Here is a 57671-nt window from a genome sequence, read left to right as displayed (position 1 = left end):
TTTCATTTATTTCACTTAAATAAAATTCAATTATGTGATCTCAGCTCTACTAATTTACTTTTATTCATTGAATAAAAAAAGGCTTATGGTTAATGTGCTGGTGGGCTAAGGAATAGCTCAATACAAGGAAATAAAGATCATTATTTTGATTTTTTAGTTATTAATAAAAGGAAATTTAATTATGACAGTATTAACCGTTTATTTATGTGGTACTGGGTCTAACTCATTTGATAATAATAATCCGACCTTCTGGCAAGGCGAATTAGTTTCCACTTTAGCGCAAAACAACCAAGGAAGAGAGTTTGCACAGTGGTTTATTGTTGATGGCCCGGGTAGTGGTAATCTACAAGAAGATGATTTATGGGTTGAAAGCCCTAATTACTCTGATATCAAGGGTTCGCTATTTGGTAGTGGTTGGGAAGAAAATGTTAATCACGCACTTTGCTTAATGAAAGGTAACTTTGATTGGCAACGTGAGAAGTTGACAGAAGAGCAGTATAACCAACTGAAAAAAGCGGGCATCCCTATTGAAGATGTCAAAGTAACAGGCTCTTTTTTATGGCGTAAATATGACTATGGCGATCGTCAAGTCACTCAACAACAACTTCAACAGCAAATTATTCGTATCTTCCGTAAAGACGGCATTATTCCAACACAAGTTAACTTAGTGGGTTGGAGTCGTGGTGGTATTACTTGCCATATGTTAGCGAATGCGATGTTGGCAGATCCTCAATTAAAAGATATTCCAGTGAATATTTTTGCTATTGACCCTGTTCCGGGCCCACTGAATTTCCAACCTGAAAAAGTCACGCTAGGTAAAAACGTCAAAGAATATGTCGGATTTTATGCAAGAGATGAACGGTCTAAAGGATTTACTTGCGTGATCCCAACCGTTGCGGCTGATACTAAAATGCATATTTTCCCTATTTCTGGACGTCATGCCACATTAGTGGGTAATGCTTCTATTGATGGTAGTGAAGGTGAAAATGCATTATATGCACCGGGTTTAGTAGTTCGCCACTTTGCCGAAGTCTGTTTAACTCGCTGGGGCTGTGATTTAGCAAATAAATTAGCCTTAACGGATACACAAATTACAGGCTATCACACCGATATTGCTAATGATGCAGATAAATATATAGCAATGCGTCGTAAAACCTATTCTATCCATGAAAGTACGGGTAAAGATGAACGTAAAGTCTCATTAGGTAAAGAGGGTAAAGCATTCTCTGAGATCCATGGTGGACGATATAACCCATCAGTAGGTTTAACCGCAGATTATTTATCTAACCAGCAACTCTATGATGTGATTAAATAAATTTTTATTTATCAGATTATTATGAGCTAATAAATCGCCCACAGTGAAGTGGGCGATTTCTATTTTAGTTAAATAATAAAAAATTATATATGTAATATAACGTATTATTTTAATACTATTTTAAACCACGGGATAAAGCGTATGAATTGGATTTTAAAATCATTTTCACAACTCACCACAGATGAGCTGTATGCGATTTTAGCTTTAAGAAATCAGGTATTTATTTGTGAACAGCAATGTGTTTATCAAGATCTGGATGGTGTAGATCAAAATACATTACATCTGTTTGCGAAAGAGAAAGAGAGTCAGCAAATCATTGCTTATGCTCGTTTGTTGCCTCAAGGTATCGCATTTAAAGAAGCCTCAATAGGGCGAGTCATTGTCGCTCAAAATCAGCGAGGAAGTGGTATTGCTCATCAGTTAATAAAAGAGGCGATTGCAACTACGTGCCGTCAATTTAATACCCATACAATAAAAATAATGGCACAGGCTTATTTAGTCTCATTTTATCAATCACATGGTTTTGTTATCGATTCAGAAACTTATCTTGAAGATAACATTCCACATATTGATATGGTTTTAGTGCAATCTGTAAAATCTATGTCTATGTAATCAAAAACAAAAGAATAAAAAACAAAATGGTAAACGTTGATTTTTACGTTACCGATAACAAGTTAAGCTGAATAATAAGAGTTGTTTTTTCTAAGTAAAGACGCCATTAGCTAATAAAACCGCTTTTGGCGCAGAGGAGAGTTATTTAAGATTGAGATCAGGATAATAACTATGTTCTGTAAACTGACCATAGCTATTTTGTACCCTCTGCTCTTGTTCAGTCTGTCTTATTAATATGCCAAGCTCATCTAGACGAGCCCGTAATAAATTTCGCGTCTCATTTTCGTTTTCTAAGATTTTCTTTAGCATATCCGTGAGGCGTTGTTGTAGTCTCAGCTCACCGTCAGCCGGTTTTATCATCTTAGTGATACTTTCTACGCTTTTTAAATAATCCATTTCCATTTCTATCAGCTTATCCCATTGCTGATCTTTGGCAAGCGTTAACATTTGCTCACTTGATTTTAAAACATGCTCGTAAGCCACCATAATATCCATATTGTTGTCCACTCTAATTTAATAAGAATTAATCTGTGTGCCGATTTGTTGCCAAGCATCAGAAATTTCAGTTAAGAGCTTGATGACTTCATGAATTTTTTCTGGGTTATTTTTTAAGTTAGCATCGAGTAGCTGATTAACCATATAGTCATAAAGGAGCTCCAGATTCTCTGCAAGCTCACCGCCTTTCTCTTTATCCAGACCTTGTTTTAATCCGTTACCAATAATATTAATGGCTTTAGAAATATTTTCGCCTTTGCCAGCGATATTTCCTTGCTCCATTAAGATTAATGCACGGCGAAGGGCGCTAAGCGCCCCATTAAATAGGATCTGGATCAGCTGGTAAGGCGTGGCATTTAAAATCTCGCTTTCAACGTCGATTTGAGCATACATTTTACTGGCTGATTGTTGATACATATTATCCTACTTTTAAAAATTACATTAATAGACGGCCGATTGAGGCACTCGAGTTAGTCATGGAGTTCACCATTTTATCTAACTGTTGGAACTGATTTTTATAACGTTCCATGGTGGCTGCAATATTACGTTGAGTGTTCTTAATTTGGTTATCTAACGTTTTCTTACGTTTTTTTACGCCATCAGTGGCAATATCTAATGTACCATCTGTGGATTGTAGGGTTTTCTTTAGGTAATTATAGGTTTGAGTACCAAAACCTGTTTCTTTACCATCACCCATAAAAAATTCTTTCACGTTAGCCGGTTTTTCTTTTAACGCATCATCGAGTTTTTTATTGTCAATTTCTAATGTGCCATCAACCTTAAATTTAATACCCATTTTATTAAGGGTATCTAATTCAGATGTGCTTTGTGAGCTAGTAACAAAGCTTTTTAGCTCAGACATAATCATACGGCTGGTGCTATCACCTAATAAAACCCCATTGTTTTTAGCGGATTCTTCGCCTTTTTCCACTTGGGTATATTTGGTTAAATCTTTATATGTTGTGCTCAGTTCGTTGTAAGCATCTGTCCAAGCCTTAATGGCCTTTTTCATCGGCTCAATATCACGAGCGACATTAATAATTTCGGGCTTATCAACACCGTCTTTATTATTGTCAGTGGTTTTTTTCAGATTTAAAACGATCCCTTCAGGGGCATCTTTAATCTCATTAGTCTGACGTTCAATCGCAATTCCGTTAACGGTTAACTTCGCATTTTTAGCGTCAACAATTTGTCTCATGCCTGATGTATGTGATGCATCGTCTTTGGCCGTTGAATTCGACAGGAATTGGTTTAACTTATCATCACCTTCAACGGTGATTTTCATTTCAGATTTAGTACCTTCTTTACGTGAAGTTAGCACTAAATAGCTAGTATCATCATCAGCTTTAACAATAGTCGCTGAAACATTACCTTCTTTTTTATTGATAGCGTCACGTAATTCAAGAATTGAAGTTTGTTTATCTTCTAATTCGATACGTAATGGTTTTTCTTCGCCGGGTTGTGTAATAACTAATGTCCGTTTATTACCTTCACCTAAGGTTTCCCCAAGCGGTTTCTTTACATCACTGACTGCTGTAGATTTTAATGTTTGAGCTTGAGCTAATTGAGTAACAGAAACGGTGTAGTTACCAACACTAGCTTTACCATCAGTGGTGACTTTAAAAGCATCAAATTCATCTTCAACTTTAGTTCCTACAATCTTGTCGAATTTTTTTAAATCTTCTGATGCTTTTTGTAATTTATCGAGCTGTCCACGCATTTTACCGTAAGCAGTAATTTGAGCTTCATAGCTTTTCATCTGTTTATCAAGGGGTTCAAGGCGTTTATTTTCCGCCGCTTCTAACTGTGCCAATGTCTGGCCAAGAGGCATCCCTGAACCTGCGCCTAGTGTTGCAATACCAGCCATACTGGTCTCCTTTCTGTGTTCGTAAAATAATCCTCAAAAAGCGTTATCGGTAGAATCGGCGAAAAGTTTACGTCTATTTGGTATTTTTGATGACTTAAACAGGCTGCCATATAGAAGCCTTTTATTGCTATTGATGAACAAAGTCGAATTTTGATAAGTGAAAAGTGGCTTGAGATAAAAATTGATAAAATTTTAATAAAAAAATAATAAATTAATTTCTTTATTTATCATTGGCTTGATATTAATTCTATAAAAAATCGCAGAAATATTTGTAGGAAAAGTTAAAGGTTGTATGTGGGGTGCCGATAAACTTGTTGCCGGTGATTGACACCGTAAATGAATAGGCAAACTTTTATTTTATCGACTTGATTTTAAAGGAATCTAGCTATGGCACAAGTCATTAATACCAACTATCTATCTCTGGTAACTCAAAACAACCTGAACAAATCTCAGGGAGCTTTAGGAAGTGCAATCGAGCGTCTGTCTTCTGGTCTGCGTATCAACAGCGCTAAAGACGATGCAGCGGGTCAAGCGATTGCTAACCGTTTCACTTCAAACGTAAATGGTTTAACTCAAGCTGCACGTAATGCGAACGATGGTATCTCTATCGCTCAAACTACAGAAGGTGCTCTGAACGAAATCAACAACAACTTACAACGTATCCGTGAGTTAACAGTTCAAGCGAAAAACGGTTCTAACTCAGAATCAGATATCAAATCAATCCAAGAAGAAGTTGGTGAGCGTTTAAAAGAAATCGACCGTATTTCTGAACAAACTCAATTCAACGGCGTTAAAGTACTGAGCGGCGAAAAAGAAAAAATGACCGTTCACGTTGGTACTAACGATAAAGAAAAAATTGAATTTGACCTGAAAAAAGTTGATAGCGAAACTTTAAAAGTTAAAGACTTAGAAGTGGGTGCAGAAACTAAATTCACTGGTGTGACTGCTGCTCAAATTACTGCTGGTAATCAAGACCTGGCTGCATTATCTGCAAAAGCAACTACCGGTACTAATGTAGCTGCATTTGGTAACGCTAAAATTGCTGGTGCTGATGTTGCAGTTACTGCAGTTTCAGAACATGATGGTAAACAGTATATCACTGCTGGTGGTAAAGTTTATGAAGGTACTGTTACTGTTAAAGATGGCGCAACAGCTGGTGATGCTAAAACTTTAGAATATAGCGTAGGCAAAGAAATTACTGTTACTTCTGATGCTGATGCTAAAACTGCAACTGAGAAAGCTGAAAAAGCTGAAGCTCAACTGAAAACTTTAGACGAAGCTATCAACACTGTTGACGGTATGCGTTCTTCTTTAGGTGCGATTCAAAACCGTTTTGAATCTACTATCAATAACCTGAACAACACTGTTAACAACTTATCTGCTGCACGTAGCCGTATCTTAGATGCTGACTATGCAACAGAAGTTTCTAACATGAGCCGTGGTCAAATTCTGCAACAAGCTGGTACTTCTGTACTTGCTCAAGCAAACCAAGTACCACAAACTGTTCTGTCTCTGTTACGTTAATTCGTACTCTGACACAAAAGATACCTTTCTATATCCAAAAGGTCCTCGTAAGAGGGCCTTTTTTTGTCATTTGTGTGGAAAAGTATTTATATTTTTTCTTCATCTATTAAGTTACATGCTTATGTATGTAACTAGACGTTTTTAAGGATATATTCGCTTGTCGCTTAGTTCTGCACTTTGAATTATTTAGAATATAGATCCTTAGTATTTTATATTTAAACCCACTCTTTTTTAGTTTTTATTTTTCTCTCAATTTCTTTCTCTTTTCTTTTAAATCAATAAGTTCTTAAAAATTAACTAAGTGGCTTTTATTGCTATTTTTTCGACTCCGAAAATCGTAAAACCTTCAAAATTGATGACGATAGTGTTTAGGCAACGTTATTACAGTGACGTAATAACAAACCTATTCATTAAAAACATTTTAAAATCAAGTTGAAGGAATATTGTATGCCACAAGTTATTATGACTAACCCAACATCACTGATTGCTCAAAATAATTTAAATCGCTCACAAAGCTCATTAAATACAGCAATCCAACGCCTCTCTTCTGGTTTACGTATTAATAGCGCTAAGGATGATGCTGCAGGTCAAGCAATCGCAAACCGCTTTACTTCAAATATTAATGGTTTGACTCAAGCATCACGTAATGCCAATGATGGTATTTCTATTACTCAAACCACAGAAGGTGCATTAAATGAAATTAATAATAACTTACAACGTATTCGTGAATTAACTGTTCAAGCTAAAAATGGCACTAACTCCACCTCTGATATCTCCTCAATTCAAAATGAGGTAACTGAGCGTTTTGCCGAAATTAATCGTATTTCTGAACAAACTCAATTTAATGGTGTTAAAGTATTGAGTGGTGATAAAGCAGAAATGACTATTCAAGTCGGCTCTAACGATAATGAAGAAATTACATTTAACTTAGATAAAGTTGATAACGACACTCTAGGGGTTGGAAACGATAAACTGTATACCGAATCAACCGTTAAAAAAGGTGTGACAAAAGAAGGTGCAGCAGTTGCTGCGGATAAACTGGGTGTTAGTGGTGCTACCACTTATAAAAGTGGCTTAACAGTTAATGAATACGAAGTTGATGGCAATGTCGTAAAAGACAAATATATTGCTACTAGCGGTAGTAAAAAATATTTGGTTTCTGCTTCAGATTTTGAAGCTGATGCTACTACTAGCAAAGAGGTAACATTAAAAGCCAGTGCTATTAATTCTGCTAATGAATTTACCGCCAGTGCAGGTACTGATGTTAAAACAATAGATGTAAATGATGATGCATTAGCAACATTAGATTCTGCAATTAATAAAGTGGATGAAGTGCGTTCTAAATTAGGTGCTGTACAAAACCGTTTTGAATCGACTATCACTAACTTAACTAATACTGTCAATAATTTAACTGCTTCACGTAGCCGTATTTTAGACGCAGACTATGCAACTGAAGTCTCAAATATGAGTAAAAACCAAATTCTACAACAAGCAGGTACTGCGGTATTAGCCCAAGCCAATCAAATGCCACAAAACGTATTATCACTGCTGCGTTAATTTCAATCTTAAATAATCCTCAAATGACACCCGCTGCAATTTTTGCAGTGGGTGTTTTATCATCAAAACAATCGTTTTTTTTATTAATCATTTATGTGTTTTTTAACTAGCGCTCTAGACGTTAAAATCCCACAAAATAAAATACTATGATTTATATGTTATTTTTTTATGAACAGAATGCACTTTATATACAGCAATTTCTTTTAATGAGAGAAAGTATCAATTTAATTAACGGTTTTTCTAAGGATTAGTCGCTAGTGTTTTAGGGTAAAGTAGTTCTCGTAATGCAATGACAAATTAATTATCAATGAAAACCCGATTTTTGCTGAAAATTTGGCATAGGTGAAAAAGAGGCGCTTTTGCTTCACTGTTCAGTCGATTGCTAAATTTATTTCGCCAGATAATGGTTTCCGGTCTTTTATCCAAAGGTGTCTTTTGTTGTGAGTGATTTGTATACCGCCGAAGGCGTGATGGACAAAAATAGCCTCTGGGAGCGATATGTCCCCTTGGTTCGCCATGAAGCATTACGATTACAGGTCAAGTTACCTGCGAGTGTTGAATTGGATGATCTCTTGCAAGCGGGTGGAATAGGGTTATTAAACGCCGTGGAGCGTTATGACTCAATGCAGGGTGCTGCATTTACCACTTACGCTGTTCAACGTATTCGTGGCTCGATGTTAGATGAGCTACGCAGCCGTGACTGGGCGCCACGTAGTGTGCGCCGCAATGCCAGAGAAGTAACACATTCTATTCATCAACTAGAGCAGGATCTAGGACGACCACCATTAGAACAGGAAGTTGCTGATCATTTGCAGATTGAGTTAGCAGAATACCGGCAGATCCTATTGGATACGAATAACAGCCAATTGTTCTCTTATGACGAATGGCATGAAATTTACGGTGAAAGCTGTGAACCGTCTCAAGACGAAGATCATGATGACAATCCATTACAGATGTTATTAGAAAGTGATATTCGCCAAAGAGTCATAGACGCGATAGAATTGCTTCCCGAAAGGGAAAAAATGGTTCTTACACTGTATTATCAGGAAGAACTTAATTTGAAAGAAATAGGCGCAGTGCTTAATGTCGGGGAATCCCGCGTGAGCCAGCTACACAGCCAAGCCATAAAAAGGTTGCGAGCACGCTTAAACCCAGAGAAATAGAAGTTTTGCTTATTTTTGTTTTTGTTTATTAAGACTACAACACAGGGCTTTATCTCTTATGTCTGTTTCAACACAAAAGAAACGGCCGCTAAGCCGTTACATTAAAGACTATAAACACAGCCAGACTCATTGTCTACATTGCCATAAGGCGCTTGATCGGATCTCCCTCGTATTCAATCGCCAAGTTATCAATAAAGAAGCCATTTCTGAAATGACGGATTTAATTGATGATGAAACGTGGGAAACGTTACAAGAGAAGTTCTCTGCGCTATGCCGTTTTTGTAGTGAGATTTACTGTAATAGTGAAACTGACTACTTTGACATTATGTCTTTTAAGCAGTATTTGTTTGAACAAACGGAGATGAGCCACAGTACTGTTCGTGAGTATGTGGTTCGTTTACGTCGGCTCGATGAATTACTGACTTCAACTAATTTTCCGCGTCAAGAATTTACGACAGAGAAAATTCAGTCAGACCTGAGTAAAAAGCTCACTCCCTCTGCATTTAGTAACTACAACATTGCATTACGTAAGTATGAGCAATATCTCGATTGGTGCCAAGAGCCACCATCGATGAGTAGCAGTCACTAATTGCGCTCAAGAGAGACCTTAAAAGGAGTAGCCTAGCCTACTCCTTTTTCTTTTATCTCTATTAATCACACTTTATTTACCTTTCTGCTTTTTCTCTTATCTTAAAATCTTAAAAAGTTTTTATTTATCCTTTAATAAGAATACTTATACTAATAATAGATTGATTAATAGATAAAAAAAGCGCCCACAGTGGGGCGCAAGTTTCAGGTATTCATAAAGATATAATTAAATCAACTTCTAGGTTGACTTGAGCGTAAGTATATTTACTAAACTTACTCGTCGCGAATAATAAATATAAAAAGAGTGAGAATAGTCACAGCATTCAAAAAAATAATATTTTTGGCTGTTTCTTTAGAAATAATGCAGTAGCAAAAGAAAAAACCACCTTTAAGAAAACAAACTTTAAAGGTGGTCTCAAAGACAAGGAGAGAAAGAGATAAAGTAATTAACTAATCGTCATCAAACTTGCATTGCCTCCAGCCGCTGCCGTATTAATACTTAATGCTCTTTCATGTAATAAACGCTCTAGCAATAGACCAGTTTCACCGCGAGAAAACCCTTGAACAGAAATTATTGCGCCTTTGCGTTGCGCAATTTTCTGGCAAGTTTCACGCAATTGATCACCATCACCATGGTAAATTACCGCGTTTATTTTCAGTGACTCATCATTCCAGTTTTCAGTCACTGTGAGGGATTTTCTGACAATATCAGGTAATTCACGATAGGTTTTTTGTGAGAATAGGTTATTCACGACAACGGCATGGCAACCGGAAGCGAGAACAGCCGCAATCTGAGTGAATGCATCTTGTTCGTTATCCGAAATACACAATACATGACCACAAGGGACTAATTGATAAGTATTTCGTTCCCCAGTCGGACCCGGTAATACGCGTAATGTTCCTGCTTGGGATGCAAGGGCGTATTTTTCTAAAGCTTCATAGTGTGATTTATCCGCTCTGTTTGATAGCCATTCCATATATTTATGATAAGTCTGTAATAACGTATTACGCATAGAAGTATCAAGAGGAAGTGTTTCATCTTGGCGTGCTAATGTTTGCGTCGCGGCATTTTCAGGGCGTTTAGATAACAAGCGATACAGATAAACAGGACCGCCTGCTTTTGGTCCTGTACCGGATAAACCTTCACCACCAAAAGGTTGAACCCCCACAACTGCACCAACCATATTACGGTTTACGTATAAATTTCCCACTTTGGCATTTGAGGCAACATAAGCAATCGTTTCATCAATACGTGTATGAACGCCCATTGTTAACCCATATCCTGTTGCATTAATCTCTTCTAGCAATGCAGGTAAATCTTGGCTTGCATAACGTACAACATGTAACACAGGGCCAAAGATTTCTTTCTTCAATGAACTGACCTTATCTAATTCAATTAAAGTCGGTTGAACAAAGGTACTGTTATTTTCAATGTGTTTTGACAGACTATTGTGTGATGCTTGATAAATATCGAAGCCTGTTGTGCGCATAGATTGGATATGCTTCTCTATGCCTGATTTTGCTTCTTTATCGATAACAGGGCCAATATCTGTGGATAGCAAACTTGGATCACCCATAGTGGCTTGTGCCATCGCACCTTTAAGCATCTCGATAGTATGATCGGCGACTTCTTCTTGAATACATAATAGGCGTAAAGCAGAGCAACGCTGACCCGCGCTATCGTAAGCAGACGCTATAACATCAGCCACCACTTGTTCTGTTAATGCAGATGAATCAACAATCATGGCATTTAAGCCACCAGTTTCTGCCACTAAAGGTACTGGGTGACCTTCACTGTCTAATCGACCCGCTAAGGTCTTTTGTAAAATATGAGCCACCTCTGTTGAACCTGTAAACATCACGCCACGAACACGCTCATCAGCCACTAAACGTGCACCAATGGTTTCTCCTTGTCCTGGTAGCAGTTGCAGTGCAAAAGAAGGAATACCTGCTTGATGGAAAAGCTCAACGGCTTTTGATGCAATTAAAGGTGTTTGCTCTGCGGGTTTTGCAAGAACGGTATTACCTGCTGCTAAAGCTGCCGCAATTTGCCCGCTGAATATTGCTAATGGGAAGTTCCAAGGGCTGATACAAACCACAGGCCCTAAAGGTCGGTGTGTATTGTTATCAAAGTCTTGCGCTACTTGAGCTGCATAATAATAGAGAAAATCAATGGCTTCACGAACTTCAGCTATCGCATTGCTATAAGTTTTACCTGCTTCACGCACTAATATTCCCATAAGAGATCCCATTTGCTGTTCCATTAATTCAGCAGCACGGATCAAGAATGAAGCTCTTTGCGCTGGTGGTGTTGCAAACCAGATCTCACCGTTTTCTTGAGCAAGGGTTAAGGCAAAATCGGCCTCAGCTTCTGTGGCTTCTCTTACTGTACCTACAATATCCGTATGGTTGGCTGGGTTTAATACAGATTGAGGTTCTGGTGTTTTTTCTGAAGAATTAAACACATTACCTAATAAAGGTTCACAATGTATATTTTCAGTTGCTGATGTTAATAAGGCACTAGAAAGTGATGCCAAGCGATGTTCGTTTGACATATCAATGCCCGGTGAGTTTTTACGTTCATCACCATACAGTTTATTAGGAAGCGGAATTTTAGGATGAGAAAGCCCAACTTGACCTTCAGCTTGCGCCATTCTATTCACTTCTTTGACCGGATCTGCCACTAACTCATCAAGCGAAATTGTGGTATCAGCAATTCGGTTGACAAATGATGTATTAGCCCCATTTTCAAGTAAACGACGGACTAAATAGGCAAGTAATGTTTCATGAGTCCCTACTGGCGCATAAATACGACAAGGGCGACCTAATTTTCCATCTGCTATTTTACCAACAACTTGAGCATAAAGTGGTTCACCCATACCATGTAAACACTGGAACTCATATTGTCCGGGGTAATAATTTTGACCTGCTAAATGATAAATTGCTGACAGTGTGTGTGCATTATGCGTGGCAAATTGCGGATAAATAAAATTAGGTGATGCGAGTAGTTTTTTCGCACAGGCAAGATAAGAGACATCGGTATATACTTTGCGAGTATAGACAGGATAGTCTTCAAGCCCATCAATTTGAGCGCGTTTTACTTCGCTATCCCAATAGGCACCTTTCACTAAACGGATCATTAAGCGGCGACGGCTACGGCGTGCCAAATCAACGACATAATCAATAACTAATGGACAACGCTTTTGATAAGCCTGAATAACAAAGCCAATACCATTCCAACCTGCTAATTCAGGTTCAAAACAGAGTTTTTCAAGTAGATCGAGTGAAATCTCAAGTCTATCGGCTTCTTCTGCATCAATATTAATACCAATATCGTATTGCTTTGCTTGTAATGTTAATGAAAGTAGGCGAGGGTAAAGCTCTGACATAACTCGCTCATATTGAGCACGGCTATAACGAGGATGTAATGCTGAAAGCTTGATAGATATTCCTGGGCCTTCATAAATACCTCTGCCATTAGAGGCTTTACCAATGGCGTGGATGGCTTGTTGATAAGAAACTAAATAATCTTGTGCATCTTTTTCTGTTAATGCCGCTTCCCCTAACATGTCATAAGAGTAGCTAAAGCCTTTTTCTTCAAGTTTACGCGCATTAGCAAGGGCTTGAGAAATAGTCTCACCTGTAACAAATTGCTCACCCATTAAGCGCATCGCCATATCAACACCTTTGCGGACTAATGGTTCGCCACTTTTGGTGAGAATGCGATTTAAAGAGTTAGACAGCTTTTCTTCATTATGTGTAGAAACTAATTTACCTGTGAATAATAAGCCCCATGTAGCAGCATTCACAAACATAGACTGGCTTTGCCCTAGATGTGAACGCCAGTTTCCATGACTGATTTTATCGCGAATAAGTGCATCACGCGTGGCTTTATCTGGAATACGCAATAAAGCTTCTGCTAAACACATTAAGGCAACACCTTCTTGCGAAGAAAGTGAGAATTCCTGTAATAGACCTTGAACCAGCCCTGAGCGACCAACACCATTTTTCTGTTTACGTAATTTTTCGGCAATGGAATAGGCTAATTTATGCGTTGCTTGCGCCTCATTTTCAGGTAAGGTTGCTTGTTGCAATAGCATAGGCACTGCTTGTGTTTCAGGGGTGCGATAGGCAGAAGTAATTGCTGAGCGTAAAACAGACTGCGGGTGAATATGTTCAGCAAACTCCAAGAAAGGCTGATAATGAGCAGTTGGTGTTTCAGCGCTTTCATCAATATCTTGCTCTGCAAATGTTGAGTTACCAAGATTAACCTGATCATTTTCAACTTGTTCTAGATAATTGAAAATAGCCTGTTTAATTAACCAATGCGATGTTCTATCTAATTTCTGTGCAGCTTCTTTCAATCTATTGCGGGTTTCTTCATCAAGTCTAACACCCATTGTTGTGCTACTCATGCAGTGCTCCTCATATTCTATTTCTAATTCACAAGTACAGTTACCCGTTATTCTTATTAATATCATTCATGTTGCAACTTTGTGCAACATTGTTAACAATTTATTTATAAATAATGTGAAAGTAGTCAGGTTTTGTGCGTGATTAAAAATAATTTAATTTATTTATTCTATATATTTATATATAAATCAATAAATTATATTTATTTTGTTGATTTTTACATTTATAATGCATCCTTGAATTAAGACAAATAGTGTGAAGTCATATACAAAATTTAAACATTTAAACGTTAATTTCTTGTTAAATGCAGTTAACCTATTCTAGGATTGATGTGAATGCTTTATCTGTTGCTGTAAGAAATTATTTTAATTAAAAACTGAAAAGATCATTAATGCGCAACGAAGTGCAACGTTCCTGTACAAGTCAAAAGCATACCGATGATCGGAAACAGATTTATGGAGAACTGCAATTATGGCTCTAACTTCGCCAATGCTAATTACATTTACGATCTATATCTTGGGTATGCTTTTTATTGGCTACCTTGCTTATCGTTCAACAAAAAACTTTGATGATTATATTCTTGGTGGTCGGCGATTGGGTAGTGTAGTCACTGCGTTATCAGCGGGTGCTTCAGATATGAGTGGCTGGTTATTAATGGGATTACCTGGTGTGGTGTTTTTCGCCGGTATTTCTGAAAGTTGGATAGCTATTGGACTCTGTTTAGGCGCGTGGCTAAACTGGCGTTTAGTTGCAGGGCGTTTACGTTTGCAAACTGAAAAAAATAATAATGCATTAACGTTACCCGATTATTTGACATCGCGTTTTGATGATAAAAGCAAAATGCTACGTATCATTTCAGCTTTAGTTATTCTTACCTTCTTTACTATCTATTGTGCATCAGGCGTGGTTGCTGGTGGAATGCTATTTGAATCTACGTTCCATATTCCTTATCACGAAGCTATGATTTATGGTGCGCTTGCAACTATCGCATATACCTTTTTAGGTGGTTTTCTTGCTGTAAGTTGGACAGATACAGTTCAAGCGACTTTAATGATCTTTGCTCTGATCCTAACGCCTATTATTGTTATTTTCTCTGTGGGCGGCATTGATACTTCTATTGCTATCATTAAAGCAAAAGATCCATCTTATTTGGATATGTTCAAAGGGCTTGATTTTATCGCGATTATTTCCTTATTGGCATGGGGATTAGGCTATTTTGGGCAACCTCATATCCTTGCACGTTTTATGGCGGCTGATTCTAACCAAACTATTCGTAAAGCACGTCGTATCGGTATGACGTGGATGATCCTCTGTTTAGGAGGAACTGTTGCGGTTGGGTTCTTTGGTATTGCTTACTTTGAAATGAATCCAGCACAAGCGGGAGCAGTAACCGCTAAAAATGAACGTATTTTTATGGAATTGGCTTCACTGCTCTTTAATCCATGGATTGCTGGTATTCTGCTATCTGCAATTCTAGCTGCGGTAATGAGTACATTAAGTTGTCAATTATTAGTTTGTGCAAGTGCGTTAACTGAAGATTTATACAAGCCATTTATTCGTAAAAGTGCGAGTCAAAAAGAGCTAGTTTGGGTAGGGCGTGGCATGGTGTTATTAGTTGCGATTATCGCAATCTTCTTAGCGCGTGATCCAAACAATAAGGTACTTGATTTAGTAAGTAACGCGTGGGCAGGTTTTGGTGCCGCTTTTGGTCCTGTGATCCTCATTTCTGTAATGTGGAAACGTATGACTCGCAATGGTGCATTTGCCGGAATGTTGATTGGTGCTTTAACCGTATTAGTGTGGATGCAATATAAATGGTTTGGTTTATATGAAATAATTCCTGGATTTATCTTTGCCTCTATCGCTATCGTTGTTATCAGTTTAATGGGTAAAGAGCCAACTAAAGAAAACCAACAACGCTTTGATGAAGCTGAAACTCAATATCGTAATACATAATAAAATATAGAAAATTAGCATAGTAAAATGCCACTTTATTTAATAAGGTGGCATTTTTATATAATATTATTAACTTAAATTTGATACGAAAAATATAAACATTATTCGTAGTAAATAAACTCGTTATGAAGCATTACTCTACTGAAATTAATGACTTCATCATTAAATTTAATCGTACTTTCAAGTTCCTCTTTTGAACAATTAGTAAATTTATCCCATTCAAGGCAAGTAGTGATAAAGGCTTTATCCTCTCCATTAATACCTTTGATATAGTTTGATTGAGTAACAACTTTTCCTTCAGGATCATACTGATACTCTACATTTATTTTGCCGTCTTCTATTACGGATTGTAGTTTTCCTTGGGAATTATAGGTGTACTCTGTTGTGATAGTCTTAGTTGTAGGATCAGACGACTTGCTAATTTCTTTAATAATGCGTCCATCTTTATAGTCGAATTGGCTGGTGACTGTATCCAGTAAAGCGCCATCATCTGAGTAATATTGAATTACTTTTTTGTTAAAGCGGTTTTGTTCATCTTTATGATAGGTTTCTTGCATATAGATAGAGTGTGAGCCATAGGCATTTTTTATCTGAAATTGATATCGTATAACAGAAGGGTTATTAGGCAATGTTCTTATTAAATTAGTTTCCACATTGCCTTCGAAGTACTCCTGCATTGATGTGCTATCTTTTAATAACTTTCCACACTCATTAAAGTGAATTTCACCTTTTAGTGCTTTAAAACGTCCATCATGGGGTATAGTGCTTGTCATCGTGACTGATTTAACAGGGCCACTATAAGAACTGAGTAACATAATGTTGCTATTGGCAATATTGATTTGCTTTTCAGTCTCTGTACATTGAGTTGAAGCCGCAATTGCTGGTAATGAGGAAACCGCATAAAGGGAAAGGGGGATAAAGAGTAGTTGTAATTTCATAAGGCTATCCATGATACTCGTCATTCTTCAAGTTGTCGCGTTGTTGACTGCACTCACTCACACTAGTCACATACTCTCGTATGCTCCTATTCCTTTTTAAGGAATAGATTTACTTGTTGCTTAACTACACCTCGAATTATTTAGAGTATAGAGTGTGAGTTAGTATAGGTAATTGCTTTGATAAATAGTATAGATGAAATCCTATATGATTAATGAGTATAAAAGCGACTACAAAAGCAAAAGAAGATTGTTAACTCAGCGTGACTTGTACTTTTTATCAACATTGTTGACTTCGCTATCATCTCCAAATACCTTCATTAATATAAATCTAAAGGCAATTTTCTATTTTTATGCAGAGAGTGAATTCTATATAAATAAAATTTAATATTTAATTTTTTCTAAATTTATTTGTTTTTCTATTAAAAAAACTATAGATAATAGCAATAGTAAATAATCAATACAGATGCATAATTATATTTAAATCTGTTTTTATTACCGTGGGGTTTTAATTTAATAGATGATAATAAAAAAGGCTCATTGATTGAGTATTAAATAAAAATGATAATTATCAAATAAAATAAAGAAAGTATTATTTTTAATATTAGTCCTAATATAGTCTATTAATTATTTTTTAAAGGCAAAAAATAATCATAAAAAGAAAATCAAAATAAGACTTTTTCAAAAAATATAGGTGTTAATACCTAGAAATAAGATAAAATAGTTGCATTTTTTTAGTAAGTGAGTAGATAATCATAATTACTTACAGATTATTACTTAATAAATATGAAATATTGTTATTAATAAACTACATTATTTCATGTTCGTCTTTTTCATCTTTTTATATTACCAACACAATGAATTAGTCTTATTTTGATATATTACCGGAGAGTTTTATTATGAATAAAATACTTCTTGCTACTATTATTGCAGGTATTTTTTCTACAACTGCTTTTGCTGCTTCAGATAATACCATTCGTTTCCAAGGGGAAGTTTCTGATGAAACTTGTACTGTGACTGTTAATGGTAACTCTGCACTTCCAGTTGTTTTATTACCAACAGTACCTGTAACTTCATTAGATACTGCAGGCAAAACAGCAGGTCAAACACCATTTACTATTGCAGTGAGTGGTTGTACTGGTTCTAAACCAACAGATACAAATATTAAAACCATTTTTATTGCTAATAATCTGACAACAGAAGGCCGTATTGGTAATACAGCAGCAAAAAACAATGTTAGCTTAGAAATTATTGATCCTGCGAAAACCGGCACCAAAATTGATTTAACTGGTGTAGGTAACGAAGGTTTAGTATTAAAAGCAAACGAAAAATCAGCATCTTATGATTATGCTGTACGTTATTATGCAGATGATGTTGCAACAGCAGGTAAAGTAGAAGGTAGCGTGCAGTACTCTATCTCTTATCAATAATGCTTATATGTCTCCTTTATATAAAGGAGACATTTTTTTATTTATATAAGAGGAAGATAAGTAATGAAAAAAATAATAATGTTAATTGCCGTATTTTTTTTAAGTTATAGCACAGCATCGTATTCTAGCGTCACTATGCTAAAAACACGTATTGTTTATTCATCTGATTCACGCTTTGAAGTTTTAAAGTTTATGAATAATGATGAAATCCCTTACATTATGCAAATATGGGCGGATAAAAATAATCCTAATTCGACTCCAGATAATGCAGATGCGCCTTTTGTTATTCAGCCTCCCGTTTTTCGTATCGATCCTAAAACAGGGAGAGACGCACGATTAATTTATACTGGTGAAGGTTTACCACAAGATAAAGAATCTATTTTCTATTTAAACGTGGCGCAAATTCCACCTAAAGATCTGAATAAAGATATAAAAGAAGGAAATAGCTTTACGGTTATTGTGCATCATCGATTAAAAATATTTTATCGCCCAGCAGCGATTGTTTCACAGCTAAATAATATTGAGAAACAAATATCATTCTTAAAAGAAAGTAATGGCAATATAAAAGTTAAAAACGATTCACCTTTCTTTGTGTCATTTGCACAACTTGAGGCCACTAATGCTGCGGGACAAAAAGTTATATTTAAATCAACTATGGTTTCTCCGTTATCAACGGAAGTATTAGTCGCTGAAAATGGCGAAAAACTTTCATTCTCACCCAATAAAATGACCTATAAATACCTTAATGATTTAGGTGGGCAAAACAGTGCGACAAATTTAATTCATTAATAAAAATGGCATTGAAATGAAATTCATAGAAAAAAGCGCCGTACAATTAAATAAGAGAATAAAAGTCGTATTCTTAATCGGCTCATTTTCTCTATTTATTCAATCAATGCCCTTTGCATTTGCTGATGATTATGAATTTGATCCTTCTTTATTATTAGGTAGCAAAAATAATATCAACATTAATCAGCTTCATGATAGTAATTATGTGGAACCTGGTGATTATGATGTTGATATCTACATTAATAATCGTTTTTTTGAAAGAAAAACAGTGAGTTTTCAATTAAATGATAAAGGTAAAGTGACACCTTGTTTTAATCAACAACAGATTGATGAAATGGGGATCTTGCTGGATAACGAAGTCAGTCAAGATAATAGTCAATGTTTAGTATTAAACCAAATTAATAAAAACATTGTAGATTCGTTTGATGCTTCTAACTTTAGAATAATGATTGCAGTGCCTCAAATCTTATTAAAACGAAAACCACAAGGCTATGTCAATGAAGACGATTTAGATGCAGGCAACACCATGTTGTTTACCAATTATTCTGGTAATTACTATAAGAATAAATCGAACGGACAAACTTCAGACTATGGTTTTGGCAGTGTCAATATGGGTGTAAACCTAGGAACTTGGCAATTTCGTCAACAAGCGTCTTACTCTTATAATTCATCAAAATTGGGAAGTAACAGTGAATTTAATTGGATAAGGACTTATCTACAAAAACCGTTACTGACATTAAAATCGATGTTAGTTGTTGGCGATATTTATACAACTGGCGCACAATTTTCAAGTCTGGCATTTAAAGGTATTCAATTAATGTCTGATGAAAGAATGTTGCCAGATTCTCAAAAAGGCTATGCACCTGTTATTCGTGGTATTGCGACTACTACTGCCCGTGTAGTGATAAAACAAAACGGAACTGAAATTTATCAAACGACGGTATCACCCGGACAATTTGAAATAAATGACCTTTATCCAACCAGTTATGAAGGGGATTTATTAGTCGAAATTCACGAAAGTAATGGCAAAGTTTCTTCTTTTACAGTGCCATTTACCGCATTACCTGAGTCAGTAAGGGCTGGTCGCTTTAAATATAATTTTACTGCGGGTGAAGTGAACAACTTTGGTTCAGAAAATAGTTATTTTTCAGATATCGCTTTGCAATATGGTGTGAATAATACAGTAACGCTAAATACAGGAATACGTTTAGGACATCAATATCAATCCGTGTTTGTTGGCTCTGTTATTGCTACAAAATTAGGGGCAATAGGCTTTAATTCGGCATTTTCAAATGCTGAAGTGAGCGGTAAAAATTATCAAGGTGGACGATTAGGTATTAGTTATAGCCGTACTTTTAGCCCAACTAATACCGTTATTACACTTGCAGGTTATAAATATTCAACAGAGAATTTCCGCGAATATAATGACGTCTTAGGATTGAGAAAAAGTGCAAGTAGTGACATGGAATGGAATTCCAACAGCTATAATCAAGAAAGCCAGTTTACACTTAGTGTTAATCAGTCTCTTGATAAGTGGGGGCAACTTTATATTTCAGGCTCTATCAGTAATTATTATGGTAATAAAGGACATGATGCCCAGTATCAAATCGGTTATTCAAATACCTATAAAGATATTGCTTATAGCCTCGCCTATAGCCGCCAAAAAACGGGACAAATGACGGCGAATAATACTTTTACATCAATGACAACCAATCCGATATCGGAAGATATGGTGATGTTATCTGTTTCTATGCCATTAGGACGCTCTGATTATTCACCAATGCTATCACTATCTTCTAGTCATTCTAGTGATGATTCGAGTTACCAAACGAATTTGTCAGGGCTTTTAGGTGAAGATAAAACACTTTCTTATAGTGTAAATGCAGATTACGACACACAAAATAGAGCGGTAGGTAGTGGTTTACACTTAATTAAACAGCTTCCTTTTACCACGTTATCAGGCAGTATCTCTAATGGTAAACATTATACTCAAGGAAGTGTCGGAGTTCAGGGGGCTTTAGTTGCACACAGTGGTGGAGTAACCTTAGGACCTCGTATTAGTGATTCTTTTGCTTTAGTAGAAGCAAAAGGTGCAAGTGGCGCGAGTGTGAGTAATGGTATGGGCGCACGCATTGATCCTTTTGGTTATGCTATTGTGCCTTCTCTCGTCCCTTATCAATATAATAATGTTAGTTTGGATGGGAAAAATATTAGAAATAATAATATAGAGCTACTGGAAAATACTAAGCAAATAGCACCGTATTCAGGTTCAAGTACCAAAATCGTCTTTAAAACACAAGTCGGATATCCTGTATTGATTTCGGTTAAGCCTGAAAGTCTATTGGTATTAGGTGAAAATGTTTATGATAAAGATAGACATATTGTTGGTATGGTAGGGCAAAGTAACCAGATTTATGTTCGAGTCGAGAACAAAGAAGGTACGCTGATTGTTGGGAAAGAAGAAAATAGCTGTAAAATTGCTTATTCAATCCCAGAAGAAAAAGAAGCCGATAAACTCATTTTATTATCAGGTCAATGCTTATGAAATTAAATAGTCGTTACTTCTCTTATAAAACAGTTATTTTATGGGTATTGATATTATTTCCTACTTTCGCTTCTGCTACTTGCTATAAAATAGTAACCACGACAACCAACCCTAGAAGTAATTATTACACTGAGCCTGGTAAAGGAACGGCGAAAAACTGGGCTGGCGCAAGAGACGATTCTGGTTCAATGGGAACAACACCTAAGATTATTAATGTTAACAATGACCAATTTCAGCCATTAGGATCATTAGTGGCAAGTGGCTTTGTTCCATTTTTAGAAGCGGGTTATGAAGTATATGATCCTGAACAAATATTGTTTCGTTGCACAGCCGATGAAGAGGACAAATTAAGAGAATTTTACTCAACTAATGGTGATTATATTTATGGTGGTAATAAATTAGTTAATCCCGCTTTAGGGTTAAACGAGACCTATATTAGTCTTGCCAGAGGATTAGGTATCCGGATTAAAAATACCATTACGGGTGAATATTATAGCCGCTATTGGAAATCGCGACCATTAAAGAATTTAGAAAGAGATAGCCAAGGGTGGATATTAGTTAAAGCTAAAGATTTTTCTAATATGGAAGTGGAGTTATTTAAGATTAACTATGAAAGAACAAGTGATATACCGCCTGCACAATCAGGTAGTGGACTAATTACTTTTATTAATCAACCGGCAGGTTATATCGCCTTTCAAAGCTCTAACTTCTCTTATTTATTAAAAGATGGCTCTGATCATGCGACGAATTATCACGGTTTTTATGCTTATTGGCCAGCAGCGGTTAATATGTCTCGCCGTATTTATATTCGTAATGCGTCCACTTGTTTCGTACGAAATGTTACGCCTTATGTTTCATTCCCACCGGTCACTATTAATGAGTTAGCAAGTGGTAAAAAAGTGACTTTACCTATTACGATTGATTTTTATTGTCAATTAACACCACCTGCAAGTGATGGCATGAGTAATATTGCCAGTGGAACTGGAGCAGGACAAACTGCAATGGGCTTTTTACCTAGACCTACAAATGTTAACAAGGCAATTGAATTAGGATTAACTGTACCTAATGGTGCTGCAATTACTCACTTAGTGACAGACGGTTATGGTACTGATTCAAATATGGCAAAAGGAGTTGGTGTAAGGATATATCGCCCATCAGGTATGCCATTAAACTTATTATCAACATTAGCTAATGAAGGGCAAGGTGAAGGTTATGGTTGGTATCCTATTTATGATGATGCTAGTTCAGTCTCATTTAATAATGGTATTGCCGATTTAACTAAAACATTATATGCCTCATTAGAAGCGTTACCGAGAGAAAAAATAACCGCCGGTAAATTTAATGCAACATTACAAGTGATTATACAGGTGCAATAAATATGAAAAGGATCAGTATTTTTATTTTGTTACTGTGTTTTTCGTTTATTGCCAAAGCGAATTTAGCATTAGACGGCTCAAGAGTGATCCTTTATCACTCAGACAGAGAAGCATCCTTAAATATAAAAAATGATGGTGAGTTTCCTGTGGTGGTTCAAACATGGGTGGATGATGGTAATCCAGAAAATACCCCAGAAACCATAACAGATGTTTCTGCTTTATCATTACCGCCTGTATTACAATTAAAACCGAGCGAATCGCAACGGGTTCGAGTGATTAATAAATTTACCAATAAAGATAAAGAGAAAGAGACACTTTACTGGCTTAATTTATATGAAATCATGCCTAAACCAGCGAACAAAAAATATGATGAGGGTTTAATTAATATCGTTGTCAGATTACAAGTAAAAGTATTTTATCGCCCTGATGATTTAGTTATGGCGATTTCCGATGTCAGTAACGCTCTTATTTTTACGAAATCAGATAAACAGTTAACAGTTGAAAATCCGACGCCTTTTTATGCCACCATTAAATCAGCATCTGGTGAAAATAATCCTAATATTCTTATTCCTATGATAGCACCATTTTCCAAACAGAAAATCAACCTAGAAGATAGCAAAATAAATACCATTAGCTACGTTTTGATTGATGATTTTGGTGGGGAATTTCAAAATAAAAAAGAAGTCAAATAGGATTTTAGTGAGTTATTTTTAAATTTGTATTTAAATAGATAATTATTTCTTGGTTACATTCTTGTATTAGGTATTAAATACATAAAATATAATGATATTTCTATTTGAATGCTATTTTATTGCCATTTTCTTCCAGACACAAAAAAGCCACTTATCTCTAAGTGGCGTAAATGTCTGATTTATCAGCTTAAAATTGGTGGGTTGTGGGAGGCTCGAACTCCCGACCAATTGATTAAGAGTCAACTGCTCTACCGACTGAGCTAACAACCCGATGCGCTGATTATTCTCCTCTCAAATGCGATGGTCAAGTGCTTATTTTGATTTTTTTTCAAATGGATAAAATATCGCCGAATAAATTAAAGAAAGGATCTTATCTGGTTATCAAAGCATCATTCATTTTACTAAAAGTGATCTTTTCATTACTTATACTGAGATTTGTGTCACAATAATTTCGCAAACATATTACCGCGTCAAAAAATAAAATAGCGGTAAAAACAACATCGAAAATATGAAAACACTTCAGGTATTGTATGGAAGATCAAACAGAAATTTCTCCTCCCGTTAGAGCGAAAAATGCCACTCTACAGCGCGGGTTAACAAATCGTCATATTCAATTAATTGCTATTGGTGGTGCTATCGGTACTGGTCTATTTATGGGATCAGGGAAAACCATTTCGTTAGCTGGGCCATCAATTATCTTTGTTTATATGATAATTGGCTTTGTCTTGTTCTTTGTGATGAGAGCTATGGGCGAGCTGTTATTATCAAATTTAGAATATAAGTCATTTAGTGATTTTGCTGGTGATTTATTAGGGCCGTGGGCTGGTTTTTTTGTCGGCTGGACATATTGGTTTTGCTGGGTCATTACGGGTATTGCCGATATCGTCGCTATAACGTCTTATATTAGTTATTGGGCTCCTAATTTTCCTGAATGGGGTACATCCTTTATTTGTGTGCTGACATTGCTTATTTTAAATTTAGCGACAGTCAAACTCTTCGGTGAAATGGAATTTTGGTTCTCCATGATAAAAATAACCGCAATTGTCTCTTTAATTATTGTTGGTATTGTTCTTATCAGTATTGGGTTTGAATCGCCAGCAGGACACACCGCAGCACTAGAGAATATTTGGAATGATGGGGGAATGTTCCCTAAAGGGTTAAGTGGCTTTTTTGCCGGATTTCAAATCGCTATTTTTGCGTTTGTTGGGATTGAATTAGTCGGCACCGCGGCTGCTGAAACTCGTGATCCAGAGAAATCTTTACCGAAAGCTATCAATGCTATTCCTATCCGTATTATTACTTTTTACGTATTAGCATTAGCGATTATTATGTCAGTAACTCCATGGCGTTCTATTTTGGCGGATAAAAGTCCATTTGTTGAGTTATTCGTTATGATAGGAATACCTGCAGCTGCAAGTTTAGTAAACTTCGTGGTATTAACAGCAGCAGCTTCTTCTGCAAATAGTGGGATATTTTCCACAAGCCGAATGTTATTTGGTTTATCTAAAGAAGGTGAAGCACCAAAACAATTTAGCCAATTATCTAAACGTGCAGTGCCTGCCAATGGGCTGTTATTTACTAGCCTATGTTTGTCATGTGGGATTATATTAATCTACTTTATTCCTGATGTTATGCACGTATTTACCTTGGTAACAACAGTCTCTGCGTTATTATTTATGTTTATTTGGAGTATGATTTTATGCTCTTATTTGGCATACCGTAAAAAGCGACCACAATTGCATGAGAAGTCTATCTATAAAATGCCTTTGGGAATTATTATGTCATGGTTATGTCTTGCATTTTTTGCATTTATGACGGTGCTACTCGCTTTTGAACATGATACTCGCCAAGCATTAAGTGTGACTCCATTATGGTTTATTGCATTAGCAGTTGGTTATCAATACGTTAAGAAGAACAAGCAGAAAAATCTTGCTCAAAAGTAATACAATAGCGATATAGTAAAAGTGAAAAGCCTTATTATTTAATAAGGCTTTTTATTATAAATAAAATGCTATTACTAAATAAAAATGATTAAAAATAAAGGTTATATTTATTTCTATTTTTTTTACTTGGTTTTTACCATTATTTTGAGTGAAAACAGACGTTATTTTTCTGAAATAAAATATTTTTAAAATATGTTAACTACATCCGGTATTTTTCTAAAAATACACTATCCTACAATTAAAATAAAAGGAGACGGTATGTATAAGAATATTTTGGTTCCCATTGATATTGATGAAGATAACCTGATGAACAAAGCAATTCCGTTAGTGGAAAATATTGCAAAAAATGAAGATCCTTATGTTCACTTTTTGTATGTGCTTCCTAAACTTCCACAATCTTCTTATTATCGACTTGTTATGAATGGCGATCAATTAGATCAAGGATGCTTAAAAACGTCAGCAGAAAAAGAACTTAAAAAAATAATCGAGCGTTTTGATTTACCTGATGACAGAATGCAAACTCATATTTGTATTGGTACACCACGAGATGCAATATTGCAGATTGCTGATGAAGTGAATGCGGATTTAATTGTGATTGGTTCGCATAATCCTGAAGATGATTCTTATCATATCGGTTCAACCGCCGCAGATATTACACGTTATGCAAAACGTTCTGTAATGGTAGTAAGATAATAGAGCCGTAAGATAAGCCTAATGTGTTTATAACCGAAAAATAAGAATATTTGCAGAGTTTAGTGATATCGCTGTTTCGTTTACACGTAACAGCGATTATGTCATTAAGAAGATAAAGCTATCGCACAAATCAGTCGCTTTTATATTTGGAACAAACTCTTTTTTTAATTATTATTAAGTCATTCCCTGATAATAATTAAAAAATCTATGTTAACGATCACTGCATTACTAGAAAATAAATCGATTAATCCTGAACTTAACCATTATCCTGGTTTATCATTATTGTTAGAAGATGATGAGTGCCAAGCTAAAATTCTCTTTGATACTGGAAAAGACCTTACCTTTATTTCAAATGCAAAAAAAATGGGTATTGATTTAACCACATTGAAAACGATTGTTGTGTCTCATGGGCATTATGATCATTTTGGTGGACTTACACATTTGCCAGCAGATTTTTTTACTCATAAACCACGAATTATCGCTCATCCGCATTTATTTTCTGTTCGTTATTCAGCCTTTTTTTTAGGCAATAAAAATATTAAATTTAAACGTTTAGCACCTTTATTTGATCGAAAAAAACTCGAAGCACAGTTTGCTTTTGAATTAACACAAACTCCGTTAACAATCGAAGAAAATTTTATCTATTCGGGACAAGTGACTCAACGTCAAGTGAATAAACGTTATGGTGTTATTATTCATGAATCAGGTGAAGAAGATGATTACGTTCTTGATGATAGCTTTCTTGTTTGGCAAGGAAAAAAAGGCCTAGTGATTATCACTGGTTGTAGCCATTCAGGCATTGAATCCATTATTGGACATGCGAAAAAAATAACTGGAAATAACCAAATTCAGGCGATTGTAGGAGGATTGCATTTACGTTGTGCAACACCATCTGCATTACAGCGTGCTAAAAAAGCCATAGATGAAAATATTGATGTGTATGGATGTCATTGCACTGGTGTATTAGGGCGAAAATATCTTAATGCGAAAGATTTCAATGCAGGGCAATCTTTGTCTTTTGAGTAGTATTTAATGGAATAAAGTCTTTTGAAAGACATAAATTTTTTGTTTTTTGGTCTGCATTCTAACAAAATAACTTATTGAAACAAAAAAATTAAAGTGCATTTAGTGCTATTTATGATGAAGAGGATTGTAGAATACTTATTGGCAATAAATGAGCTAACTTTATTGCCAATAAGGAAGTGTATTGGTGATTTTACTTGCGAATAACCATTACTGAACGTGACGTATTATTTACAATATAATCCGCTGTCGAACCTAGTAAAATATTACGTTTATTGCGAGAACTTGAACCAATAATAATGGTATCTGCATCAATTTTATCTGCTAACTCAAGAATATTATAATTAGGCGTACCAATAACAGCATGGCATTGGTATTGCTCTTTAGGTAAGTTAAATTGTTGTTTTACGCATTGTTCTAATTTTTCAGTTAATAAAATTAAAGCTTGTTGCTTTTTCTCAATGACAGACGAGCTATCACAATTAAGCCCGTAAGCTTCTAAAGAGCGCAAGTTAGGCATAACTGTAATGAAATGGAAATAATTTTCTGGTTTCCTAGCTAGGAAGTGAATATCTGCGATCATGCGTTGAATTCTGCTATCTTCTAATAAATCAATTGCAACGAGGTATGTGTTAGCCATAGTGTGCCTTTTCAATAAATTAGCTCTTAAATTAAGTATAAGTAAATCAGCTTACAAGTTGAAATTTAAAAGCAAATATTGCGATTATTGCATCATTATTCTTGGTTTTTTGGCTCTAAAAGATAAAAAAATGGTGTGATGAATGCGTAAATCCATTAAAATTTAGTAAAATTGTCTATAGCGCGTTGATCTTTTATTATTTTTACACATCACGGAATGATCCCACTAGGTTATAGTTTATATGAGAAAATCAAGCGAAGACTTACTGAAATGTATTGCCACTATATTACAGTGGGTGCTTAATATTGGGTTACTTATTTTAGCGATTGTATTGGTCAGTTTTCTTATCAAAGAAACGTATGTAATTGCTTCATTATTATTTAATTTAGGTGCAGAAGAGTCGTCTTATCAATTATTAGAAGGTATTTTGATCTACTTTCTTTATTTTGAGTTTATTGCACTCATTGTTAAGTATTTTTTATCTGGTGGGCATTTCCCTCTAAGATATTTTATTTATATTGGAATAACGGCAATAGTACGTTTAATTATTGTTGAACATAAAGATTCCGTTGATACGTTAATTCAATCAGGTGCAATATTGTTGTTAGTTATTGCGTTATTTATCGCTAACACTGAAAAACTAAAACGAACTTGAGCCGCTTATAAGTTGTGCTTAGTAAGCTACTTAGCATAGAAAGCATGACTTAAGATTAAAAATAAAGAGTAAGGTTTTCCGCAAGATTGGGAGAGGTATGTTATTATCTCTCCCAATTCTATTCTGGGTTATACAAAAATATTAATATGTCTTATCAATGTCCATTATGTTATCAGGCGCTTTCTCTTCAAGCTCACAGTTGGGTCTGTGAAAATAATCATCAATTTGATTGCGCTAAAGAAGGGTATGTCAATTTGTTGCCAGTGCAATTTAAACGCTCAAAAGAGCCTGGTGATAGTGCCGAAATGATTAACGCACGTCGTGAATTTTTAGATGCAGGTTTTTACCAGCCGATGCGAGATAAAGTGGCTGAGTTAATACAAACGTTATTGCCTGAAGATAACAGTGTTATATTGGATATTGGTTGTGGTGAAGGTTATTACACCAATCAATTTTATCAAAATCTAAAATTACATAATCCACAAGTCTATGGTCTAGATGTTTCTAAGGTTGCGATTAAATATGCAGCTAAACGTTATTCATCTATTCATTTTTGTGTGGCTTCAAGTCAACGTTTACCTTTTTGTGATGCTTCCTTAAATGCGGTTGTGCGCATTTACGCCCCTTGTAATAGTGATGAATTAGCAAGAGTCATTGTGCACAATGGTTATATTATTACTGTTACACCGGCTCCTCGTCATCTCTATCAGTTAAAAGCACTGATTTATTCAGAAGTACATCTGCATCCATTAAAAGAAGAATATTTTGATGGATTTAATAAAGTATCTGAACATCAAGTGGCTTATATGATGAATTTAAACGGTAAGCAGGCTTTTGATTTATTACAAATGACGCCGTTTGCATGGCGAGCAAGTGAAGAAGCAAAGCAGATATTAGTGAAAAGTAAAAACTTTGAATGTGAAACAGACTTTTTAATTCGTGTTTATCAACGTCATGCTTAATAATGTGAAATAAAAATATTTTATTAAGTTAATAAAAAAGCTTAGGTCATGATATTTCAAACCTAAGCTTTTTAATATGCTTTATTAGCGATTATTTGGCGTACATAAACAATTCTAAGTGTTCGAATACAATATTAAAGCCGATAGCAATTAATACGATCCCACCAATAATTTCTGCTTTTTTTCCAAGTACTGGACCGATATAACGGCCAATTAGCATACCCAACGTTGCCATGATCATGGTCATCATACCAATCGTCATCGCAGTATGAACAATATTGACTTGAAGGAACGCTAAACCGACACCAATTGCCATTGCATCAAGGCTTGTGGCAATACCTGTTGCGATTAAAGATAGCGAGCCGTGGCGTTGTGGGGCTTCTTCTTCACAAGGGCAATCATCGCCACGTTTTAAGCTTTGGTAAATCATCCTGCTACCAAGAACAAACAGTAGTCCAAAGGCAACCCAGTGATCCCATTGAATAATATATTGGCTTGTATATAAACCTAGTGCCCAACCAATAACCGGTGTGCTGGCTTCAATGATGCCGAATATAAATCCAGTACGGAGTGCTTCACGAAAACGAGGTTTGTGTAATGTGGCACCTTTACAGACAGCAACTGCAAATGCGTCCATAGAAAGGGCAAGGGCGAGAATGATAGTAGCGTAGAAACTCATAATAAAGCCTCGGTTGGGGTATTTCCATATACACACAATTGACCCCCAACCAAAGAAGTACAATCATGTGTCTATGGTCTTGCCAACCGTATTACGGCATCTGTACCACGCTAGATGAAAATAAGCGAGTATGTTGATACAGATTTCTTAAAATAATATTTTTTATTTTAAGACAGGCTACTCCCCAATGACTTGGTGCAGAAGATAACATATTATTTTCGAAAGGCAACATATTATTTATTATCTTTCAAAGATGATATTGATAATAATTATCATTATTAAGTTTGGTTGGTTTAAATATATTTTAAACGATCTTAAAATGTTAAAAAAATGATAAATTTCAATATGATGAATAATTAACCATATAATAAACAATGGGTTTTAATTATTTTTATAATAAGAAATTAATTTTTTATAGAAATGAATACACCTGAAAATTATAAGCTTTATTTTCTGCAAAATTAAATGAATATTAAATGAGCCTATATTTAATGAGTATATTTAATTTTTATATTTAATATAGAAAAATAAGAAAGGTTTAAATTATAAAAAGATATATTGCTTAATTATAAACGTGTATTTAAGAATTATTTTCTTTAGTTATCTAAGGGTTAATCGATGATTAAAAATAAAGTAGTTAAAATAAAAAAGCCATTCAAAATGAATGGCTTTTCGTCTAAATAGTGTTAATTAGTCACACTGCACTTTGATTGCAAGACCACCGCGTGATGTTTCGCGGTATTTAGCATTCATGTCTTTACCTGTTTCATACATGGTTTCAATGACTTTATCGAGAGAAACGCGGGGTTCACTGGTACGACGAATTGCCATACGCGCGGCATTAACGGCTTTAACAGAAGCAATGGCATTACGTTCAATACAAGGAACTTGAACTTGACCTGCAACAGGGTCACAAGTTAAGCCAAGGTTGTGTTCCATACCGATTTCAGCAGCAATACAGACTTGCTCTGGACTTCCACCTAATAATTCAGCAAGACCCGCAGCTGCCATTGAACAAGCTACGCCAACTTCGCCTTGGCAACCAACTTCAGCACCTGAAATAGAAGCATTCATTTTGTAAAGAATACCAATTGCGCCGGATGCTAAGAAATAGCGTAAGTAGGTTTCTTGTGTAACAGGTTCGATACAACGATCGTAGTAAGCCAATACAGCAGGAACGATACCACATGCACCATTTGTTGGTGCTGTTACAACGCGTCCACCTGCTGCGTTTTCTTCATTAACCGCCAGTGCAAACATATTAATCAGATCAACCACTTTCATTGGATCGTTTGACAGGCTGTTGCTTGATGTCAATAAGCGATTTAATGCGGCAGCACGACGAGGTACACGTAATGGCCCCGGTAATACGCCTTCTGTATTTAAACCGTGTTCAATACACTCTTGCATTGTTTTATAAACATCAGCGAAATAAGCATTAACTTCTGCTTGAGTATGCAGATCTAGCTCATTTTTCATCATTAAGCTAGAAATGGATAAACCCGTTTCTTTACAGTGCTTTAATAACTCTTCTGCGTTAGCATAAGGGTATGAAACAGGCTTGCTATTTAATGTTGATTTACCGAAGTTTTCTTCATCAACAATAAAACCACCACCAATAGAGTAGTACGTTTTTCTATAAACTTCTTTGTCGCCAGCAAAAGCATGGATGGTCATACCATTTTCATGTAATGACAGGTTGTCATTGCTAAAATGCATACTTTCTGCTGGAAAATCGACCACTTTTAAGCCGTTTGCTAATGATAGCTTGCCAGTTTCTTCAACTTCACGAATAAAACCGGGAATGCTGTCAATATCGACAGTAGCTGGTGCATTACCTGCTAACCCCATAATAATTGCGATATCAGTATGGTGACCTTTGCCTGTCAAAGACAAGGAGCCGTAAACATCAACAGCTACGCGAGTGACAGACGCAATCAATTCCTGGCTGACTAAATCATCGACAAATTCTTTACCCGCTTTCATTGGCCCTACGGTGTGAGAGCTAGATGGTCCGATGCCCACTTTAAACATGTCGAAAACGCTAATCACGTCAGACTCCTTAATAATAAGAGAGAGGGTTAAAAAGAATAAAATATAGTTATTTATAGTAAAGGGATCGTTTTTACGATTATATCGTCCCGTTAATGATGTAGTTTACAACATTTTTTTAAAATAGCTAAGTAGAGTTGTGAAGGCGGTGATAAAAAGCACAAGCTGAATATAAAATAGCGTATTAAGTAATATGTAGAGCGAGTCTATGCAAAATAGCGGCGGTTAATCCCCAAACGAGATGTCCATTATAGGGATAAAAGTAGATACGATAATTTTCACCAGCACGATGAAAATCTAATGGTTGATAATGTTGGGCATTAAGTACATGGCTTAGTGGCATTTCAAAGATAGAGGCGACTTCAGCAGGGTTATGGCGTAAAGGTAAACCCGCAGGAATAACACCCACAATAGGGGTGACTAAATATCCGCTAGAACTTTGTAAAGGAGCTAATTGACCAATAACAGATACGGCATTGGGTGGGATAGCCACTTCTTCATGCGCTTCCCTTAGTGCAGTTGCAATAAGGTTGCTATCTTCAGGATCGCGTTTACCGCCAGGTAAAGCAACTTGCCCTGCATGAGAGCGTAACGTTGAAGCACGCTCAGTTAATAATAATGTTGGGTTAGGTTTATTGATAATCGGCAGCAAGACGGCTGCCGATTTTTGGGCATGAAGGGGCTGATTTACCTTATCTTCAGGTAATGTGAGTTGAAAACGATTGATAAAAGTATCAATGGGTGTCATCGATAGTAGACTCACTTAAAACAGTTAATATTTGCCCAAGTTTATCGAATGTTTCTTGGTATTCTTTTTCAGCAACGCTATCAGCAACAATACCACCACCAGCCCAACAGTAAATTTTATTTTTTTCAGTTAATAAAGTGCGAATGCTGATATTGGTGTCCATTGTGCCACAAAAACTGATATAACCAATTGCACCACAGTATCCATGGCGACGATGAGGTTCAAGCTCTTCGATAATCTCCATTGCTCTAATTTTTGGGGCGCCAGTGATAGAACCACCGGGGAAGGCTGCTCTTAATAAATCAGTTGCTGTTAAATGAGAAGGTAACTGCGCCGTGATTGTGCTGACTAAATGATGTACTGCTGGGAAACGTTCAACAACAAATAATTCTGGCACTTTTACTGAGCCTGTTACTGCAACTTTTCCAATATCATTACGCATCAAATCTACAATCATTAAGTTTTCAGCACGATCTTTACGTGAATTTGCTAATAATTGTGCTTGTTCATCATCTTCTTCTGGTGATGGCTTACGAGGTAGTGTTCCCTTTATTGGTCGTGTTTCTATTTTATTATCTGCTAAATGAATGAAGCGCTCAGGTGAGACACTAATTACAAAGTTATTTGGCAAACACATAAAAGAAGAAAAAGGCGCTTTATTAGCTTGATTCAATGTTAAGAATGCGTTCCATTCGCTACCTGTATAACTTGCACAAAAACGTTGAGCCAAATTAACTTGATAGCAGTCACCCGAAAGTAAGTATTGATGAATTTTAGCAATTTTCTCGTTATATTCATCACTACTGATGTTTGATTGCCAAGCTGTTGTTAAGGTGAATTGTGAATCAATAGCTGTGGAAGTTTGGTTTTCTAGCCACTGTAAACGCTCATCAATATTGTGATAGCTAATTAAAGTGGCTTTTTTTAAGTAGTGATCGACAATAAGTGCCCAATCATAAATGCCAATTGCCATATCTGCGAAATTAAGTTCATTTTTCGCTATTTCAGGTAAGTTTTCAAAACGGCGACCTAAATCATAACTCCAGATACCTAAAGCGCCGCCTAAAAAAGGCAATGACTCACTATGTTCTGGGTGAAAATCGAATTGTTCTAACGCAGATTGAATGAGAGTGAAGGGATCTTTTTTGGAACGTTTTACCGTACCGTTTTTTTCTTTAATCGTTGTCGTTTGTTTGCGAGTTTCTAAAGTCACAGCAGGATCGGAGACAACAATATCAAAACGATTATGAGGATGTTCGGCAAAGCCAGAATGAAGTAAACTAGACCAAGGCAATGACGCAATAGGAGAAAATACCCGTAATGCTAGATCTGGGGTATAAGTTAATTCACGTTGTTGTAATTGCATATCCATCTTATGACCATGTAAACAAAGTGTGTTGTATTATTCGCACAATAAATTGTAATCAGAAAGATTACATTCATGTAAATACAAAATAGACGTTAATAAAGATAAGAGTAACATTATGTTTCTAGGAATGCCTACATTAACACATGAAGAGCAGCAAAAAGCAGTAGAAAAAATTCAATCTCTAATGGCTGAGGGAATGAGCAGCGGAGAGGCAATTCAGTTAGTCGCTCAAGAATTAAGAGAGAAACATACAACCCGTGAATCAGTTTCTATCGTATTTGATGATGAGAATGAATAAAACAATTTTTTAACAAATGTCACAATTGTGTTATTAACCATGTGCTATGCTTAATAAAAATACATCCTGTTTTAAAGGATATTTTCGGGAGGTTATATGAAATTAAGCAAGTTTATTGGTCAAACAGGAATACTTGGTGCAGGTCTTTTACTTGCAATTTCTTTTGGAGTATCTGCAGAAAGTATCGAAAATGTTAATAAAGATATTGTGCGTTCTGCTCCCTTTGCGAGTTGCGTTAATTTAGATAATAATCAACTTGTTACAAGAGTAAAAAATGATTATTTACAAAATCGTTTACCTCGCTGGCAAGATGATAAAAATGCATTAGGATCAAAACCTGTTGCAAGTATTAATGCTAATGAAGTTATCAAGATGGATAATAACTATCAGATGGTATTGAATGTAAGAGGGGCGAGAACAGACCTTCGTTACAATGTTCAAGTCAATTGTGATGACAATACTATTACTTATGTTTCTCCTAAATAATAGATAGGTGATAGTGAGTTGTAGTTAATCGATTGAAAGGAAAAGAGATAAACTAAGGTTTATCTCTTTTTTTTACCATTATCAAAATAATGGAGAGTGTTCGACTATTTTTTTACCGGTGGATCATAAGGTAAACGAGAATAGTGTTGGCTTCTTGCTCGATAAAATACCAGCCTTTCTTGAAAGAAGGCTTGAAAAGCTTGAGGTTGTTCTCTTAAAACAGCATCTGCTACAACGGGCATGTTATAGCGCTCTTTAAAAGCGACGCCTGAAGCGGCTAAACTTATATTTAGCTTATCTTTTTCTTCTTGTGTTAATTCTGAAAGGTTATAACTCATTATCTTTCCCTCTATAACAATATAAGTAAGGTAAAAGAGCGTGCTTATTAATGCAAGCAAATAAAGATATTAGTCATTAATGTGCAGTAAAAATGATGTATTTTATTTGGGTTGATTTTTAATCAAGGCGATTAAATATAACAATAAAAGTTCATTTCTCTTTAATTGTTATACCACTTTATGGGTAATTCAAATAAGGTTAATGATAAAATGGGTATTTTTAACCCTTATTAAATTGGTTTTAAAATAGAGAAAAAAGCAATTTACCTCTGAAAAGAGTAAATAATATGAATGTTTAATTTGATTTAGATCAATGAAAAGAGTGAAGGATTTTGCATTAAAAATAGGTAAATAATGTTAATTTATCAATTAGATATTTCATGTGTATTTATTTTGTATTATTTGACAAGGGGTTATGGTAAGGCACTGAAAAGCTGAGATAAAAAAATGCCCTGTTGGGGAAACAGGGCGAAAATTAATACAACACCAGGGAAAAACATAGTATAAATAAAATTAACCAAATGGTTAATAGGTAAACTTACGTGATTCTACATTTTTTTATTAATATGAAATAAATTTTTATTAAACTTTAATTAATGTTCAAAAAAGAATAGGGCTATTAATGAATAGCTAGTGAATAAAAAAAGAGAAGAGAAACCAATCAAACAGTATTCATTAAAAATGTAAGATAACAAACCATGCTAGAATTAATACATTAGGGAAGTGTGATAAAATAAAGAGTAAAGTTCATTTTTTATCTTATTATAATATCTTATTAATATTAAAGCATTTTATTGATTCGACAATATAAAATATTTATTGTTAATTGTTGTAAAAATCTTTATTTCTTAAATGTTAATTACTGAAATGTTAAATTTCATATTAAAAAATACCTTAATTAATCACTTTAATAGTTCATTTAAATCTTATTTTAGATAAATAGAAAAGATTATTAATTGATGTTTTTTTAATCTGTTTATTCTTTTTTCTAAAATGACTGATTAACTTAATGACTAAAATATTTACTTTACTTTTTCGAGTTAATAAAATAAAGAAATAATTATTTATCCTAATGATATGTATGGTTTTTTTATTTTTAAATATTGTTTATTTTAGTTAACGAGATAATTAAATTAAAATAATAATATGTAAAAAAATAAACAAAAAATATACATGTCACGCAATATTGTGTTACATTTAGTTCGCTTTTCACACAGTAATCTTTGATATTACTTTAAGACGAATTCGGATCAGTAATTGACTCAATTACACGATATCTGCTTACTTTTTTATTTCAATAGCGATGTAAGGATAGGTTATATACGTTATTATATAAGGGGATTAATTTGACAGGGCTAATAAACTTTGCGAATAACATTTTATGGGGATATGTTCTTATCTACTTACTTCTTGGAGTAGGTATTTACTTTACTATCCGTACCGGATTTATACAAATCCGACATTTTAGTCATATGTTCTCTATTTTAAAAAATAGCCATAAGTCAGATAAATCAGGGATCTCTTCCTTTCAGGCATTATGCACCAGTTTAGCTGCGCGTGTAGGTACTGGAAACTTGACGGGAGTCGCGATTGCTTTAACTGCGGGCGGCCCAGGTGCTATTTTTTGGATGTGGGTAGTCGCTTTAATTGGTATGGCGACATCATTAATAGAAAGTACACTAGCGCAACTTTATAAAACAAAAGATGATGATGGTAATTACCGTGGTGGTCCTGCTTATTATATGACGAAAGGACTGAAAATGCGCTGGATGGGAGTTCTTTTCGCCATTTTCTTAATTATCGCTTTTGGCTTAGTTTTTAATGCTGTTCAAGCAAATTCGATTGCTCAAGCTACAGCTTCTGCCTTTAATTTTGATCCACTCTACGTGGGGATCTTTTTAGTACTAACCAGCGGATTTATTATTTTTGGTGGTCTGCGTTGGATCGCTCGTGTTGCTGAATTAGTTGTTCCAATTATGGCAACAGCTTATTTATTATTAGCATTTTGGGTTGTTGCAGATCATATTGAACGCTTACCCGAAGTTTTCATTTTAATTTTTAAAAGTGCTTTTGGATTACAAGAAGCTGCTGCTGGTGCCGTTGCTTACGGTATTAGCCAAGCGATGACACAAGGTATTCAGCGCGGTCTTTTTTCTAATGAAGCCGGTATGGGTTCTGCGCCTAATGCCGCAGCTTCAGCAACACCTTATCCACCACATCCTGCATCTCAAGGTTATATTCAAATGCTAGGTGTTTTTATGGATACCTTGGTTATTTGTAGTGCCACTGCGGTGATTATTTTATCATCAGGGGTACTAGACAGTTATCCAGAAGGTATTAATGGTATTCAATTAACACAATTGGCCTTGTCATCTAGTGTGGGAGGTTGGGGGAGTACCTTTATTGCAATTGCAATTTTCTTCTTTGCTTTTACCTCCATTATTGCCAATTATGCTTATGCTGAGAGTAATATGATTTTCCTTGGACGTAATCACACCACAGGGCTGTTTCTTTTACGTTCAGCGGCTTTAGCCATGGTGATGTTTGGCGCTTTAGCGGATATGCCTCTTGTTTGGAAAATGGCCGATCTCTCAATGGGATTAATGGCAATGACTAATTTAATCGCAATCATCTTGCTTTCTGGTGTCGCCTTAAAATTAGTTAAAGATTATAACCAGCAACGACAAGCTGGTTTATTGCCTACATTTGATATTCGCCAATATCCAGAATTGCAAGATGACATTGAAGAAGGAATTTGGGATGAGAATATTGTTCCTGATGAACCTTTAGTTCGATGTGAAAAAGTGAGCAATAATTAAAGCAATAACTAAAACAATAATAAAAAAGCGTCAAAACTTAAAACCCATATTCTTTAATATGGGTTTTTTTATTACAATTTAGCTTTGGGAATAATCAATCAAGGATCAGAAATGAAGTCTAGTCGGTATTATATAGGATTACTTATTGCAATAAGCTTCTTAACCAGTTGTGCCAAGCAACCAGTATTTATTGATAGAGGTGAATATATAGTTAAAGTTATTCCTAATAAGCAGGAAGCAAATGACTGTGTAAAATATCTGGTGATGCACTATACCGCGCTAGATGATGAGCGCTCGCTTAAGGTTCTTACTGGAGGGCGAGTCAGTAGCCATTATTTGATCCCTACACACCCTTCATCTATTGATGGAAAGCCCGTGATTACTTCATTAGTGGATGAAAGGCAAATTGCATGGCATGCGGGCATTAGTCAATGGGGAGACGCAACTAGCCTAAATAATTGCTCCATTGGGATTGAAATTGTCAATCTGGGTTACCGTGATAATGGCAAGTTTAGGTATTGGTATTCTTATACAGCGGATCAAATCGTGACGATATCAATGGTAATGAAAGATATTATTGAACGTTATGATATCGAGCCTCAAAATGTTTTGGGTCACAGTGATATTGCACCTCTTAGAAAGGTTGATCCTGGTCCTTTATTTCCTTGGGAAAGATTAGCTCGCCAAGGAATAGGTGCTTGGCCAGATAAAAAATTAGTACAAACTTATTTAGCAGGTAGAGATCCTTCAGAGCCTGTTGATGTCGCAAATTTCCAAAAGTTATTACAGCAATATGGTTATCAAACACCAACAAATGGCGTATTAGATAATAATGCACAAAAAGTCGTGAAGGCCTTCCAAATGCATTTTAGAGCGAGCAAAGCCAATGGGATCCCTGATGCTCAATCAGAAGCTATTTTAAGGGCATTGATTGAGAAATACCGAACTTAAAGTTTCCTGTAATGAATAGATAGTAAAAATATAGATAATCGAAAAGCAAAAAGCGTCTCCAATATAAAATTTGGGAGACGCTTTTTTTATCAACTTACAATCAGCATTATAAATTAGGTGTTATATGCTAGTTATTTCGCTGTATTTTCTACTAGGAGATTTTCTTCTTTAAGATTTAAGCTAACAACCAGCGAAATGATAAAGGCAATCACACCTGGTAATACCCAACCTAAGCCATAATCAGACAGTGGGATATAGCTAAATAATTGCAGTAAATCAGCATTTAACCACTTCAATTGTTTCAATGTATCGAAAAGACTCATCAAAACAATGATTGCAATTGTAAAGCGATAGGTAAATCGAGGTGCTTTTAATTTATTACGAATAAATTGTAGTAATACCAATGTGACTGATGTTGGATAAATCATTAATAATGCAGGAATAGTTACTCGTAATAATGTATCAAGGCCAAACGTTGATACGACTGTGGTCATTAATGTAAATACCACAACCCAAAAACGATAGCCTAAACGATGATGGAATGTCGCAAAGTAGTCTGCGGCAGCACTTGTTACACCTACAAGTGTTGTCATACTAGCTAATAAAACAATACCTCCCATCAACCAAGTGCCTACAGAGCCAAACAACGCATCAACATAACGTGAGAAAATCTGGCCGCCGTTAGTAGCATTGAGAGCCGGATCAGCGAAAACAGAAACTGAGTGGCTTGTTGCACCTAAGTAGAAAAGGCATAGATAAAGTGCTGCTAACAGTAAGACTGAAATCATGCCTGCTTTTACGGTAATAAAACCGATTTGGCGTGGTTCAGTAATGCCTTTGGTATATAAAGCACGGGCAACGATACCACCAAATGCCATAGCAGAGAGGACATCCATGGTTTGATAACCATCAATAAAGCCAGAGAAGAAGCCATTTACCGCATAAAGGCCTGTTGGCTCACCAATTGGGGAAATTGGTTTAGCTACAACAGCAATGCCCACAACCACCAGCAGAACTAACAGTGCTGGCGTCATAAACTTACCAATGGCGCTTATCATTGTGCCTTGTTTGAGCATGAAGAACATACTCGTGATATTGAAAATAAGTGCGAAAGTAAGGTGTGTTACCGTATTTTTCTCAATAAGACCTAATGGTAAGAAACCCATTTCATAAGCAGTATTGGTGACACGAGGCATCGCAAAAGTAGAGCCTACGATAAGATACAGTGCTACCCAGAAAATGACGGCAACCCATGAAGGTAAATCAACAGAAAGGCGCTCACCACGTCCGCGAATTGCAACAATAACTAAGGTTAGGAAAGGGAGTAAGACACCCGTAACGAGGAAACCTAAAGATGTACTAAACCAGAGGTTTCCCGATTGAAAACCCGCCATAGGGGGGAAAATAATATTGCCAGCGCCAAGGAAGAGTGCAAAAACCATCATTCCAAGAACGAGCATATCTTTTGTAGAAAGCATAACTTAAACTACCTGTCTGTGAAGAAAATATATAAATGATTTATATTTGTTATTCTACATCTAGCCTAATTAACAGCTTAATATGTTGTGAAAATGCAGTTTGAATAACGAAAAGTGGATTGATATTAACAAATTCTGAAGGATATGTAAGAAGAAAGGCAGATTTAACGCTCATTTAACAGCAATTATAGAATAATAAAAGGCTATGTTTTTGGTCGAAAAGCAGTGTGATCCTCTGCTAAGGATCACAATTGCTATATAATTTTGTAGACATTCGTTATAAAACACAAAAAAGATCGTGTTTAAATAAATTTATTGATAGCCACTGCAACACCATGCTCTTCATTAGAAAGTGTGACGAATTTAGCGACTTTCTTCACTTCTTCAGGAGCATTTCCCATCGCAACACCTAAACCTGCATATTTCAACATTGCTAAATCATTACCTTGATCACCAATACACATAATTTTTTCTGGTGTGATTTTCAAATGTTCAGCGACTTTTTGAACCGCGCTCCCTTTATTGACATTAGTGTTCAATACTTCAATAAAATAAGGGGCGCTACGTAATATGCTGTATTGTTCATAAATATTAGCAGGAAGATATTGAATGGCATTGTCCAAAACGGCAGGTGCATCAACAATCATAAACTTACTAAAATACATATCGGTTTGCATTTCATTCAATGGACGATAATAAAGCGGAGTCCAAGATAAAAAGGCTTCTTGGCAGGTGAAATGGCTGATATGACTATTGGTAGTATAAATTTTATTATCGCTGATAACGTGAAAATGGACGCCAATCTCACGAGCGAGATTTTCAAAATAGAGGTAATCTTCAAAATTGAGCAGATCTTGAATAATAACTTCACCATTATCAGCTTGATGGATTTGACTCCCATTATTGCTGATGCAGTAACAATCAGAGGTATCAAGACCAAGTATTTTTAAATAGGGAGAGATGCCATTGAAGGAGCGTCCTGAAGCTAATACAATCTTAACTCCCGCCTCTTTTGCTCGCTGAACTGCTTGTTTTACTTCTGGTGTAATTTCGTGTTGTTTGTTAAGCAAGGTTCCATCTAAATCAATCGCGATAAGCTTAATACTCATTAGCATCCCCATATTAAATAAAAGCAATTATGATAAAGGAAGGGCGAAGCGGTCTATCATCACATAGCTTGAGTATTATTTATGTGACATTAAAAGCTATCTGTATAATGCCACATAAATGGAAGGGTTAATCACAACAAGGTGATTGTAAATGTAAAGGCTGTTTGGTTTCTAAAACGATCTCTTGATTTTGCCGAAAATCGAAAGGCGTGATGCCATACTCTTTACGGAACATATAAGTAAAGTGAGATTGTGAACCAAAGCCGAAATCAAGGGCGATATCGAAGATAGAGCGCTCACTGGTACGTAATAAATGAATAGCGCCAGCCAATCTACGCTGACGGATATACTTTCCTAAAGAGGTGCCTGTGACTTCTTTAAAGATTTTCTGCATGTGCCAAAGAGAATATCCAGAATAAGCCGCCAACTCTTCAAGATGGATAACACGGCCTAAATGCTCCTCAATCCATTTACTTAGCGCGCAAACCAATGCGAGATGATTATCTTGTGGCATTACAGTTCCATTCTATCAATGAAGTTAAGGTAAAAATCAAAATTAACTCCCTAATCTTATACAAAAAATGGCAGACAGAGAAATCCATATTAATGGATAGCTATCTCTAATCGTTGGCAAAATGTGTACTTAAAATAATACAAGGTCATTTTACATACAGTTTAGAGTGAAATAATGCAAATTATCTGAAGTCTGTCGAGGAAGCGTTTACCTTTCATAATGAAAGTTATGCTAAATTTACTCATAGAGATAATTGATTGCGAATTTTATAACAACAACTCCCTGTCTTGTTATCGTATTTAAGCGAATGCTTATAATGTGATAAGTCATACTAACAAAATGTATTTAAAGGATTTTAAATTGAACGCAAAGAAAATAATTATTAGCTTAATTATTGCATTAGTCATTACCTTTGGCCTCTATCTTGTGGCTTTAGATAATTTTTGCGATCGAGGAGAGGATTTCCAACAAGGCCTTTGTCGCTTTACCACATTATTCCCCTCTAAACATCACTAAAAGACAGCTTTTCTTATTATTTTTCGCTTAGCATAAAATGTATTTGTTATTCAAGTCAGAATAGTGTTTTAATGGTGGCTTGAAATAAACAAAATCGTAAATATTAGTTTACACGTTAAGTTGATAAAATAATAAAGAGAAGAGGATGTATGGCGAGAGAGTCGCAACAGACAGAACTTAAGCGCGGTCTGAAAAATCGACATATCCAGCTAATTGCGCTGGGTGGTGCTGTCGGCGCTGGTCTGTTTCTTGGTATAGCGCAAACTATTAATATGACAGGCCCATCAGTAATATTAGGATATGCTATTGGTGGTTTTATTGCGTTTATGATCATGCGCCAATTAGGCGAAATGGTTGCCGAAGAGCCAGTTGCGGGTTCGTTTAGTCACTTTGCTAATAAATATTGGAGCCCGTTTGCTGGCTTCTTGTCCGGCTGGAACTATTGGGTGATGTTTATTCTTGTCGGTATGGCAGAATTAACCGCAGCAGGTAAATATATTAACTATTGGTTACCTGATATTCCTGTTTGGGTTTCCGTTGCTATCTTCTTTGTGGCAATCAACTTAATCAATTTGATTAACGTTAAAATGTATGGTGAAACAGAGTTCTGGTTTGCCATTATTAAAGTGTTGGCGATCGTTGGTATGATTTTATTTGGGAGCTACTTACTGGCAAGTGGTAATGGTGGCCCTCAAGCTTCGGTTAGCAACTTATGGGAGCTAGGTTTTTTCCCTCATGGTTTTACGGGCTTTATGTCTGCATTAGCTATTGTGATGTTCTCTTTTGGTGGACTTGAGCTGGTGGGGATCACCGCCGCTGAAGCTGAAAATCCAAAAGTTAGCATCCCGAAAGCGACTAACCAAGTTGTTTATCGTATTTTAATTTTCTATATCGGTTCGTTGTTAGTGTTGCTTTCACTTTATCCTTGGACTCAAGTTGTGAAAGGTGAAAGCCCATTTGTCCTGATTTTCCACAACTTAGATAATTTCTTAATTGCGAATATTTTAAATGCTGTGGTATTAACTGCTGCACTGTCTGTTTATAACAGTGGTGTTTATTCTAATAGTCGTATGCTTTATGGCTTGGCAAAACAAGGTAATGCACCACATGCACTTTCTCGCATTAATAAACGTGGTGTACCAGTAGTGTCGTTACTATTGTCAGCAATTGCGACTTCATTAGGTATTTTAGTTAACTACTTATTACCTGATCAGGCACTAGAACTATTAATGGCGTTGGTTGTAACCACGTTAGTACTTAACTGGATCATGATCTGTTTAGCGAATTTAAAATTCAGAGCTGCAAAAAGAAAAGAGGGTGTAGAGCCTTTCTTTAAAGCACTATGGTATCCATATGGTAACTATATCTGCCTTGCTTTCTTATGTATGATTTTAGTGATTATCTTATTTATGCCACAAGTGAATATTTCGGTGATTTTAATGCCATTCTGGATTGCGTTCTTATGGGTTGGATTTAAGATTTCCCGTATGAAGAAAACACCTAATAGCGCTCAAGCAAGCCAAGATATTTAAATTTTATTGTCCTATTTTGATAATAAAAAACGCATCATTGAGATGCGTTTTTTTATGCTCTATTTTTATTGTTTGCAATTATTCTGAACGGCAAAAATAAAAAATTACTGCCAACGTAACCAAGCAAATAACACGTTACCATTGTTATAAGTCCCTGGTACATAGGTTGCTTGTAATGAAAGATGTCCGTAACCGACAGAAACTAACGGTAAAGGGAGTGGCATAGGAATATAGTTGTATTCATGGCGTGCTGTAATACTTAGTGTAAATCCTGCCCCCATACGAAACCCGTCTTTATCACCGGGATACCACATTTTCTCAAAACCGTAGCCCATAATAGGCTGTACACGGTTATTTGAGTCCATAAATGCCATCGCATAAAGAGAGTGCCAATCACCATCATTGTCATAACGATATTTGCCCATCCCAAAGCCCCAAGGTGTTTCGTTATAGCGATCCGTTTTTTCTTTATCGTAAGTAAAACGGTTATGCCAAGTCCATACGGGCAAATAGTAGTTATATTGGTCATTGTCCCAAGTTTGATTGACATTACGCTTGAATTTTCCCCAGTAGCTCTCTTCATTATTAGATTGAGATGAGTTACTGGTGACTTGTTGGTTTTCTGTCGTAATAATCTGATGGGTATTGGAATTATTTTCAGAAGCGAAAGCAGACGTTGTTAATGCAAGAGAAAATAACGTAGTTGCTAATACGCTAGGATGAAAATAGGATAAAAACATAATATAACTCCGAGTGCGGTATTGCTATGATTCTGGTGATGACAAATAAACATTACTAATAGTGTTATTTAATCGATAAGTATTTAAGATAAGAGGTATCTGAAACTTTACTTCTTAAATGAAATCTTGAGGGATAAGAATCGGTTATGAAAAAATAAATAAAGTTGTTGTAATTATAAATGCATTTTTTTGATATTTAAAACTGTTACACTTAATGATAACGAATTGTTTTTTATTAAAAATTAAGTTTTTATTAGGTTGCAAATAAATGTCTGATAAATAAGGTTAAAGAAAAATCATTTAAGATTGGCCATGTTCAAAAGAAAAAATCAACAAGATCACTATTTTTATGATTTAATTGAAATGTTAATTCAGTATCAATAACTTTTAATTATGAAAAGACATCTATTTCCAGCAGGATAATAAATTAACGAATAAATAGAGTTAAACAAAAAAAGAAAAAAATAGGGATTGGTTTATAAAGCGTTTAGGTTTTGTGGCTTTTATTTAGCAGGGCGTCTATTTTTTATGCAGAAAATCCTAAGCTGAAAGAGTATGGATATAAAGAATATTTGTTCATATTCCATACTCTTTCAAAGCGAAGAGGGTATCTATTGAGATAATATTTCTTTGCTAATCACAAGGAGCCGGTGAGTATGGGTATCACGATCCTTTCCCCAGCAGAAAGCATCCCACTTATTGTAGAAATCTTCAATACTGTCAATTAAGTGTAATGGTCTATCTTCTTCTGTTCCATCAGAAGCATAAATATAATGACCTTTACTAAAAGCCCATAAAATCATATCAATCCAAAAACCTTTACCATCAGAGGTTTGTTCTTCGTCAGTAACAACGATATTATGAACTTTTAAGAGATTACAGAAAAAAGTACGAGGTAATTCTCTTATAGCATTACGATGTTTAGGTATACGAGAACGCCATACTTTTATTTGAGTACACGTTGTTTTTCCATAAACGATATCTTGCCGAAATCTAAGCTCAACAAGATAGGCTGTTTCACTTTCTTTATCTGTAGTGACAAGTCTGTATTGATCTTTACGTAATGATTTAACTAAACGGTATCCGATTGGAATGTCAAAACCTTCTAAATCAATATCTTTTACACCTTGAGTAAGAAACTGGAGTGTATGTTCAATATTTTTAGCTGGTAGTTTCAACTTTTCATTAAAGTCTGCATCAGGAATAAGATAAGGCATTGATTGTCCATTATTCTGTTGCGATGGTTCATTTTTCATTTAGCCCCTCCGCATTGTGTGATTGTCCAGAAATGCATTATAAATACCTCATCTAGCAGATAATATATCGATCGTCGTTAAAACGAGCAAAATAATTTATTTTATTCTTCCTATTTAAAGATAGATAAAATATATTCCTTAAATTGATGTTTCACGCAATACAAGCCATCGGCTTAGTACTTATTATATACAACCTTCGCTGATTTATCTTACTGAATAACAAATCTCAAAAATAGAAAGTGAATAAATCGAGATCAGTTATCCAACTAGCATCTTTATCTTGAGCATGAGATACTCCTTATCGCCTGAATTTATAGGCTTTGGCTCGGGGCGCCTTATGGCTGAGATGAACCCGTATAACCTGATCTGGATAATGCCAGCGTAGGGAAGTCAAGGTAACTCTGCTGATTAACGGAGCCCGACTTTTCTGTAACTGGTGAAAGGAGGAGTTAATCAGTGAGATTCAATGCATTGTCTATCGCAGGCACCGATCCTAGTGGCGGTGCAGGTATTCAGGCCGATCTGAAAACATTTTCCGCACTGGGTGTATATGGCACAACAGTAATGACAGCACTTGTTGCTCAAAATACCTGTGGTGTCCGTAGTGTCTATGATTTATCCCCTGATTTTGTTGCAGCTCAATTAGATGCTGTCTTGTCTGATGTTCGAATTGATAGCGCCAAAATTGGCATGCTCTCTAATGCTTCGATTATTGATGTGGTTTGCGACAAGCTTCAGCAATATGCGATCCCTTTTGTTGTACTTGATACCGTAATGATTGCAAAAAGTGGTGATCCTCTTTTACAGCCTGATGCGGTTAATAAAATGGTTAAGCAGCTTTTGCCTCTGGTTGATTTGATCACGCCTAATTTACCTGAAGCAGCTGCACTGCTAGGTTGTGAAGTCGCTAAAGATGAAATAACGATGAAGCAACAAGGTTATGCATTGCTAAAACAAGGATGCAAAGCGGTGTTGATGAAAGGCGGGCATTTAACTGAAAATGAAAGTCCTGATTGGTTATTTACGCAAAATGGCGAGTGGCGATTTACTTCCAAACGCGTTAATACGAAAAATACCCACGGTACAGGATGCACACTTTCAGCGGCTTTAGCTGCTATTCGTCCTCAAGTTTCTAACTGGCAAATTTGTGTTGAACAAGCAAAAGCCTATTTACAGCAAGCGTTAGAACATGCCGACAGTTTAGAGGTTGGGCAAGGTTTCGGCCCTGTACATCATTTTCATCGCTGGTGGTAATGCTAAAAAGCCCCTACAAAAGGGGCTTTAGTGTATCGTTGCGTATCGCTAAATTGTTTTTTAAGCAATAGTGACAGATTTATTCAGATAAACATCTTGTACTGCATTAATTAGAGCAACGCCGTCTTTCATTGATTTTTTGAACGCTTTACGTCCTAAGATCAATCCCATACCACCAGCACGTTTATTAATAACGGCGGTACGAACAGCATCTTCAAGATCATTATTACCAGAAGCGCCACCAGAGTTAATTAATCCTGCACGACCCATATAGCAGTTTGCTAATTGGTAACGAACTAAATCAATTGGGTTTTCAGTGGTGAGTTTTGTGTAAACGCGCTCATCAGTATGACCAAAACCAATCGCTTTAAAGCCACCGTTATTTTCAGCCATTTTTTGTTTAACGATATCCGCACCAATTGTCGCGGCTAAATGGTTTGCTTGACCAGTTAAATCCGCACTTGCATGGTAATCTACACCATCTTTCTTAAAGGCTGGATTGCGCAAATAAGCCCATAATACAGTGACCATACCCAATTCATGAGCACGTTCAAAGGCCATTGAAATCTCTTCAATTTGGCGACGGCTTTCTTGTGAACCAAAGTAAATGGTCGCGCCCACTGCAACAGCACCCATTTCAAAGGCTTGTTCTACACTAGCATACAGTGTTTGGTCATATTGCGCTGGGTAGCTTAGGGTTTCATTGTGGTTTAATTTCACAAGAAAAGGGATTTTGTGTGCATAGCGACGAGAAACAGAAGCAAGAACACCATAAGTAGAGGCAACACAGTTACAACCTGCTTCAATAGCTAACTCAACAATATTTTTCGGGTCAAAATAGAGTGGGTTTGCGGCAAAAGAGGCTGCGGCAGAGTGCTCAACACCTTGGTCAACAGGTAGAATAGACAGATAACCCGTTCCTGCTAAACGCCCGTGATTAAACAGGGTTTGCATTGAACGTAACACGCTATTAGGGCGATTGTTATCAATCATAACACGATCAACAAAGTCAGAACCTGGCAGGTAGAGATTTTCGCTTGGGATGGTTTGGCAACGATGTTCTAATAATGATTTTGCATCAGCACCTAACAAACTTACTATATCAGTCATTACATACTCCAGTTCATGATGAGATGAGAGTGATTGTCATTTATCTACATTAAGATAACAAGTCACATTGAGGCGGTAATCGGCAGTGGATCGCTTCAGGTAACACAATAAATTCAAATTTATTCCCTAAAAGGGGTTCTCCATCTAAATTAAATACCATTTCATGAGAAGCACTAATGTTTACCCAGCGACTTTCTCGCTCAATTATCTTGTCATTCTTCTTGCTATCAAACATGCTACTTAAAATCGAGGGAAGAAGTTCGTGAGCTTCAACGATGGTGAGATTGAGCTTATTGTCATTAATTAAGGCTTCAGAGCACAGTTTTTGTCCTCCACCAGCTTGACGGCCATTGCCGATAGCTAAAATAAGAGACTCACCTTCCCAGTGAAAATTCTCTGCTTCAATTGTGCAATGATCCGCTTTTAAAGAGTCAATACTTAAAAGACCATTAATAAAATAGGCGGCTCCACCTAATGCTGATTTTAACGCTTCAGGGGTTTCTGTTGTGATTTTTGTTCCAAAGCCGCCTGATGCCATATTGATAAAATAGTGAGTCTTATTCACAGCGATAACATCAATAGGTATTGCGCGACCTTTAACGGCTAAATTAAGTGCATGTTCCATATCACGAGGGATTTGTGCGCTGGTAGCAAAATCATTTGCTGTGCCTAATGGGATAATACCAAGGGTTGGCGGTGATAAAGGTGATAAATGAATAAGTTCAGAGGCAACACTATTAATTGTGCCATCACCTCCCGCAGCAATCACCGTTTCAGCATTTATATCAATGGCTTCTTGTACAAAACGGCGTACATCACAGGATTCCCACGTTACTCTTACTTGGAGATCAAAACCTTCATCTCGTAATTGGTAAACGGCTTTTCTCAATTCGCTATTATTCGCGCTTTTTCCATTAATGATTAGCAAACTAATTTTACTCATTGATGAGTTCCTTTAATTGAATCACTCTTTTAAAGGTAATGGATATCGAGAAAATTACTATTTTTTTACAAATGATAACGAAAAAGGGAGTGTATTTTATATAAAAGGGAGTTGATAAGAAGGGTACAAAAAGAAAAGGCAAATCCAAGGGAGATTGGATTTGCCAAGGAGGTGGTTCCTAGTCTTACTGTATTCATTCTAGTTCTTTATTTTTCAGAACTGATGATACGGTAAACAAATTATTATTGATGTGATCTGTATTTGAAATTGACCACTTTAAATCAGATTATGACGCTTTACTTCACTTCTACCGCATCAATTTTATGCGGTTGACGTGTTGTTGTACCTTGTAGGTTACGGATCAGCAGTGCAAAATCTAAATCAACATCTTCAGGAACAGATAAATAAACCATGTGACCATTACCCGGTGCGACATCAGTTGGCTGCTGTTTTTTGTTAAACAGTGTTTCTAGCGTAAATTGAATATTTCCAGTTGGTGTCATTAATTCTAGGCTATCACCTAAAACAAATTTATTTTTAACATCAACTTCAGCTAAGCCGTTTACGCGTTTACCTGTGAATTCACCGACAAATTGTTGTGTGTCAGAGACAGAATAACCATATTCATAAGTTTGGTAGGCATCATGGGTATGACGACGTAAGAAACCTTCTGTATAACCGCGATGTGCTAAGCCTTCTAATGTAGTTAGTAACGTTGGATCAAAAGGTTTACCTGCAACAGCATCATCAATCGCACGACGATACATTTGTGCAGTACGGGCACAGTAATAGAAGGATTTAGTACGACCTTCAATTTTCAGCGAATGCACACCCATTTGAGTTAATTGCTCAACGTGTTCAATCGCGCGTAAGTCTTTAGAGTTCATGATATAAGTACCGTGTTCATCTTCGAACGCAGTCATATATTCACCAGGGCGTTTTGCTTCTTCGATTAAGTAGACTTTGTCTGTTGGCGCGCCAACACCTAAAGTAGGCTCAACGTTTTTAACTGGGATTGGCGTGTATTTTTCAACAATATTACCAACCTCGTCTTCTTTGCCTTCTTCGACTTTATATTCCCAACGGCAAGCATTAGTACATGTACCTTGGTTCGGGTCACGCTTATTGATATAGCCAGATAACAGGCAACGACCTGAGTAAGCCATACATAAAGCACCGTGAACGAAAACTTCTAATTCCATATCTGGAACTTGCTTACGAATTTCGGCAATTTCATCAATAGAGAGTTCACGAGAAAGGATCACGCGAGTTAATCCCATTTGACGCCAGAATTTTACGGTTGCCCAGTTAACCGCATTGGCTTGTACTGAAAGATGGATATCCATTTCAGGGAAGGCTTCACGTACCATCATGATCAAACCCGGATCAGACATAATCAGCGCATCAGGGCCCATATCAATGACGGGTTTTAAGTCACGGATAAAGGTTTTTAATTTAGCATTATGAGGTGCGATATTAACCACAACATAGAAGCGTTTACCTAATTCGTGGGCTTCTTGAATACCTTTAGCAAGGTTTTCGTGGTTAAACTCATTATTACGCACACGTAAGCTATAACGTGGCTGACCTGCATAAACGGCATCTGCGCCATAAGCAAAGGCATAGCGCATATTTTTTAATGAGCCAGCAGGAGAGAGCAATTCGGGTGTAAACATGGTTAATTTCCTGGTTCTGATTTCAAGTCAGTCCCCCACACATTGGGTAGGGGTATATCATAAAGGGGTGGATTCTAGCGCTTAAGTGTAGCGAGGTTCAATGTATTCCTGAAAAAATATCATCGAAAACGGTAAGCTTGAGTTTCCCAACGATAGCCTTGACCATAAATTGAGCGAATAAATTCAATTTGATCGTTTAGTTGCTCAAGTTTACGTCGTAAGTTTTTAATATGACTATCAATGGTTCTATCCGTCACAATGCGGTAGTCATCATAAAGGTGATCCATTAGCTGATCACGGGTTAATATTTTGCCGGGTTGAGTGGCTAAGGCTTTTAGTAAACGAAATTCAGCCGTCGTTAAATCGAGGATTTTATTGCTGTATTGGATTTGATAAGCCTGCTCATCAATGACGACTAATTTATCGCTTTGAATAATATCTTGTGGTCGATAAAAACGACGCAATAAGGTTTTGACTCTGGCTACCACTTCTCTTGGGCTATAGGGTTTGCAAATATAATCATCAGCGCCAATCTCAAGCCCGAGTAATCTATCCACTTCTTCTGTTTTAGCTGTCACCATAATGATTGGAATATCTGAAAACTGACGTAACTCTTTACAGATAGTCATGCCATCTTTAACAGGCAACATCAAATCTAATAGTATTAAATCGTAGTGTTGCTGTTTTACACAATGACTCACTTCAGCACCATCTGCTAACCAATGAGTCTGATAACCCGATGCTTGAAGGTAATCAATAAGTAATTGGGCAAGTTTAGGTTCATCTTCAACAATCAGAATTGAATAGGGGGATTCAGATACTGTCATTTATTGGCTCAATGGTTATTAGGCTTAAAGATCATCAGAATATGCGGGTAATTCTATAAGGATTTTCATGCCACCTAAAGAGGAAGGCATAGCACTTATCTTACCATTATGAGCTTCAACAATATTTTCGCAAATCGCAAGACCTAAACCTGAACCTCCACTTGCGCGATTTCGTGAATTTTCTGCACGATAAAAGCGCTGAAAAACAACTTTGTATTGAGCGCTATCTAACCCCGGAGCACTATCTTCTAATGAAATAACAACATGATTTTGCTCTTTTTTGGTGCTGATATGTAATTGACCGCCTGAATAAGTATAGCGCACGCTATTCTCTAGCAGATTATGGAAAAGCTGGATCAACCTATCAGGATCGGCTTGTACAATCAGTGGAGATAAATCATCTAATTCGGTGAGTAGAGTAATATCTTTAGTTTGATATGTGTGACGATAAGAAGCTACCGCCAACAAAATCACCTCATTAATATCGATAAAATCTTTACGATAAGTTAATGAGCCTCTATCTGATAATGAAAGCTGGTGGAGATCATTAACCAATTTTGTCAGGTTTGTGACTTCGAATAAAAGCGAATTTAGCGTCTCTGTTGTGGGTTTTCTGACACCATCTTGTAACGCTTCAAGCTCCCCTTTTAAAATAGCGAGGGGAGTGCGCAATTCATGTGAGATATCTGCCATATAATCGCGACGTATTTGCTCATTTTTTTCTAGCGTGCTGGCAAGTTGATTAAAGTCGGTAGCGAGTTGACTGATTTCATCTTTACTTGTGGGCGTCACACGAACAGAAAAGTCACCAGCGGCTAATTTATGTGTTGCCTCAACAAGTCGTTTAACAGGGCGTATCATATTGCGAGAAAGAATAAGAGTGATCAATAAAGCAAAAAGAACCGTTAAACCTGCAATTATCCAGCTAGTACGCAGTTGTTGTTTATCAAAACTGATATCGGCTTCATTGCTGATTTTATCTGCAGCACTGACAATCACCCATCCAACAATTTCATCATGAAAGGTAATGGGCTTTTTAAATGTCTCTGCGGGAAATTGATTGTCATGTCCAAATAAGCGCTTCATCTCTTTATCAACGATCCAAAATTGTGTACGCCAACCTCTTGGCGCAGGGCCTTCACCACTTTGGCTTATTTGATCAATGCTTCTTAATATTTGATAAAGAGAACGATCATCTCTATTAAGAAAGCGCCAATCTCCCGTTGAAGCATATTGTTCAGTTAAGGCTTCAGCTAAAAGAGTTGCACGTTGTTCACTGTTTTTCTTGATATAACCAATGAATCCTTGCTGGAAGCTACCTCGAATACCGATATGCATGGCGAGAACAACCACCATGCAAGTAGCAAAAACCACTAAAAACAGCTTACTTCTCAATTTCATGCATTTGCCTCTTTTTTGCTGATACGTCGTTGTTGCCAACGTTCACGCAATCCATCAAAAAATAGATAAATAACAGGGGTTGTATAAAGGGTCAGTAGTTGGCTCATTAATAAACCACCTACAATTGTTATCCCTAAAGGTTGCCTTAACTCAGCACCATCTCCGCTACCTAACATTAATGGCAATGCGCCAAACAAAGCGGCGAGAGTAGTCATAATAATAGGACGAAAACGCAGTAGGCTGGCTTGAATAATTGCCTCTTTAGCCGACAATTTCCCTTCACGTTGCGCGGTAATTGCAAAATCCACCATAATTATGGCGTTTTTCTTCACAATACCAATAAGCAACATAATGCCAATAAGTGCAATCAGACTAAAAGGTGTATTAAAAAGCTGTAACGCGAGTAAGGCACCGACTCCTGCAGAAGGTAGAGTTGATAAAATGGTCAGCGGATGAATATAACTTTCATACAGCACACCTAATACTAAATAGACCGTTACAATCGCCGCTAAGATAAGAATAAGCTGTGATTTTATAGTTTCCTGAAAGATCTGTGCTGTACCTGCAAAGGTGCCTCTGACGGTATTGGGTACACCTAACTCTGTCATTGTACGTTCAATAGAATTAATAGCATCAGCTAATGTATAGCCTTCAGGAATATTAAAGGCAATAGTTGAAGATGCAGATAATCCTTGGTGATTAACACTTAATGGCGCATTAGCCGGATACCAACTTGCAAATGCGGATAATGGAATACGTTCACCTTGACTATTGACCACATACATTTTATCTAACGCAGAGACATCTTGGGTATATTGTTCAGAGACTTCCATTACCACTTTATATTGATTTAGCGGCGCATAAATGGTGGAGATCTGACGTTGACCAAAAGCATTGTTCAGCAGATTATTGACATCACTGACATTAATACCTAATTGTGACATGGTATCGCGATCGTAAGTCAGTGCCATTTCGGCGCCTTTATCCTCTTTATCAGAGTTAACGTCTACAAGCTGAGGCAATTCACCTAAAGCTTTACGGACAATAGGCTCCCATTTACGCAACTCACTTAAATCATCAGCTAATAACGTAAATTGATAACTAGCATTAGCTTGGCGTCCACCCGCTCTAACATCTTGCACTGGCATTAAAAAGAGGTTAGCGCCGGGTTCATTGGCCAATTTTATCCGTAGGCGATTAATCACTTGATTTGCGCTATCAGTACGCTCTGATAGCGGATTGAGGGAAATAAACATAAATCCACTGTTAATACGCCCACCGCCAGTAAAACCCGTTACGCTATCAACGTCTTTATCTGCATTAATTTCTTGCATAAAACGGGTCATTTTTTCTTTCATCGATTGGAATGAAATACTTTGGTCAGCACGCACAAATCCCATTAATCGACCTGTATCTTGATCAGGGAAAAAGGTTTTGGGTGCACTAATATATAAGTAAACATTTAAGCCCAAAGTGGCGAGAAAAATAGCCATAACCCAGCGTTTATGGCGCAACGCTGCTTGTAATGTGACACTGTAACCTTGCTGGACGCGGAAAAGTAACTTACCAAACCCGCGTAAATGCGATTGTGCTTTAGGTTTCATCCCTTTTAATAAATGCGCGCACATCATGGGGGTTAGCGTTAGAGAAACAAATAGCGAGATAGCGATAGCTGTTGTTAAGGTGATGGCAAATTCTTTAAATAATCGCCCAACAAGACCATCCATTAACAGTAATGGAATAAAAACGGCAACAAGAGAAATACTCATCGAAAGGACAGTAAAACCAACTTCACCAACCCCTTTCAAGGCGGCATCTTTAGGTTTTAAACCATTCTCAATATGGCGAGAGATATTTTCAAGCACCACAATGGCATCATCAACCACAAAGCCCGTAGCCACGGTTAATGCCATTAATGAAAGGTTATTTAAACTAAAACCACAGAGATACATGGCTGAAAAGGTACCAATTAATGAAACGGGTACAGCAACAGCAGGGATCAGTGTGGCGCGACCTGAGCGTAAAAATAAGAACACGACTAAAATCACTAGCGCTACTGCAATGGCTAACGCTCGTTCAACTTCAGCGAGGGATGCGCGAATAGTGGGTGTTCTATCTTGTGCAACTTTTAAATCAACACTGGCAGGAATAAGTTCACGCAATTCAGGAAGCTCATCACGAATGCGATTCACGGTTTCAATGATATTGGCACCCGCTTCACGACGAATAACCAGCAAAATAGCAGGCTCTCCGCCACTCATTCCTGCGGCGCGTGAATTTTGTACTGAGTCGGTAACTTGTGCCACATCACTTAAACGTACAACAGCATCTTGATTGTAATGCACGATCACAGGGCGATATTCAGCCGCTTTGCTTAGCTCATCGTTAGTTTGGATTTGCCAACGACCCTCGTCATTATTTACAAAGCCTTGAGGTCGGCGCACATTTGCTTGGTTAATTGCTTTTCTAACATCATCAAGGCTGACATTTTGGTTAAATAACGCATCAGGATTGAGGGCAACACGTATTGCTGGCAATGAACCACCGCCGACAGAAACCTCACTAACACCTTCAATTTGCGAAATTTTTTGTGCCAATCTTGTTGATGCGAGGTCGTAAAGCTCCCCTGTGTTTTGGGTATCAGAGGTGAGCGTTAAGATCATAATCGGTGCATCAGAAGGATTCGATTTATAATAACGCGGGCGGCTTGGCATACCTGAGGGTAATAAGCTTTGTGAAGCATTTAACGCTGCTTGTACATCACGAGCTGCTGTATTGATATCTTTGTTTAAATCGAACACCAGCGTAATGTTGGTACTTCCAAGCGAACTGCTTGATGTCATTTCATCAATACCTGCAATTCGCCCTAGAGAGCGTTCAAGCGGTGTTGCCACAGAAGATGCCATGGTTTCTGGTGACGCCCCCGGTAATGAGGCATTGATATTAATAACGGGATAATCTACCTGCGGTAAAGGTGCGACAGGGAGCAACATAAACCCTAATACACCACATAGCGAAATCGCCAAACTGAGCAACGTAGTTGCTACGGGTCGTTGAATAAAGAGGGCAAAGAACTTCATGATACAGCCCCGTTATTATTCTCAACGTGTTTATTACGGTTGATATAGAGCGATAATTTATCAAATAACAGATAAATTACAGGTGTCGTAAATAGGGTTAAGATCTGGCTCATAATTAAGCCACCGACCATACAAACTCCTAATGGTTGACGCAATTCTGCCCCTACACCTGTACTCAACATTAAAGGTAAAGCACCTAAAAGAGCCGCCATTGTGGTCATTAAGATTGGGCGAAAACGTAATAAACACGCTTGATAAATAGCTTCGTAAGGCGTTAAACCTTGTTCTCGTTCAGCGGCAAGGGCAAAGTCTATCATCATGATCGCATTTTTCTTTACGATCCCGATAAGCAAGATGATCCCAATAATCGCAATAATATCAAGCTCATTACCTGCGGCTATTAAAGCTAATAATGCGCCGACACCGGCTGTTGGCAGTGTAGATAAAATAGTAATAGGGTGAATAAAACTCTCATATAGCACACCTAATACAATATACATTGCTACAATTGCCGCGATAATCAGCCACAAAGTACTTGAAAGCGCACTTTCAAATGCCAATGTTGCCCCTTGGAATTGAGTGGTAATATCTTTTGGCATAGAAATTTGCTCTTCAGCCAATTTCACTGCTTTCACCGCTTCTTCAAGAGAAGATTGTTCAGCGACATTAAATGAGAAGGTTGCTGAAGGGAATTGCTCTTGATGATTAATAGAAAGTGGCGCTAACCGCTGCTCTATGGATGCAATAGATAATAAAGGTACCATCGCACCATCTTTACCCGTTAAATGCACGGCTGAAAGTGCCTGTAATCCATCACCATTACGAATATCTTGTTCTAATACCACGCGATACTGATTGGCTTGAGTGTAGATAGTTGAAATTAAACGCTGACCAAAAGCATTATAAAGTGCGTTATCTATTTCACTCATTGAAATACCTAAACGGCTTGCTGAGTCTCTATCCACTTTGATATACGCCATCATGCCGTTGTCTTGCCAATCACTGCTAATATCAGTCAATTCAGGGCGATCTTTTAGTGTTTGAGAGAGCTTAGGCACCCAATAAGCCAATTCATCTAATGATGTTGCTTGTAGGGTAAATTGATATTGAGTACGAGAAACTTGCGTATCAATCGTTAAATCTTGGGTGGGTTGCAGATAGAGTGTCATTCCTGAAATAGAAGCAATACGCTCTTGTAAACGAGGAATAATCACATCAATACGGGAATCCCGCTGATCAAGAGGCTTTAACGTAATTTGCAAACGACCCGTATTTAAGGTTGCGTTGCTTCCATCAATACCTACAAAACTAGCAATATTATC

Annotated in this window: 47 protein-coding genes, 1 tRNA gene and 2 riboswitches (1 of these 50 cut by a window edge); of the genes, 24 read left to right on the top strand and 24 right to left on the bottom strand. The window is 36.6% G+C overall.

The genetic code is table 11. The features are described from left to right. Positions 1 to 181 precede the first annotated feature (181 nt). Positions 182 to 1315: a hypothetical protein gene (locus CBE70_RS17975; RefSeq protein WP_100160405.1), complete on the top strand. Its 1134-nt coding sequence runs from the start codon at positions 182 to 184 to the stop codon at positions 1313 to 1315. Between the two features lie 141 nt (positions 1316 to 1456). Then, positions 1457 to 1927: a GNAT family N-acetyltransferase gene (locus CBE70_RS17970; protein ID WP_100160404.1), complete on the top strand. Its 471-nt coding sequence runs from the start codon at positions 1457 to 1459 to the stop codon at positions 1925 to 1927. A gap of 141 nt (positions 1928 to 2068) precedes the next feature. On the opposite strand, the gene fliT is transcribed toward CBE70_RS17970, so the two are convergent. The 3 genes from fliT to fliD are packed head-to-tail and all read right to left on the bottom strand — an operon-like array spanning position 2069 to position 4289. Further along, entirely contained in the window at positions 2069 to 2422 is a 354-nt protein-coding gene (fliT, locus tag CBE70_RS17965; RefSeq protein WP_100160403.1) for a flagellar protein FliT, read from the bottom strand. An 18-nt stretch (positions 2423 to 2440) separates the two neighbouring features. Next, a complete protein-coding gene (gene fliS / locus CBE70_RS17960; protein WP_023581844.1) occupies positions 2441 to 2839 on the bottom strand; it encodes a flagellar export chaperone FliS in 399 nt (132 codons plus the stop codon). A 19-nt stretch (positions 2840 to 2858) separates the two neighbouring features. Further along, on the bottom strand, positions 2859 to 4289 hold the full coding sequence (fliD, locus tag CBE70_RS17955; protein ID WP_100160402.1) for a flagellar filament capping protein FliD: 1431 nt from the start codon (positions 4287 to 4289) through the stop codon (positions 2859 to 2861). A 387-nt stretch (positions 4290 to 4676) separates the two neighbouring features. Between fliD and CBE70_RS17950 the strand changes: the two genes are divergently transcribed. The 4 genes from CBE70_RS17950 to fliZ all read left to right on the top strand — a co-directional run bounded on the left by CBE70_RS17950 (position 4677) and on the right by fliZ (position 9122). Then, on the top strand, positions 4677 to 5813 hold the full coding sequence (locus tag CBE70_RS17950) for a FliC/FljB family flagellin (protein WP_100160401.1): 1137 nt from the start codon (positions 4677 to 4679) through the stop codon (positions 5811 to 5813). Between the two features lie 447 nt (positions 5814 to 6260). Next, complete coding sequence (locus CBE70_RS17945) at positions 6261 to 7370, top strand: FliC/FljB family flagellin (protein WP_100160400.1); 1110 nt, start codon at positions 6261 to 6263, stop codon at positions 7368 to 7370. Between the two features lie 440 nt (positions 7371 to 7810). Further along, the gene (locus tag CBE70_RS17940; RefSeq protein WP_036912728.1) at positions 7811 to 8533 is read left to right on the top strand and encodes an RNA polymerase sigma factor FliA; all 723 of its coding nucleotides are present in this window, start codon (positions 7811 to 7813) and stop codon (positions 8531 to 8533) included. A gap of 58 nt (positions 8534 to 8591) precedes the next feature. After that, complete coding sequence (fliZ, locus tag CBE70_RS17935) at positions 8592 to 9122, top strand: flagella biosynthesis regulatory protein FliZ (RefSeq protein ID WP_075673009.1); 531 nt, start codon at positions 8592 to 8594, stop codon at positions 9120 to 9122. 445 nt (positions 9123 to 9567) lie between these two features. Here the strand turns inward: fliZ and putA are convergent, their stop codons facing one another. After that, on the bottom strand, positions 9568 to 13536 hold the full coding sequence (putA, locus tag CBE70_RS17930; protein ID WP_100160399.1) for a trifunctional transcriptional regulator/proline dehydrogenase/L-glutamate gamma-semialdehyde dehydrogenase: 3969 nt from the start codon (positions 13534 to 13536) through the stop codon (positions 9568 to 9570). A 469-nt stretch (positions 13537 to 14005) separates the two neighbouring features. Between putA and putP the strand changes: the two genes are divergently transcribed. Next, the gene (gene putP / locus CBE70_RS17925) at positions 14006 to 15490 is read left to right on the top strand and encodes a sodium/proline symporter PutP (protein ID WP_100160398.1); all 1485 of its coding nucleotides are present in this window, start codon (positions 14006 to 14008) and stop codon (positions 15488 to 15490) included. A 101-nt stretch (positions 15491 to 15591) separates the two neighbouring features. Here the strand turns inward: putP and CBE70_RS17920 are convergent, their stop codons facing one another. Further along, complete coding sequence (locus CBE70_RS17920; RefSeq protein WP_157926022.1) at positions 15592 to 16428, bottom strand: hypothetical protein; 837 nt, start codon at positions 16426 to 16428, stop codon at positions 15592 to 15594. A gap of 896 nt (positions 16429 to 17324) precedes the next feature. Between CBE70_RS17920 and CBE70_RS17915 the strand changes: the two genes are divergently transcribed. From CBE70_RS17915 to CBE70_RS17895, 5 genes are all read left to right on the top strand, one after another. Then, positions 17325 to 17855 carry a fimbrial protein gene (locus CBE70_RS17915; protein WP_100160396.1) on the top strand — a complete coding sequence of 177 codons (531 nt, stop codon included), beginning with the start codon at positions 17325 to 17327 and terminating at the stop codon, positions 17853 to 17855. 63 nt (positions 17856 to 17918) lie between these two features. Further along, positions 17919 to 18644 carry a fimbrial biogenesis chaperone gene (locus CBE70_RS17910; RefSeq protein ID WP_100160395.1) on the top strand — a complete coding sequence of 242 codons (726 nt, stop codon included), beginning with the start codon at positions 17919 to 17921 and terminating at the stop codon, positions 18642 to 18644. 16 nt (positions 18645 to 18660) lie between these two features. Continuing rightward, the gene (locus CBE70_RS17905) at positions 18661 to 21189 is read left to right on the top strand and encodes a fimbria/pilus outer membrane usher protein (protein ID WP_100160394.1); all 2529 of its coding nucleotides are present in this window, start codon (positions 18661 to 18663) and stop codon (positions 21187 to 21189) included. Next, positions 21186 to 22565 (top strand): fimbrial protein, encoded by a 1380-nt coding sequence (locus CBE70_RS17900; RefSeq protein WP_100160393.1) that lies wholly within the window; start codon positions 21186 to 21188, stop codon positions 22563 to 22565. Before CBE70_RS17905 ends, CBE70_RS17900 begins: the two co-directional genes overlap by 4 nt. A 2-nt stretch (positions 22566 to 22567) precedes the next feature. After that, the gene (locus CBE70_RS17895; protein WP_100160392.1) at positions 22568 to 23257 is read left to right on the top strand and encodes a fimbrial biogenesis chaperone; all 690 of its coding nucleotides are present in this window, start codon (positions 22568 to 22570) and stop codon (positions 23255 to 23257) included. 194 nt (positions 23258 to 23451) lie between these two features. Here CBE70_RS17895 and CBE70_RS17890 read toward each other — a convergent pair. Further along, positions 23452 to 23527 (bottom strand) — tRNA-Lys (locus CBE70_RS17890). 260 nt (positions 23528 to 23787) lie between these two features. Between CBE70_RS17890 and cycA the strand changes: the two genes are divergently transcribed. The 3 genes from cycA to CBE70_RS17875 all read left to right on the top strand — a co-directional run bounded on the left by cycA (position 23788) and on the right by CBE70_RS17875 (position 26919). Beyond that, positions 23788 to 25200 (top strand): D-serine/D-alanine/glycine transporter, encoded by a 1413-nt coding sequence (gene cycA, locus CBE70_RS17885; RefSeq protein ID WP_100160391.1) that lies wholly within the window; start codon positions 23788 to 23790, stop codon positions 25198 to 25200. Positions 25201 to 25458: 258 nt separating this feature from the next. Then, entirely contained in the window at positions 25459 to 25893 is a 435-nt protein-coding gene (locus tag CBE70_RS17880) for a universal stress protein (RefSeq protein WP_100160390.1), read from the top strand. Positions 25894 to 26100: 207 nt separating this feature from the next. Next, complete coding sequence (locus CBE70_RS17875; protein ID WP_100160389.1) at positions 26101 to 26919, top strand: MBL fold metallo-hydrolase; 819 nt, start codon at positions 26101 to 26103, stop codon at positions 26917 to 26919. 190 nt (positions 26920 to 27109) lie between these two features. Here the strand turns inward: CBE70_RS17875 and CBE70_RS17870 are convergent, their stop codons facing one another. Next, entirely contained in the window at positions 27110 to 27556 is a 447-nt protein-coding gene (locus tag CBE70_RS17870; protein WP_100160388.1) for a universal stress protein, read from the bottom strand. A 241-nt stretch (positions 27557 to 27797) separates the two neighbouring features. Between CBE70_RS17870 and psiE the strand changes: the two genes are divergently transcribed. Both psiE and rlmA read left to right on the top strand, forming a co-directional pair. Next, positions 27798 to 28211, top strand: coding sequence for a phosphate-starvation-inducible protein PsiE (psiE, locus tag CBE70_RS17865; RefSeq protein WP_023581865.1), 414 nt, complete (start codon positions 27798 to 27800; stop codon positions 28209 to 28211). 146 nt (positions 28212 to 28357) lie between these two features. Next, positions 28358 to 29173, top strand: coding sequence for a 23S rRNA (guanine(745)-N(1))-methyltransferase (rlmA, locus tag CBE70_RS17860; RefSeq protein ID WP_100160387.1), 816 nt, complete (start codon positions 28358 to 28360; stop codon positions 29171 to 29173). Positions 29174 to 29264: 91 nt separating this feature from the next. Here rlmA and mntP read toward each other — a convergent pair whose 3' ends face one another. The 4 genes from mntP to pabB all read right to left on the bottom strand — a co-directional run bounded on the left by mntP (position 29265) and on the right by pabB (position 34024). Then, a complete protein-coding gene (gene mntP, locus CBE70_RS17855) occupies positions 29265 to 29852 on the bottom strand; it encodes a manganese efflux pump MntP (RefSeq protein WP_100160386.1) in 588 nt (195 codons plus the stop codon). 84 nt (positions 29853 to 29936) lie between these two features. Beyond that, a riboswitch (yybP-ykoY riboswitch) is annotated at positions 29937 to 30050 on the bottom strand. A 492-nt stretch (positions 30051 to 30542) separates the two neighbouring features. After that, positions 30543 to 31904, bottom strand: coding sequence for an L-serine ammonia-lyase (locus CBE70_RS17850; RefSeq protein ID WP_100160385.1), 1362 nt, complete (start codon positions 31902 to 31904; stop codon positions 30543 to 30545). Positions 31905 to 32088: 184 nt separating this feature from the next. Next, complete coding sequence (locus CBE70_RS17845) at positions 32089 to 32652, bottom strand: CoA pyrophosphatase (protein WP_100160384.1); 564 nt, start codon at positions 32650 to 32652, stop codon at positions 32089 to 32091. Next, entirely contained in the window at positions 32639 to 34024 is a 1386-nt protein-coding gene (gene pabB, locus CBE70_RS17840; protein WP_100160383.1) for an aminodeoxychorismate synthase component 1, read from the bottom strand. Before pabB ends, CBE70_RS17845 begins: the two co-directional genes overlap by 14 nt. A 112-nt stretch (positions 34025 to 34136) precedes the next feature. Between pabB and CBE70_RS17835 the strand changes: the two genes are divergently transcribed. Both CBE70_RS17835 and yebF read left to right on the top strand, forming a co-directional pair. After that, on the top strand, positions 34137 to 34319 hold the full coding sequence (locus CBE70_RS17835; RefSeq protein WP_069367593.1) for a YoaH family protein: 183 nt from the start codon (positions 34137 to 34139) through the stop codon (positions 34317 to 34319). A gap of 96 nt (positions 34320 to 34415) precedes the next feature. Beyond that, positions 34416 to 34805 carry a protein YebF gene (gene yebF, locus CBE70_RS17830; protein WP_100160382.1) on the top strand — a complete coding sequence of 130 codons (390 nt, stop codon included), beginning with the start codon at positions 34416 to 34418 and terminating at the stop codon, positions 34803 to 34805. A 104-nt stretch (positions 34806 to 34909) separates the two neighbouring features. Here yebF and CBE70_RS17825 read toward each other — a convergent pair whose 3' ends face one another. Further along, a complete protein-coding gene (locus CBE70_RS17825; protein WP_100160381.1) occupies positions 34910 to 35143 on the bottom strand; it encodes a DNA polymerase III subunit theta in 234 nt (77 codons plus the stop codon). A 1346-nt stretch (positions 35144 to 36489) separates the two neighbouring features. On the opposite strand from CBE70_RS17825, the gene CBE70_RS17820 reads away from it, so the two are divergent. Beyond that, entirely contained in the window at positions 36490 to 37962 is a 1473-nt protein-coding gene (locus CBE70_RS17820; RefSeq protein WP_100160380.1) for an alanine/glycine:cation symporter family protein, read from the top strand. A gap of 111 nt (positions 37963 to 38073) precedes the next feature. Beyond that, the gene (locus tag CBE70_RS17815) at positions 38074 to 38913 is read left to right on the top strand and encodes an N-acetylmuramoyl-L-alanine amidase (RefSeq protein WP_100160379.1); all 840 of its coding nucleotides are present in this window, start codon (positions 38074 to 38076) and stop codon (positions 38911 to 38913) included. A gap of 131 nt (positions 38914 to 39044) precedes the next feature. On the opposite strand, the gene brnQ is transcribed toward CBE70_RS17815, so the two are convergent. The 3 genes from brnQ to CBE70_RS17800 all read right to left on the bottom strand — a co-directional run bounded on the left by brnQ (position 39045) and on the right by CBE70_RS17800 (position 42014). Then, positions 39045 to 40391 (bottom strand): branched-chain amino acid transport system II carrier protein, encoded by a 1347-nt coding sequence (brnQ, locus tag CBE70_RS17810; RefSeq protein WP_100160378.1) that lies wholly within the window; start codon positions 40389 to 40391, stop codon positions 39045 to 39047. Between the two features lie 302 nt (positions 40392 to 40693). After that, positions 40694 to 41500: a sugar-phosphatase gene (yidA, locus tag CBE70_RS17805; RefSeq protein WP_100160377.1), complete on the bottom strand. Its 807-nt coding sequence runs from the start codon at positions 41498 to 41500 to the stop codon at positions 40694 to 40696. A gap of 127 nt (positions 41501 to 41627) precedes the next feature. Next, positions 41628 to 42014 (bottom strand): helix-turn-helix domain-containing protein, encoded by a 387-nt coding sequence (locus tag CBE70_RS17800; protein ID WP_006533085.1) that lies wholly within the window; start codon positions 42012 to 42014, stop codon positions 41628 to 41630. 339 nt (positions 42015 to 42353) lie between these two features. On the opposite strand from CBE70_RS17800, the gene mgrB reads away from it, so the two are divergent. Further along, complete coding sequence (mgrB, locus tag CBE70_RS18595; RefSeq protein WP_229096604.1) at positions 42354 to 42530, top strand: PhoP/PhoQ regulator MgrB; 177 nt, start codon at positions 42354 to 42356, stop codon at positions 42528 to 42530. A gap of 149 nt (positions 42531 to 42679) precedes the next feature. Further along, positions 42680 to 44062, top strand: coding sequence for an amino acid permease (locus CBE70_RS17790; RefSeq protein WP_100160376.1), 1383 nt, complete (start codon positions 42680 to 42682; stop codon positions 44060 to 44062). Positions 44063 to 44166: 104 nt separating this feature from the next. Here CBE70_RS17790 and pagP read toward each other — a convergent pair whose 3' ends face one another. Beyond that, entirely contained in the window at positions 44167 to 44802 is a 636-nt protein-coding gene (gene pagP, locus CBE70_RS17785; protein ID WP_100160375.1) for a lipid IV(A) palmitoyltransferase PagP, read from the bottom strand. Positions 44803 to 45413: 611 nt separating this feature from the next. Next, positions 45414 to 46058, bottom strand: a complete 645-nt coding sequence (locus CBE70_RS17780) for a hypothetical protein (protein WP_100160374.1) — start codon at positions 46056 to 46058, stop codon at positions 45414 to 45416. A 316-nt stretch (positions 46059 to 46374) separates the two neighbouring features. Further along, a riboswitch (TPP riboswitch) is annotated at positions 46375 to 46463 on the top strand. 51 nt (positions 46464 to 46514) lie between these two features. Between CBE70_RS17780 and thiD the strand changes: the two genes are divergently transcribed. Beyond that, the gene (gene thiD / locus CBE70_RS17775; protein WP_100160373.1) at positions 46515 to 47312 is read left to right on the top strand and encodes a bifunctional hydroxymethylpyrimidine kinase/phosphomethylpyrimidine kinase; all 798 of its coding nucleotides are present in this window, start codon (positions 46515 to 46517) and stop codon (positions 47310 to 47312) included. Positions 47313 to 47372: 60 nt separating this feature from the next. Here thiD and fbaB read toward each other — a convergent pair whose 3' ends face one another. The 7 genes from fbaB to CBE70_RS17740 all read right to left on the bottom strand — a co-directional run. Further along, positions 47373 to 48422 carry a class I fructose-bisphosphate aldolase gene (gene fbaB / locus CBE70_RS17770; RefSeq protein ID WP_006533078.1) on the bottom strand — a complete coding sequence of 350 codons (1050 nt, stop codon included), beginning with the start codon at positions 48420 to 48422 and terminating at the stop codon, positions 47373 to 47375. 49 nt (positions 48423 to 48471) lie between these two features. After that, positions 48472 to 49365: a lipid kinase YegS gene (gene yegS / locus CBE70_RS17765; protein ID WP_100160372.1), complete on the bottom strand. Its 894-nt coding sequence runs from the start codon at positions 49363 to 49365 to the stop codon at positions 48472 to 48474. A 296-nt stretch (positions 49366 to 49661) separates the two neighbouring features. Next, positions 49662 to 51041 (bottom strand): prephenate-dependent tRNA uridine(34) hydroxylase TrhP, encoded by a 1380-nt coding sequence (trhP, locus tag CBE70_RS17760; protein ID WP_069367578.1) that lies wholly within the window; start codon positions 51039 to 51041, stop codon positions 49662 to 49664. A 119-nt stretch (positions 51042 to 51160) separates the two neighbouring features. Next, entirely contained in the window at positions 51161 to 51868 is a 708-nt protein-coding gene (baeR, locus tag CBE70_RS17755) for an envelope stress response regulator BaeR (RefSeq protein WP_100160371.1), read from the bottom strand. Positions 51869 to 51892: 24 nt separating this feature from the next. Then, positions 51893 to 53269 carry an envelope stress sensor histidine kinase BaeS gene (gene baeS, locus CBE70_RS17750; RefSeq protein WP_100160370.1) on the bottom strand — a complete coding sequence of 459 codons (1377 nt, stop codon included), beginning with the start codon at positions 53267 to 53269 and terminating at the stop codon, positions 51893 to 51895. After that, positions 53266 to 56349: a multidrug efflux RND transporter permease subunit MdtC gene (gene mdtC / locus CBE70_RS17745; protein WP_100160369.1), complete on the bottom strand. Its 3084-nt coding sequence runs from the start codon at positions 56347 to 56349 to the stop codon at positions 53266 to 53268. Before mdtC ends, baeS begins: the two co-directional genes overlap by 4 nt. After that, positions 56346 to 57671 carry the 3' portion of an MdtB/MuxB family multidrug efflux RND transporter permease subunit gene (locus CBE70_RS17740; RefSeq protein ID WP_100160368.1) on the bottom strand. It continues 1806 nt past the right edge of the window, so 1326 of the gene's 3132 nt are visible here — the last part of the coding sequence; its start codon lies off the right edge, out of view; the stop codon is at positions 56346 to 56348. Before CBE70_RS17740 ends, mdtC begins: the two co-directional genes overlap by 4 nt.

The organism is Proteus columbae (genome assembly GCF_002777965.1).
Lineage (GTDB): Bacteria > Pseudomonadota > Gammaproteobacteria > Enterobacterales > Enterobacteriaceae > Proteus > Proteus columbae.
The sequence above is the reverse complement of the archived record's forward strand: the minus strand, read 5'-3'. Positions and strand labels throughout refer to the sequence as shown.

What these genes read in the sequence shown, in the direction of transcription:
- CBE70_RS17970 (WP_100160404.1), top strand. Translation starts at nt 1,457, where the DNA reads ATGAATTGGATTTTAAAATCATTTTCACAACTCACCACAGATGAGCTG.
- yebF (WP_100160382.1), top strand. Translation starts at nt 34,416, where the DNA reads ATGAAATTAAGCAAGTTTATTGGTCAAACAGGAATACTTGGTGCAGGT.
- CBE70_RS17910 (WP_100160395.1), top strand. Translation starts at nt 17,919, where the DNA reads ATGAAAAAAATAATAATGTTAATTGCCGTATTTTTTTTAAGTTATAGC.
- yegS (WP_100160372.1), bottom strand. Translation starts at nt 49,365, where the DNA reads ATGAGTAAAATTAGTTTGCTAATCATTAATGGAAAAAGCGCGAATAAT.
- CBE70_RS17835 (WP_069367593.1), top strand. Translation starts at nt 34,137, where the DNA reads ATGTTTCTAGGAATGCCTACATTAACACATGAAGAGCAGCAAAAAGCA.
- CBE70_RS17880 (WP_100160390.1), top strand. Translation starts at nt 25,459, where the DNA reads ATGTATAAGAATATTTTGGTTCCCATTGATATTGATGAAGATAACCTG.
- CBE70_RS17950 (WP_100160401.1), top strand. Translation starts at nt 4,677, where the DNA reads ATGGCACAAGTCATTAATACCAACTATCTATCTCTGGTAACTCAAAAC.
- pabB (WP_100160383.1), bottom strand. Translation starts at nt 34,024, where the DNA reads ATGGATATGCAATTACAACAACGTGAATTAACTTATACCCCAGATCTA.
- CBE70_RS17920 (WP_157926022.1), bottom strand. Translation starts at nt 16,428, where the DNA reads ATGAAATTACAACTACTCTTTATCCCCCTTTCCCTTTATGCGGTTTCC.
- baeS (WP_100160370.1), bottom strand. Translation starts at nt 53,269, where the DNA reads ATGAAATTGAGAAGTAAGCTGTTTTTAGTGGTTTTTGCTACTTGCATG.
- fliS (WP_023581844.1), bottom strand. Translation starts at nt 2,839, where the DNA reads ATGTATCAACAATCAGCCAGTAAAATGTATGCTCAAATCGACGTTGAA.
- rlmA (WP_100160387.1), top strand. Translation starts at nt 28,358, where the DNA reads ATGTCTTATCAATGTCCATTATGTTATCAGGCGCTTTCTCTTCAAGCT.
- CBE70_RS17780 (WP_100160374.1), bottom strand. Translation starts at nt 46,058, where the DNA reads ATGAAAAATGAACCATCGCAACAGAATAATGGACAATCAATGCCTTAT.
- CBE70_RS17895 (WP_100160392.1), top strand. Translation starts at nt 22,568, where the DNA reads ATGAAAAGGATCAGTATTTTTATTTTGTTACTGTGTTTTTCGTTTATT.
- fliZ (WP_075673009.1), top strand. Translation starts at nt 8,592, where the DNA reads ATGTCTGTTTCAACACAAAAGAAACGGCCGCTAAGCCGTTACATTAAA.
- fliT (WP_100160403.1), bottom strand. Translation starts at nt 2,422, where the DNA reads ATGGATATTATGGTGGCTTACGAGCATGTTTTAAAATCAAGTGAGCAA.
- CBE70_RS17900 (WP_100160393.1), top strand. Translation starts at nt 21,186, where the DNA reads ATGAAATTAAATAGTCGTTACTTCTCTTATAAAACAGTTATTTTATGG.
- CBE70_RS17800 (WP_006533085.1), bottom strand. Translation starts at nt 42,014, where the DNA reads ATGCCACAAGATAATCATCTCGCATTGGTTTGCGCGCTAAGTAAATGG.
- CBE70_RS17815 (WP_100160379.1), top strand. Translation starts at nt 38,074, where the DNA reads ATGAAGTCTAGTCGGTATTATATAGGATTACTTATTGCAATAAGCTTC.
- pagP (WP_100160375.1), bottom strand. Translation starts at nt 44,802, where the DNA reads ATGTTTTTATCCTATTTTCATCCTAGCGTATTAGCAACTACGTTATTT.
- mdtC (WP_100160369.1), bottom strand. Translation starts at nt 56,349, where the DNA reads ATGAAGTTCTTTGCCCTCTTTATTCAACGACCCGTAGCAACTACGTTG.
- brnQ (WP_100160378.1), bottom strand. Translation starts at nt 40,391, where the DNA reads ATGCTTTCTACAAAAGATATGCTCGTTCTTGGAATGATGGTTTTTGCA.
- putA (WP_100160399.1), bottom strand. Translation starts at nt 13,536, where the DNA reads ATGAGTAGCACAACAATGGGTGTTAGACTTGATGAAGAAACCCGCAAT.
- psiE (WP_023581865.1), top strand. Translation starts at nt 27,798, where the DNA reads ATGAGAAAATCAAGCGAAGACTTACTGAAATGTATTGCCACTATATTA.
- mntP (WP_100160386.1), bottom strand. Translation starts at nt 29,852, where the DNA reads ATGAGTTTCTACGCTACTATCATTCTCGCCCTTGCCCTTTCTATGGAC.
- CBE70_RS17870 (WP_100160388.1), bottom strand. Translation starts at nt 27,556, where the DNA reads ATGGCTAACACATACCTCGTTGCAATTGATTTATTAGAAGATAGCAGA.
- CBE70_RS17790 (WP_100160376.1), top strand. Translation starts at nt 42,680, where the DNA reads ATGGCGAGAGAGTCGCAACAGACAGAACTTAAGCGCGGTCTGAAAAAT.
- CBE70_RS17945 (WP_100160400.1), top strand. Translation starts at nt 6,261, where the DNA reads ATGCCACAAGTTATTATGACTAACCCAACATCACTGATTGCTCAAAAT.
- putP (WP_100160398.1), top strand. Translation starts at nt 14,006, where the DNA reads ATGGCTCTAACTTCGCCAATGCTAATTACATTTACGATCTATATCTTG.
- mgrB (WP_229096604.1), top strand. Translation starts at nt 42,354, where the DNA reads ATGTATTTAAAGGATTTTAAATTGAACGCAAAGAAAATAATTATTAGC.
- trhP (WP_069367578.1), bottom strand. Translation starts at nt 51,041, where the DNA reads ATGTTTACACCCGAATTGCTCTCTCCTGCTGGCTCATTAAAAAATATG.
- CBE70_RS17905 (WP_100160394.1), top strand. Translation starts at nt 18,661, where the DNA reads ATGAAATTCATAGAAAAAAGCGCCGTACAATTAAATAAGAGAATAAAA.
- fliD (WP_100160402.1), bottom strand. Translation starts at nt 4,289, where the DNA reads ATGGCTGGTATTGCAACACTAGGCGCAGGTTCAGGGATGCCTCTTGGC.
- CBE70_RS17825 (WP_100160381.1), bottom strand. Translation starts at nt 35,143, where the DNA reads ATGAGTTATAACCTTTCAGAATTAACACAAGAAGAAAAAGATAAGCTA.
- baeR (WP_100160371.1), bottom strand. Translation starts at nt 51,868, where the DNA reads ATGACAGTATCTGAATCCCCCTATTCAATTCTGATTGTTGAAGATGAA.
- CBE70_RS17875 (WP_100160389.1), top strand. Translation starts at nt 26,101, where the DNA reads ATGTTAACGATCACTGCATTACTAGAAAATAAATCGATTAATCCTGAA.
- CBE70_RS17915 (WP_100160396.1), top strand. Translation starts at nt 17,325, where the DNA reads ATGAATAAAATACTTCTTGCTACTATTATTGCAGGTATTTTTTCTACA.
- CBE70_RS17845 (WP_100160384.1), bottom strand. Translation starts at nt 32,652, where the DNA reads ATGACACCCATTGATACTTTTATCAATCGTTTTCAACTCACATTACCT.
- yidA (WP_100160377.1), bottom strand. Translation starts at nt 41,500, where the DNA reads ATGAGTATTAAGCTTATCGCGATTGATTTAGATGGAACCTTGCTTAAC.
- cycA (WP_100160391.1), top strand. Translation starts at nt 23,788, where the DNA reads ATGGAAGATCAAACAGAAATTTCTCCTCCCGTTAGAGCGAAAAATGCC.
- CBE70_RS17975 (WP_100160405.1), top strand. Translation starts at nt 182, where the DNA reads ATGACAGTATTAACCGTTTATTTATGTGGTACTGGGTCTAACTCATTT.
- fbaB (WP_006533078.1), bottom strand. Translation starts at nt 48,422, where the DNA reads ATGACTGATATAGTAAGTTTGTTAGGTGCTGATGCAAAATCATTATTA.